Origin of the sequence: Undibacterium pigrum, assembly GCF_003201815.1 — a bacterium.
Taxonomy (GTDB): domain Bacteria; phylum Pseudomonadota; class Gammaproteobacteria; order Burkholderiales; family Burkholderiaceae_D; genus Undibacterium; species Undibacterium pigrum.
In genome coordinates, this window is record NZ_QJKB01000001.1 from 1,384,112 (window position 1) to 1,441,526 (window position 57,415).

Consider the following 57,415-nt stretch of genomic DNA (forward strand, 5'->3'; position numbering starts at 1 on the left):
GCAGTTTCCAGCGCATCTGCCCGCAAGTGAATATTGATGCCGAAGTACAGGAAATCGCGGGCGTCACCGTCAGAAACTGGTGCGATCAGCAAGGCACATTTACTGTGGCCGATGTTGCCGATATCGTCATAGAATTTTTTGCCTGCGACATACCGCCAGGATATATCCAGGCCATGGCACAGTGTGAGCCGCGCCCGGTCTGGCTCAATCTGGAAGGTTTGACGGCAGAAGAATGGGTGGAAGGCTGCCATACCCTGCCCTCACCCCATCCTTCCTTGTCATTGACCAAGCATTTCTTTTTTCCTGGCTTCAACAACAAAACCGGGGGCTTGTTGCGCGAAGCCAGCCTGGACCATGAAAGAGCCGCATTTCAAGCTGATACTCAGACTACAGCTGCCTTCTTGCAGAAGTTAGGGCTGACTGAAGCTGAGATCAGTAGCACAAAAGTATCGCTGTTTTGTTACCCGCATGCACCTGTGGCTGATCTACTCAAGACATGGCAAAACGCTGATCAGCCCATGACTTGCCTGGTACCTGAAGGCGTAGCGAGCGAAGCTATAGCAACATTTCTGGGGCAAGCATCCAAAGCCGGTGTCAGCGGCAGTCGAGGTGCCTTGACTGTGCGTGTACTGCCATTCATCCCCCAGGCCGATTACGATAAGTTGTTATGGGCTTGCGATATCAACTTTGTCCGTGGCGAAGACTCATTCGTCCGTGCGCAGTGGGCTAACAGGCCCTTCATCTGGCATATCTACCCCCAGGATGAAAACCTGCATCACGTGAAATTGAATGCATTTTTAAAAACCACCACATCTGCCACGGCAAGCCTGGTTGCCTTGTCGCATGTCTGGAATGGCGTCAGCCATCCACCACTGGACTGGGCAGACATATGGCAGGCTTTTCAAGCCGACCTGCCTGAAATTGCACAACTTTCTGGCAAGTGGCAGGAAAAAATGCACGAAAACGGGGATATGACGAGCAATTTATTGAAGTTCGTCAATGCAGTTAGGGTGGCAAGCCAAAAAGATGCAGTATAATGTTGGGTTAATTTTTAACCTGTTTTAAATCTCAATCAAACGTGGGCTTGCGGTGTTTTTTTGCCAGTAGGCAACAGATGATTTTTATGCAACCTACTTTTTACGTATACTCGCTATGAAATTTGCAAAAGAAATTCGTGTTGGCAACATCATTATGGTCGACAGCAAACCAATGATCGTATTGCGCTCTGATGTCAACGGCTCCAGCCGTACAGGTTTCACTTACAAGTGGAAAATGAAAAACCTGTTGACTAACAGCCCACAAGAAAACGTCTTCCGTGGCGACGACAAGTTTGACGTAGTTGTATTGGACAAAAAACCAGTTACTTACTCTTACTTCGCTGACCCACTGTTCGTATTCATGGATCAAGAATACAACCAGTATGAAATCGAAGCAGAAAACATGGGCGAATCCATCAACTACCTGAAAGATGGTATGGAATGCGAAGCTGTTTTCTATGACGGTAAAGCTATCTCTGTTGAATTGCCTACAACAATCGTTCGTCAGGTTATTTACTCTGAGCCAGCAGTTAAAGGCAACACTTCAGGCAACGTACTGAAAGAAGCCAAGATCGAAAACGCGATCGAAGAATATTGCCATATCGTTCAAGTTCCTCTGTTTGTCAGCCAGGACGACATGATCGAAATCGATACACGCACTAATGAATACAAAAAAGTCGTACGTAACTAATACGTAAGACCCCAAAAAAACGCTGCTTATTTATTAAATAAGCAGCGTTTTTTTTCGCCCTGAATGCAAGCCTGCCCAATTCAGGCAAGCTTACGCCAGCATCAGAATGCAGGAACAACTGCCCCCTTGTATTTCTCTTCAATGAATTTTTTCACTTCTGGCGAATTCAATGCAGCAATCAGCTTTTTAAATGCAGGACTGTTTTTATTGTCTTCACGTGCCACCAGCAAATTTGCATAAGGTGAGTTGGCATCTTCGATGAACAACGAGTCTTTCACAGGATTGAGTTTTGCTTCTATCGCATAATTGGTATTGATCAAAGCCAGATCAACCTGATTCAATACACGTGGCAAAGTCGCGGCTTCCAGCTCTTTGAATTTCAATTTCTTTGGATTTTCAATAATATCTTTTTGAGTCGCAGAGATATTTTTCGGGTCCTTCAATTTCAACAAACCCTGTTTGGACAGTAACAACAAGGCACGGCCAGAATTGGATGGATCATTCGGGATAGCAATGGTTGCACCGTCAGGCAAATCAGCCAGTTTTTTGTACTTGCTGGAGTATGCAGCGAAAGGCTCTACATGGACCTTGGCGATAGGTACTTCAATATCGTTCTTGTGGCTTTTCTTGAATTCATTCAGGTAAGGCTGATGTAAAAAGAAATTACCATCCAGGTGTTTTTCATTGACCTGCACTGCTGGCTGTATGTAGTCAGTGAAAACTTTCACTTTCAACTCCACGCCTTCTTTAGCCAGTTGTGGCTTGATAAATTCCAGTATCTCAGCATGTGGCACTGGGCTGGCAGCGATATGCAATGTTTCTACTGCAAACACTGTTGCTGGTGCAAATACGGCTGCAGCTGTCAGACCACCTGCCACGATAAGGGACAAACGACGCTTCAAATTTAAAGACATATAGACTCCAATAAAAAATTAAAAACTTACTCAGTTGCTTACTTAATTACTTACTCAGTTACTTACGTGTGAATTTCAAAACCAGCTTGTCACCTGCAAATTGCAGCAACTGCACCAGCACTATCAAAATAAATACCGTGACCACCATGACCTCGGTCTGGAAGCGCTGGTAACCGTAGCGCAGGGCCAAATCACCCAGACCACCACCACCTATTACGCCCGACATGGCTGCATATGAGACCAGGGCTATCGTTGTTACCGTCGCCGCCGCGAGCAAACCCGGCAAAGCTTCTGGCAACAAGGCATGCCAGATAATTTGCCAGGTCTTGGCCCCCATGGCCTGGCAGGCTTCGATAATGCCCTTGTCCACTTCGCGCAAAACGTTTTCTACCAGGCGCGCAAAAAATGGTGTCGTACCTATCACCAGTGGCGGTATCGTACCCGGCACACCCAGCGAGGTTCCCATCAATAAGAGCGTGAAAGGAATCAATACAATCAGCAAAATAATGAAAGGGATGGAACGTAAAATATTCACGACGACAGACAACACCGCGTAGAGCACTCCTTGTTCCAGCAATTGTTTTTTACCTGTCAAAAACAGCAATACACCCAGAGGCAAACCCAGCAGCACCGTGAACAGCAACGAGGCACCCGTCATGGTCAAAGTATCGAGCGTCGCCAGTGCGATATCGCTCCAGTCAATTTGAGAGAAATCCATCAATGTACTCCTGCCGCTGCGCTGATTCTGGCGACTCTGACACCTGCATTGATGAGCAGATTCTCAACAACTTCAGACTGCTCTTGCGTACTATGCAATTCAACCAGCAACTGTCCGTACGGCGTATTCTTGATGCGTCCTATCACCCCTTGCAGAATGGCGATATCAATTGCCGTTTGTGCTGCTATGCGGGTAATGATGGGGTCATGCGTACTGGTGCCGACATAACTCAGGCGCAGCAAATGACGGTCCGGATTTTGATCATTGCGTTCCAGCACAGACAAATCCATGGCCTGATTTTCTGCAACCAGGCTTTGTGTCACAGCATGCTGAGGGTGGAGGAAGACATCGACAACCTCACCCAGCTCAACAATTTCACCAGCATCAATCACTGCTACCCTGTCGCAGATCGTTCGTATCACCTGCATTTCATGTGTAATCAAAACGATGGTCAGACCCAGCTTTTGATTAATATCCAATAACAGACGCAAGATGGCTTGCGTAGTCTCGGGATCAAGTGCAGAAGTCGCCTCGTCGCACAACAATAGATGAGGATAATTTGCCAGCGCGCGGGCAATACCCACCCGCTGCTTTTGCCCACCCGATAACTGCGAAGGATACTTGTTACCCTGGTCTTGCAAACCCACCAGTTCAAGCAGTTCGACAACTCTTGCCTGAATTTCCTGCGCCGTATATTTCCCACTCAGCTTGAGAGGAAAGGCAATATTTTCAGAGACGGTTTTTGCATACAATAAATTGAAATGCTGGAATACCATGCCTATGCGCTGGCGCAAACTATGCAACTGCGGCCCGTCAAATGCGGTGATGTCTTCACCTTCTATCCACACCTTGCCCTGGCTGGGGCGTTCCAGCAAATTCAAAGTTCGTAGCAAGGTGCTTTTACCCGCACCTGAACGACCTATGATGCCAAAAATTTGTCCTTTACTAACTTCCAGATTGATATTGTTGAGGGCCAGCACTGACTGACCGTTGACTTTGTAATACTTAGCTAATTGCTCAATACGTAACACTGATTTCCCAAACAAAATATGTAACCGATGGGGAGCACTGTAACGAAAGGAATCAAGCTTTTCCAATCATATAATCGAATTTGTATATACAAAAAAATGTCTAAGGTAAGAAGAAAACCGGATGAAGCTCAGATGAAAAAACAAATCATTAACTTGCCTTCCATCAAGTTTATCTAAAGCAAGAAACATGATTTTGTGTTTAAATCGCTTGTATATTCCAAGCCTGAATACTATGTTGGAATGAGTGTCAATCTTCGCTCCACGTGAGCAAAAAGCGAGTGCAATAATGGTAACTTCAGTCAATTCTTCCAGTTCAGCGCAAACCCAGCAGTTGCTACAGCAAGCTGCAGATGCGCGCGCCAAACAAAATAGTGAAACCATAGGTGCTGCACCTGACAGGGATTCCGGCACGGCTGATGCCATTGCAGATGCAAAAAGGGTTACGGATGCCCAAGCTGCACAGCAAGCACAGTTGAGCAAGCAGGCAGCAAAGTCGCCGGAACCACCGCCAGATCAACCTAAACCCGTGGTCAATACCAGTGGTCAGATAACAGGAACAAGAATTAATACCACAGCCTGAATTAGCCCTCACCCTCGAAAACCGCCCGCAGAAATGCCTGGCGGTTTTTTATTTCCCAAATCTGTCATAAGCTCATAAGCAAAGATTATTTGCAGCAAAGACAAGTGATCAGCACATAATGCCAGCGAATGCTAAGCTCTCAGTCTGTGCGCTGCCAAACTGTGCCAGCAAGTAAATAAGTTAATAATGCAATTTATGAATAAAAAGAACCTACTCGCCACTTCCATCGCCGCTTTGTTCATGACAACTGCAGGCTTCAGTTTTGCTGCCAATTTGAAGATTGGCCTGGCGGCAGATGTGAATTCCCTCGACCCGCATTACTTCAATAGCGGGCCGAATAATGCCATGGCATCGCATTTGTTTGAGGCGCTGGTCAGCGTCGACTCTGATGGCCGTATAGCACCTGGCCTGGCCCTGTCTTGGAAGGCAATCAATCCCACGACCTGGGAGTTCAAATTGCGCCAGGGCGTGAAATTTCATGACGGTAGTGAGTTGACAGCAGAAGACGTGGTGTTTTCTCTCGACAGACCAGCCCAGATCAAGAACAGCCCTGGCCCGTACACCAGCTTCACCAAGCAAATCGTTGGCAAACAGATTGTCGATCCCTACACCCTGCGCCTGAAAACGGCAACGCCGTATGGCCCGCTGCCGCTGGATATGAGCTCAGTCTTTATTGTTTCAAAAAAGATTGCGCTACAGGCTGGCACCGATGATTTCAACAGTGGCAAGGCCGCCATCGGCACCGGCCCTTATAAATTCGCCGCCTTCAAGCGCGGTGATGCTGTCGAACTGACAAAAAATGATGCTTACTGGGGTGACAAATCAGCCTGGGACAAAGTGACTTTCCGCATCATCACTGCAGGCGCGCCACGCATGGCAGCATTGTTGTCTGGTGATGTCGATGCCATAGAAAGCATACCGCCAGCAGATTTGAGCAAGCTGAAAAGTAATGCCAAATTCAAGCTGGAACAAAAGATTTCCTGGCGCACCCTGTTCTGGCATCTGGATCATCAGACCAGGGTCTCACCTTTTATTACCGACAAAGCAGGCAAGCCACTGGCTACCAATCCTTTGAAGGATATACGGGTACGCAAAGCCATCGCCAAGGCCATCAACCGCACAGCATTATCTGAACGGATACTGGAAGGCTTGGCAGTACCTGCCTCCAACCTCGTCGCGCCTGGCGTGTTTGGCTATAACGATAGCCTGAAAGTAGAAGCCTACGACCCGGAAGGCGCGAAAAAATTGCTGGCCGAAGCCGGTTACCCAAATGGTTTTGCCATCACCCTGCACGGGCCAAATAATCGCTACATCAATGATGAACAAATCGTTCAGACAGTAGCGCAATTCCTCAGCAAAGTGGGGATACAGGCCAAGGTAGAAACGCAGCCACTGGCAGTCTACTTCCCCAAAGCAGCAAAGGGAGAATACAGCATGGCTTTGCTGGGCTGGGGTTCGCTGGCCGGGGACTTTGCCTTACGCACTGTCCTGGGTACAGTCAATGCCGAGAATGGCTGGGGCAGCTGGAACTGGGGTAAATACAGCAACCACGCTCTTGATGAAGCAATAGAGTCATCCCTGGCTTCTGTCGAAGCAGACAAGCGCGAAGCCTTTGCAAAAAAAGCGGCAGCCACGGCTCTGCAAGACTATGCCGTCATCCCCTTGCATCATCAATATGCCAGTTGGGCGCTGCGTAAAGGCTTGAAGTACAAGGCCAGGACGGATGAATTTACTTTTGCTCACCAGTTCAAACCAGAATAAGTATTTAATTCAATAAGAAAAATCCCGCGACTGCCATCACAGTCGCGGGATTTTTTAATGTTGCGCTAATGCTTTAGCACGCTAGCTATCAGGATTTGGTCAGCACTCCCTGGCAGACTGTTTTTTGCGGATCAGCCGCAGGCAGTTTGCCGCAAATACCATCGAGTTGCGTGCGTGCTTTTTGATAGGCGACTTGATGCTTTCCTTCCTTGTTCCATTCGGTCAGCTTCTTACCCATTTTTTCCAGATAGGCACGGTTGCGCTCATAAAAAGCATTGTCAATTTTTGCCGCTTCGCCAAAGACATTTTGCACAGCTTTTTCTATACGTGCATCATCATTCGGTGCCAGTTCAACCAGGCTGCTGACATAGTTGGAACCCCATTGCAAACGGGTCGCCGGACCTTTGGCAGCGTTATAAGCCTGTTCATACCAGTTTGCTGCAGCCACTTTATCGCCACGTTTTTTGGCATTGGAACCCAGGGTGGACATAAAGTAGTAAGGCGAATGTGAACGCTTGAGTTCAGCCTTGAGCAAGGCATCAGAATCATCCAGCAAGCCAGCACCACCCAGTGCATAGGCAGCGGCATTGACGACGGACTGGCGCTCATATGCATCGCTGGTAGCCTGCTCTATCAGCCCCACACGTTTTTGCACTTCTTTTTGCAAAGCCGCTTCAGGTTTGGCATTATCCAGACTAGCCAGCGAAACCTGGGCAATGATTGCACCCAGCCTGTCGGTTTTCGAAATGCTTGCGTCGTCAGCCAGTTTGACCAGGGCAGTATTCCAGGCATTAACCAGTTTAGTGCGCGGCTCTGATTTGCTGGTGGTCAAGAATTCTGTTATTTCTTTTGCGCCATTCGACAGCAAGTCCATATTGTCCCTTGCCGTTTTTGGATCAGCGATGGCTTTCAAGACTTTCTCTGTCGCCTGAGCCTTGTCTATCGCTGGCACGGTCTGACTTGGTTTGGCAGTAGCTGCAGCATAAATACCGCGCAAATACAGGCGAGTGGCATGCAAACCAGCCGGGCCAAGTTCTGACAATTTCAGCAAGGTCGGAACCAGCTCTTTGCCTGCAACCAGTTTTTGCTCGGGGTCATCCCATGAATAGTCGGCCAGCAAGCTCCAGTCTTCATCTTTGAGATTCTTATTGCCCGCCAGCGCCAGCTTCATGGTGTCCTGGACAGACAAGGTAGTATTCAAGGCCTGGGTCAGCACTTGCAGATAACGTTCAGAATCGACTTCGCCTGGCAGACGGGTAATCTCTGTGCCATCCGGCTTGAACAATATCATGGTGGGGTAACCGCGCACCTTGAACTGTGACGCAAATTTTTGTGCGCCTGGTGTATCGCCATCCAGATAGACAGGGATGAAGTGACGTGATTTATCGATGAACTCCTGACGATTGAAAATTGTCGCCTTCACTTGATTACAAGGCGGACACCAGATTGCGCCCCAATACAGGAACAAAGGCTTGTTACTGGCCTTGGCCTGGGCAAAAGCCGCATCTACATTATTGTCTTTGCGCCAGTCTATGCCGGCTTGAGCTGCGTGGGCAGACGCGCTGGCCGCTTTGCTGTCAGCCGCATAAGCTGGCAGTACTGTCATGCCTGTAGCCACACTTGTAGCCAATAAAGCCACCATCAGGGAGGAAATTGTCTTCATGAATTTGGACCTGGATAAATATATCAGGCGCTCAGTGTAACAAAATTAATGCAGCTATTGTGTACTCAACATGCCCCGCAATCAGACTAATTTGGAGCATGCATATTTGATTTTTCACTCACAGACGCAAGCCTTTCCTTATACCTTTCCTTATGCTTTTTTTATCTAAGCAAGTAAAAATATCATCGTTCACAATCCAGTCATTATTCCGCATCATGAATAATCTGAAACTGGAAAGTAAAAAATGAGCAAAATCGCGCATGTGAAACAATTAATCAAAACCCGCCAACGTCAACGCCGCGCCACCTTTACCGCAGCCTTGCTGATTGCAGGCGTGAGCCTGTTCGCCTCATATACGCCAGCGCAGGCAGCTACCGGCATACTGAATGCATCGTATGATGTAACGCGCGAATTGTTCAAGGACATCAATCCCGCCTTTGTCGCTGACTGGAAAAAGAAAACTGGTGAAAGCATCAGCGTCAACCAGTCCCATGGCGGCTCCAGCAAACAGGCACGCTCCGTCATTGATGGACTGGAAGCATCCGTCGTCACCATGAACCAGGCCAATGATATCGACATCCTGGCAGACAAGGGTTTGTTGCCACAAGACTGGGCCAAGCAATTCCCAAACAATGCTGCGCCGTTTTATTCGACCATGGTGTTCCTGACACGCAAGGGCAATCCCAAGCATATCGCTGGCTGGGATGACCTTGGCAAACCCGGCTTGAAAGTCATCATTCCCAATCCAAAAACATCGGGTAATGGCCGCTATAGCTACCTGGCGGCATGGGGCTCAGTCATCAAGAATGGCGGTACAGAAGCGCAGGCAAGGCAACTGGTAGAAAACCTGTTCAAGAACGTCCCTGTCCTCGACGGCGGTGGACGTGGTGCGACCACCACTTTCAGCCAGCGTGAAATTGGCGATGTACTGGTGACATTTGAAAATGAAGTGCAACTCGTACGCCAGGAATTTGGCGACAACTTTGAAGTTGTCTATCCAAAAATCTCCATCCTGGCAGAGTCCCCGGTTGCAGTCGTCGACAAAGTCGCAGACAAACTGGGCACCCGCAAAATTTCTACCGCCTACCTGCAATTCCTGTACACAGAAGCAGGCCAGGACCTGATCGCCAAACACTATCTGCGCCCACGCTCAGAAATCGCAGCAAAAAAATATGCCGCTTCTTTCAAACCTGTGAATTTGTTTACTGTCGATGATGTATTCGGTGGCTGGAAACAAGCGCAGAAAAAGCACTTTGATGATGGCGGGGAATTTGACAAGATTTACATCAAGAAGTAAGCCGCTAACAAAACCATAGCAAACAACACGACAGAAATCAGCATAAACAAATCATCAAACAACGCATATTGTTTATACGCCCAGCATGGGTAAATGTTTTCTGTCGTGATAAGTCAGTGACAAAAGAATGCAGTGCTTCACTTCATCCACAGGGATTTCATCATCCTGATGAAAAACAATGGCGCGATTACCCTGAAACTTCAGCTTATCGCTGTAAAGCTCTTTAAATGTTTCGACCAGCCGGGTCTGGCAATGAAAATACATGGTGTATTGTTCAGGCGCCGAACTCTTCCAATCCATTCTGACTGTGCTGCCTGTTTTTACGAGATAACTCGGCTGGCCCCACTTCAGTGTTTCTTCCAGCGTGTCAGCCACCTTACATTCTGATGCAGTATCCAGCACCAATTGGCGCAGGGCCATCAGCTTTTGTCTCATATGGGATGGATAGTTATTGAAGACATCTGCAACCTCGGGATTTTTTAATTTATCCATCACTGCCCCCTTCCTCGCTGAAACACTGCACTGAAAGCTTATTGTAGAAATAAGCTGAAGAGAAAAGCATAACGCAAAAACAAAAAAAGCCTTGATTTCTCAAGGCTTTTTTTGCTTCTCTTAACGAGAAATTACTGGCGTCCCCAAGGGGATTCGAACCCCTGTACTCACCGTGAAAGGGTGATGTCCTAGGCCTCTAGACGATGGGGACATATTCTGTCCGTATTACTGACCTAAACTACAACAACTTGTTGTCCACAATAAGCATTAAGTTTATTGGCGTCCCCAAGGGGATTCGAACCCCTGTACTCACCGTGAAAGGGTGATGTCCTAGGCCTCTAGACGATGGGGACAACAAGTATGTTTTCTGCTCTGCCACATTTTTTGGTGGAGGTAAGCGGGATCGAACCGCTGACCTCTTGCATGCCATGCAAGCGCTCTCCCAGCTGAGCTATACCCCCGACGCTGCAGAACAGAAACAAGATTATAGGGGATACATCGTCAGATGTAAAGCCCCCAGACTTTCTAGCCTGCAATTACACTCAGGCGCTGCGTAACCACTTCGCGGCCAAACAGCTCGATAACGGCATCGATGGATGGTGTTTGCAATTGACCTGTCAGCAGCAAGCGCAAAGGCATGGCCAGTTGTGGCATCTTCAATGAGAAGTCGGCCAGGGTTTGTTTCATGGCGGCAGACAGGGCTGCCTTATTCCATTCCACGGTTTTGCACAGTTCGGCGTATTGACGCAAGGCTGGCAAGATCGCTTCTGTCACATGCTGGGTCATCAACGCCGGGTCTGCCGCTGGCTGACGATAGAACAGCATGGCGGCCTGCCCCAGCTCTACCGTGGTATTGGTGCGCTCTTTCAACAGTGCGATCACGGCTTCCAGTGCGGGAGCATTGTCAAACTGCGCGCCATCATCCAGCATTTGCTGCTTGATCAAACCTGCCAGGCGCACATTGTCTGCGGCCTTGATGTAGTGGTTATTAATCCAGGCCAGTTTTTCAGGATTGAACTGGGCAGCAGAAGCAGATAAATGGCTTAAATCAAACCAGCTGCACATTTGCTCCATGGAGAATATCTCATCGTCACCGTGGCTCCAACCCAGGCGCGCCAGGTAGTTGAGCATGGTTTCCGGCAGATAGCCTTGCAGCGGATAGTCCATCACACTGGCAGCACCATCGCGCTTGGACAGTTTTTGGCCATCAGGGCCCAAGATCATAGGCAAATGACCATAATGCGGCAGGGTTGCGCCGAGCGCATTCAGGATATTGATCTGGCGCGGTGTGTTATTGACATGGTCATCGCCACGGATAACATGGGTGATTTGCATATCCCAGTCATCGACTGCGACACAGAAGTTGTAGGTTGGCGTGCCATCAGGGCGGGCGATGACCAGGTCATCAAGCTCACGGTTGCCTATGGTGATTTGTCCTTTGACGACATCCAGCCAGCTGACTTCGCCATCCAGCGGGTTCTTAAAACGTATGACTGGTTTGCGGTCTGCCGGAATCGCTGGCAAGGCCTTGCCAGCCTCCGGACGCCATGTGCCGTCATAGCGCGGTTTTTCACCTGCAGCACGCTGACGCTCACGCATAGCCTCAACTTCTTCCGGCGAAGAATAGCAGTGATAGGCAGTGCCTTTTGCCAGCATGTCGGCCAGCACTTCGCTGTAGCGCTCCATGCGTTTCATTTGATAGTAAGGGCCTTCGTCATGATGCAGGCCCAGCCAGTTCATGCCATCGAGAATAGCTTGCACCGCTTCTGGTGTAGAGCGTTCAAGATCGGTATCTTCTATGCGCAGCACGAAAGTGCCACCAAAATGACGGGCAAATGCCCAGCTGAACAAGGCAGTGCGGGCACCACCAACATGGAGATAGCCGGTAGGGCTGGGGGCGAAACGGGTACGTACAGTCATGAGATCACTAGCCTGCGCCCTGCTGTCGATGAAGCTGACCTACAAGAGCGCGATAATGGTTAAAACCAGCATTTTACCGTTTTAACCTCCCGGACGGATAGTTTAGTGATACCTGGCAGTTCACTGAACTCCAGACCACTATCTGCGTGATAGTATGGCGACGCCAGCAGACCACCCGATAAACGATCAGACATGCAAGTCCAGCCTCCCCTGTCCCTGCCTTTACCAGTACGCGACGGCATCGCGCCCAGCTATATCTGGATACCCGAAGGTCATTGGGACAATGTATTCAGTTTTTTGCAAGATCACTTCCCCGATGTGAGTGCAAGTACCTGGCTAGCACGCCTGGATAAACATGAGGTCGTTGATCAACACGGCAAAGTCCTGCTTGCAGATAGCGCGGTCAAGCGCGGCATGTGTATTTACTACTACCGTGAAATCGAGAATGAAACACCTATCCCGTTTCATGAAGAAATCCTGTTCCAGGATGAGCATTTGCTGGTTGTAGATAAACCGCACTTTTTGCCCGTCATTCCATCCGGGCGATTTTTGCAGGAAACCTTGCTAGTCAGACTGAAGAAGAATACTGGCTTGATGGACCTGACCCCCATACACAGGCTGGACAGGGAAACTGCAGGCGTCATGCTGTTTTCACACAATCCATCCACCCGCGGGCAGTATCAATCCATGTTCCAGCGCAAAAGCATGGCAAAGACCTATCACGCCGTTGCAAGGCATTTGCCTGAATTGGTTTTCCCGCTACGTCATTGCAGCCGCATGGAAGAAGCCGAAAAGTTCTTTGTCATGCGAGAAGTCGCGGGCATGGCAAATTCAGAAACCCTGGTTGATATCAAGGAAAGACGTGGTGAATATAGTCTTTACCAATTGCAGCCTGTGACCGGTAGAAAACATCAATTGCGCCTGCATATGAGCAGCCTTGGTGCACCTATCGTCAATGACGCCTTTTATCCAGTCGCCCTGCCCTGCAAGGCAGATGATTTTTCTGCACCGTTGCAGTTACTGGCCAAGTCCATCTGTTTTGATGATCCGATTACTGGCGCGAAACGTTATTTTGAGAGTAAAAAATCATTATAAATGCTTGCTGCGCTGGGTACGTAAAGTCAAACGGCTTGACAAGCTAGTCTCAAAACAGTACTATTGCGGTCTTCGGAGTGTAGCGCAGCCCGGTAGCGCACCTGCTTTGGGAGCAGGGGGTCCAAGGTTCGAATCCTTGTACTCCGACCAGATTCCAGGGATCGTCAAAGACGATCCCTTTTATTTCGGCAGATTCAGATCTTGTCTTTCAAGCTGCATCGACTGAAATAATAAATGACAGACCAGTTTTTCGGAGTGTAGCGCAGCCCGGTAGCGCACCTGCTTTGGGAGCAGGGGGTCCAAGGTTCGAATCCTTGTACTCCGACCAGTTAAAAAGGATCGTTGAATATTCAACGATCCTTTTTTCTTTTCTGTTTTACATTTTCCTGCTTCACATTTAAATGATTTATTTGAATCGCGCAAACACCCGCAAATCATCACCCACCTGGCTGATTTCGTGAAATTGCAAAACCCTGGCCTGATCCACATGCGTCAATTCAGGTAAATTAAATAAACCAGCCCCACTCCCCAGAAGCTTGGGGGCCAAGTACAGCAATAATTCATTAACGCAGCCTTGACTGATCAAGGTGCCATTCAGGGTCGCCCCTGCTTCGACATGTAATTCATTGATTTGCCTGCGCCCCAGTTCTTGCATCAGGACGGGCAAATCCACTTGCTGATTTGTACCCGGCAAGCAAATCACTTCTGCCCCCACCTGCTCCAGTTGCACCTGTTTTTCAGCATCTGGCACAGCGCAGACGATCAAGGCACCGCCTTGCAACACCCTGGCTTGTGGTGAGATGCGCAGGTGCGAATCGACAATGATTTTTTTTGGCTGACGTGGCGTGTCCACACCCCGCACATTCAGCATGGGATCATCTGCCAGCACGGTACCTATGCCAGTCAAAATCGCATCAGCACGCGCGCGCCATTGATGACCATCCTGTCTTGCTGCTGGCCCGGTAATCCACTGGCTTTGGCCATTACTCAAAGCAGTGATGCCATCAAGGCTGCCAGCAACTTTCATCCTGACCCAGGGCTTGCCTGTTTCCATGCGCTGGAAAAAACCTATGTTCAATTCCCGCGCCTGCAAGGCCAGATCAGGAAAAGTACCGCATTCAACTTCAACGCCAGCTTCCCGCAAGATACTTAAACCTCGCCCTGCCACTTGTGGATTGGCATCCTGCATGGCAGCGACCACGCGTGCTATACCGGCATCACGCAAACCGTTGGCACAAGGAGGTGTGCGGCCAAAATGGCTGCACGGTTCCAGCGTGACATAGGCAGTGGCGCCACGCACATCGTGGCCTTTAGCAGCGGCATCGTGCAAGGCCTGCACTTCTGCATGAGCCTGCCCTACCGGCTGCGTCCAGCCCTGCCCCAGCACCTGCCCATCGCGCACTATCACGCAACCCACTTTGGGGTTGGGGGAAGTTTCTATGGTGGCGCGCCTGGCCAGCTCCAGTGCTTGCTGCATGTAAGCATAATCAGCCTGCCTATCCATACTATCCATACTCGCTTGCACCTCAGGTATTTTGTATGGTGATAGTCGGGAACTTGCTGGTCATGTCCTTGGCTTTTTCAGCGACCTTGATAGCGACTTTGCGGGCGATGTCTTTATACAGAGCGGCAATTTTCCCATCAGGTTCGGCAACCACGGTAGGCGTACCGGAATCAGCTTGCTGGCGTATGCTCATCGTCAAAGGCAGGCCGCCGAGGAAATCGACGCCAAAGTCAGCGCACATCTTCTGCCCGCCACCCTCGCCAAAAATATGCTCGGCATGACCGCAGTTGGAACAGATATGGATACTCATGTTCTCGACGATACCCAAGATAGGGATGCCGACTTTTTCAAACATTTTGAGACCCTTGCGCGCATCCAGTAGAGCAATATCTTGCGGTGTCGTCACGATGACAGCACCAGTCACTGGTACTTTTTGCGACAGGGTCAGCTGTACATCGCCAGTGCCTGGCGGCATATCGACGATCAGGTAATCCAGATCACGCCAGTTGGTTTGCCCCAGCAATTGCTGCATGGCCTGGGTCACGAGTGGGCCGCGCCAGACCATGGGTTCATCAGGGTCTATCATGAAACCGATGGAAGAGACTTGCAGGCCATGGTTTTCCAGTGGCTCCATGGTTTTGCCATCGACTGTCTCAGGGCGACCAGAGATACCCATGATCATGGGTTGCGAAGGACCATAAATGTCGGCATCCAGGATACCAACAGCGGCACCTTCAGCAGCCAGGGCCAGTGCCAGATTGGCAGCGGTAGTCGATTTGCCGACCCCGCCCTTGCCTGAGGCCACAGCAATAATATTCTTCACATTCGGCATGAGCTTGATGCCAGGCTGCACAGCATGGGCAATGATTTTTGAACTCACATTGACTGCGACTTTACCTGCGCCAGGCAAGGCAGTAATGGCTGCCACAACGGCAGCGCGTATCAGCTCAAACTGGCTTTTGGCCGGGTAACCCAGCTCCACGTCCAGGCTGACATCTGCGCCTTCTACCTTGATATTTTTTACTGATTTAGTCGTTATCAGGTCTTTATTGGTGTTTGGGTCTGTCACTTTTGCCAATGCGGCTTTAATGTCGTCAACTGTAATACTCATGCAATTCTCCATAGATATCCTGCAAGTCTAGCGCAATTTGCTCGTCCGGGCTGCAATACCCATGATGACAGGCTTGTTGTATGGGTGCATCTTGTGAAGACACAAACTCCTTTGCCAAAATAAAGTTCAAGCATAATAGTCCTGCGCACATTTGTTTTTATAAGAAAATCTGGAGAAATTGATGCAAATACTAGCAAAACTGCTGCCCCGCAAATTCTGCCTGTCATTGTCTGTTTTGGGATTGCTCAGTTATTCACTGACTGCCCAGGCTGGCTTGCTGGTGGGGCATCTGACCGACAAGAATGGGCAAGCCATGAGTAACGCAGTCTTATTTGCAACACCACTGGATACGCCCTCACCGGCGAAAAAACCTGGTGAAACCAGTGTGGTAGCGCAAGAAAATTATGCCTTCAGCCCTTTCCTGACTGTTATACGGAGTGGTACTCAGGTGCGTTTCCCTAACAAGGATAATCACGAGCATCACCTGAAATCATTTTCTCCGGCCAAGACTTTTGAATTGCGTGTGAATAGCAAAAAAGAAGAGCCTGCCCCCATCCTGTTTGATAAAGCGGGGGAAGTTGCCCTGGTTTGCCACTTCCACGACTGGATGCGCGGTTTCATCTATGTGGTTGATACACCGTATTTTTCCAGGACAGATGCGTCAGGCAGTGTTGCCCTTAACAATCTGCCAGCGGGCAAATACGAAGTGAAAGCCTGGGCACCGAATATGTTTGGCGAACCTTTGGCACAAACAGTGCAAGTGGCGAACGATGGCCCGACCAATGTCAAATTCCAGTTCAGTTTCGTACCGAAGGCACCACCGGCACCCCGCAATCTGAGCAAGAGTGCGACATTTGGCTATGACTGACTTATGAAACTTGCGAGTGCCCAGCATAGCGCAGGGCACTCATTTCCATCTTAATCTCAGCTTAGCTGGTTTGCATTTGCTGCTGGAAAGTCAGCACGATAAACTCAGCCGGACGCACCAGCGCAAGCTTTACCGTGACATTCATCACACCGTCCAGTATATCTTGCGCAGTCATAGTGCTGCCCAGTCCCACACTGACGCTGTATGCATCAGATGCTTTAGCACCAATCAGCGCGCCCGCCTTCCATTGCGCAGTCAGGAAATTGCTGATCATGGCATTCGCACTACTCCAGGTCTGGCTATCGTTGGGCTGAAATACCAGTGACTGCAACGCAGTTTTAATCGATTGCTCCAGCATGATGACTGTGCGTCGGACGCTGATATATATCCAGTCATCACTATTCCCCGCCAGGGTCCTTGCGCCCCAGACCAGCAAACCATAGTTAGGAAACGTCCGTATGGCATTCACAGCCATGCCATTCAAGGGTACATTCAAGACAGCCTGCTCCTGATCACTAATGGCGACCACAGGAGAAATGGCATTAATGATGGTTGTATTGGCTGGCGACTGAAATACGCCAAAAGTATGATCATTGCGTGCATACACGCCCGCCATGGCTGCCGCTGGCGGCAGCAGGTTAACGCTGGTAGCGATATTCTTCATGCAGGATTGATACAGTGGTGATACTGCCACCAGGCTTTGATGGTGCTGGCGCACAGCCACGGCATCGCCAGTCTGTGTCAATGAATTGACAATGGCCAGATAAGACTGCAATTTCAGTGAAGTCGCACCGGATGAGTCAGGAGGAAATAAAGTCTGCGCTTCCAGAGTCAAATCTGCTACCAGCAAAGGCAAGGTAGCGCTTGAAATCCAGCTGTAATCGATATTGCTGAGGCTGACGATATTTGTGTTCAGCCACGGGTAATAACTGACGCCATATTTATTACACTCTTCACCCAGTCCGCCAATCTGGTAAAAGCCGCCACTGCTCGTGCCACCAGTGATGGGATCTTGTGCAGTCCCATCTGCAGGTAAATAGCCATTATGTACATCCAGCACGCACATGATGTGCTGCGACTGCTCACAGCTTTGCAGTGCCAGTTGCGATACGCTGACCCAGTCTTGCTGACTAAGATGCACCGCATCTGGCATGACCAGCAAATCCGCTTCTGCACAGTCAGTCGCAATGGGCAGTGCATTCGTATAGGCATCTTTGCTAAAAGCACCGGCAGCGATCACTTCATCATACGTACCAAGAGAAAGTACATAGCAAACCCCGCCACCATTATTAAAAAACAATTCCAGACCAAAATACAAACCAAAAGCCGGAGCAGCTTTATTGGCTTGGTATGGTGGCGTCGCCTGGGTATTGCTCTGATAGTCGTACTCGATATGAGGTGCAGCACCAAAAATGCTGATGTATTCACTCAGCGAAGAAATGCGCAAGGGGTAATTTACTTTGCCGGCGATAGCTGTATAAGCCAGAAAGACAGGAATGCCCGTAGGGACTGCCATTACCGAACTGGAAAAACCATCTACCTCAGTAACATAGACGCCTGGCGTTGCAAGTTGCTTTGTCATACTGGATACTCCCGGTTAATTTGCCTGCTATTTGGCTACTTGATATCTAAAAAGAGGAGCCGGGCCCGGCCAAAAATGTCAGTTCATCTGCGGTAGAGGTACGCCCGAGTATCGCATTCCTGTGTGGGAAACGGCCAAAGCGGCCAATAATCGCGCGATGCTTAATCGCGAACTGATAAAAACCATCAAAAGTTTCGCGCTGCGCTGCTGGCACTTCCCGTCGCAATGCATCGTACAGGGCAACCGATTTGTCCTGATCTGCCAGCGACTCTGAATGTTCAAGTGGCAAATAGAAAAATACTCTTTGTATGGGGCGCAACTGACGGTCAGCCTGCAATTGCAGGCCTGCCTCACAGTAAACCCTGGCCTGCACATCATAGGCAAAAGACTCAGGCAGATTCCTGTACATATTTCTGGGGAACTGATCGCAAAGGATAATCAATGCTAGCCTGCCTTCGGCGGTATTTTCCCAGCCTGACAATTCGCCCTGTATGGCTTGTTCAGTCAGGTTAGCGAAGCCATCCCTGATCGCAGCATCCAGGTCATCACTCTTTGACCACCATAATTTGGCCTGGGATTGCGCAGTTTTGGCATCGTCGGCATCCAGGCCAAACCAGAAATTTAATACGGCGTGCAAATCATCCATTAAAGCCCTCATCTTTCAGATCTTGTTTAAGTCTCATTTCCAGCAATTTTATCTTTTATTAAGGAAATTCATAATTCTTTTATTTCTGTCTTGACTGAAATAAGGGAATTAACTACACTGTGCTCATGGAACTTACACCCGTCAAACAAAAATTTATCCTGCACTGGGGCGAAATGGGCACCTTATGGGGTGTTAACCGCACCGTGAGCCAGATACATGCCCTGTTATATATCGTTGGTTGCCCCATGCAGGCGGAAGAAATTGCAGACACTTTGGGGGTAGCAAGATCGAATGTCTCCAATTCACTCAAAGAGCTGCAAAACTGGAAGCTGGTAAAACTGGCGCATGTCATGGGTGACCGCAGGGCACATTATGAAACTTCGCTGGATGTCTGGGAGCTGTTCCGCACTGTAGTACGTGAACGCAAGGAAAGAGAATTCAATCCTACTATCACTACCCTGCAGCAATGCCTGGATAGCCCGGACCTGGATCAGGAAGACAAGGCTACGCAGTTGCGCATAGCAGAAACCCTGGCGCTGATGAAGACCGTCACCACCTGGACCGATGAAATGCTGCGACTGGAACCAAATACCCTGATGAAGCTCCTGAAGATGGGGGCGGCAGTACAGAAATTTGTGCGTGGAGATGACAAGCAATAAGCTTGCTGCAGCAAGCTCTCCATCTGATTCGCACAAGAAAAAATGCTCAGGCATTTTTTTTGAAGACGAATTTCTGTTTAGACAGAAATGTCAGAAATAAAAGTTAAGACCAAGGAAAACCAACATGAGCGACTACCCACTGACCCTGCTGTATGACGCCTCCTGCCCTGTTTGTAAGCTGGAAATGGATAATCTGCGGGAACGCGATCAATTGAATAAATTGAATTTTGTCGATGCCTCAGCACCTGGTTTTGATGCGGGCAAATATGGCGTGAACCTGACCGAAGTAATGCGCGTCATCCATGGCATTAAACCTGATGGCACTGTCGTCACTGGCGTAGAAACCATTCACCTTGCTTATCGTGCTGCCGGTCTGGGCTGGCTGACTGCGGCCAGCAATTTACCGATACTCAAACCCCTCTGCAACTGGGCTTATGAGTATGTCGCCAAAAATCGCCACTGGGTTTCTGAAGTATTTGCAGATACCATCCTGCGCATTGCAGCGAGACGCGCTGAAAAACGTAGCCGCGCCTGCAAAGAAGGCAAATGCACAATTAAATAAGCATCATCATGAAAATTCTTATCTGCGGCGCACAAGGCTTTTTAGGTCGCCATATCAGCCAGGTTTTGCAAGAGGCAGGACATGAAGTTTGCCACGGTGTGCGCAAACCCACACTGCCTGAACGCCTGACTGATCCTGAAGAAATAGCGATCAATTATGCCCAGGACATCGAGCCAGCCATCTGGGAAAAACGCCTGCGTAGCCTTGGGCAAGTTGATGTCATCATCAATGTGGTCGGCATACTTAATGAAACAACAGAACAAAGTTTTGATGCCATTCATCGCGATGCGCCTGCTGCCTTGTTTTATGCTGCTACCAGATGTGGTGTTAAATCCATCGTTCAAATATCTGCCCTGGGTGCAGCAAATGAAACAGAGCATCCAGAAGCCATGACAGGCTACATGCAAAGCAAGCGTGCTGCTGAAAAGGCACTCATGGCAAGCGGCCTGAGTTATCTGATTTTGCGCCCTTCTTTGGTGGTTGGCATTGATGGTGGCAGTAGCCAGTTATTCCGCAGCATGGCCAGCCTGCCTGTGCTTGGTTTGCCGGGGCGTGGCGAACAGCAAGTCCAACCCGTGCATGTAGATGACCTGTGTGCGGCAATCGCGATCTGGCTCGCTGATGAAAACCGTCATAGCATGATCTTGAATGCAGTCGGCCCGCAAGCCATGTCTTACCGGCGCATGCTGGAAATCTATCGCAAAGCCATGGGCATGCCTGCGCAATGCATGTTTTCCATCCCCATGCCTGTGATGAGATTCACTGCCAGCGCGGCCAGGCTGTTACCGCAAAATTTGCTGACACCAGATAGTTTGCGCATGCTGGAGCAAGACAATGTCGCCGATGCCGCAGACTTTGCAACACATTTGGGCAGGCCAGCAAAATCGCATAAGGACTGGTTCGCTGGTATCCCTGAGCATATGCTCGCCAGCAGTGCGATTGCTGGCTGGAGCCTGCCACTGTTTCGCTATGTGCTGGCGCTGGTCTGGTTTGTCACTGCCGCGCTATCGTTTGGGCTTTATCCTATCTCCAGCAGCCTGGCTTTATTGCAACCTCTTGGCCTTAGCGGTGCGCCTGCGATGTTCATGCTGATGGCCGCATCGACTCTGGATTTGTGCCTCGGCCTGGCCACCCTGCTCTGGCCACGGCGTATTTTATGGCTGATGCAAATTGCCTTGATTGTTGGCTATAGCGGCATCATTGCGATTTACTCGCCTGAATATTACTTACACCCATTTGGCCCGGTCCTGAAAAATCTGCCGATACTGGCTTTACTGGCTTATTTATTTGCCCATCAAAGAAACACACGAAGAGTCACAAAATGAACACCTATCTCTTGCTTAAAACCCTGCACGTCCTGTCTTCTGTCTTACTGGTTGGTACCGGCTTTGGCTCGGCGTTTTATATGTTCTTTACCAATCGCAGCAAACAATTCAAGGCACAAGTCGTGGTTGCCAGACTGGTAGTACTGGCGGACTGGTGCTTTACGACACCCGCAGTCATCATCCAGCCGCTGACTGGCTTTGCCATGGTGCACATGGCAGGCTGGCCCTTGAGCACACCCTGGATCATGTGGTCGTTTGTCCTGTACTTGTTCGCCGGTGCCTGCTGGTTGCCAGTGGTGTGGCTACAAATACGCATGAAAGCCATGCTGGAAGTTGCTGACGCCAATAACACCAGCACCTTGCCTGAGCTGTACTGGCGCTATGCAAAGATATGGGAATGGCTGGGCTATCCGGCATTCATCGCCATGATAGGCGTGTACTTCCTGATGGTGAACAAGCCCAGCTTTTAAACCTGCGTATTTAAATCTGCTCAAATGCCTTTGACCTGGCGCGCCGCCTGCACCATCTCATGCACATCATTGGTCATGACAGCCAGGAAGCCCAGCAAGATCAGATAATAGGCTGCATACGTAAATCTTACCTGGGCAGACATATTGTAATAAGCCTTGTTCTCTTCGGCTTCAGGGTCATATTTCCAGGCACGCCACAATTGTGGCCAGGCCAGAAAACCGATGATGATGAGCATGGGGCTGGGTCGATAATAAAACACAGCCAGCAGGATGGGAACGCCAACGAACCAGATACGCGGCGTCAGTACTGCGGTGATGCGTCCGCCATCAAAAGGCATCATGGGAATCATATTGAAAAGATTTAAAAAGAAACCCGAATATGAAACTGCCAGCAGCAGGTCGCTATTGTAGTTACGGGCGAGGAAGTAACAAAGTATCGAAGCTACCGTTCCTGCCAAAGGGCCGCCCAGACCTATATATGCTTCGGTTTCTGCGTCATGTGGCTGGTCTTTTATCTCTGCCCAGGCTCCCAGAAAAGGAATGAAGGTTGGCAAACCCGCACGCAAGCCGCGCTGACGGGCTGCAATGAAATGGCCTAGCTCATGGATAAACATGAGCAAGACAAATCCCACTGCATACCACCAGCCAAATATCCAGGCATAGAAGACGACAGAAATAATCATGGTGCCGCCCGAGGTCAGCAACTTAGTAAACTTGACACCGGAAAACAGCAAGAGCAGCAACTTCATCATTTTTTATTCATCCTTCTATACTTCATGGAGCAACAAAACTACGCCTTCTTACGGCCAAACAACTTGCCTATCAATGCGCCCAAGCCTACCACGGCAACCAGTGCCAGTTTCGCGAACTTGGCCAGGAAGGCGAAAATCAAGGCAAACAATCCCAGCTTCTTGGCTGCAACGCCGCCTATCAAGGCAGCAAGACCATATTCAGCCACTTTATCAGTGCTGATATTAAAGTCGTTGTAGCGTTTACCATCTGTAAATTCCAGATGCCCCAATAAATCTTTGGCAATGGCTTTTTGTTGTGGCAAATCATTGAGGGCTGTCACCAGGTTCAGGCTGATATAACCTTCACGGCCCAGTGCATAGGTATTGTAGTTAACACCCTGGTTGTCATTATTAGCCTGCTTGTCCTTGGTGATGGCCGACCACACCAGCCTGTGCGTCACCGCATCGTAGTTAGGCTTTTCTGCCCAGCCCACCAGCTGCATTTCAGGGATGCCACGCTGAGCACGTTCTTTATTGCCCTGTTCTGTACCTTCCTTCAAGCTTTTCAGCAAATCATCGGCATTCCAGTCCTTGGCATCATCATCCTTGATATAGCCGGATTTCTCATACTCAGCCACAATCATCCAGTCACCTTGCTCAGGGAAAACCGCTCCCAGCAGACTCTCGATAGAAGAATTGCCCATCGCGCGCATGATGCGCCCCGCTGCAGGCATAGGGACGAAGAATTGACCGGCCGGCACTTTCAAGACAGCCTGATCGATCAATTTAATTTCTGCAGGACCAGGCTGCATGACTTTCCTGGCCTCGTCAAAGGCCGCTTTCATTTCTGCTTCAGCCGCGGCATTTTGCGCATAAGCAAAATGGCCGGAGGCCATAAACAATAAAGCTACCAGCCACTTTAAAAACTGCTTAGCGATCATATTCATTCCCTGTAAATTTATATTTTGATGATCAATATGCCATCAAGGCATGTTACTGATCAATTTTTTGCTAATCTTTGATTACATCCATGTAATTTATGGACTTTTGTGAGTTTATACACATTTTGTTTCCATAAAGTTAAGCATGATGCCTTGAAACATGGGTGAAATCAAATCCATACTTAGGTATTAGGCGCTAAAATAGCGACCCCAGTTCAGGCTTACCACTCATATAAAAGTGCTTATTATTCTTGGCGAAGAACAAGCACCGGCAGAATCATGACCACCTCCACAAGCAATACCGATATCGATCACTCGTTGGAACCCTTGCCTGCATTTGCAGTAACAATGGCAGAGCATCATCTGCGTGATGTTCTGCAACTGGCGTTTGAGCATACGGATCAACATCAGGCAATCGTCGTGTATGACCAGCGCTGCCCACTGGCGGTGGCACTGACCAGCGCCTATCGTGCTTGCCTGCCTGCTGCACGCTTTATCGATTTTGACGCAGAAACACCAGAACTGATTTTGGCAACCCTGAACAACTTGCAAGCATCTGATCTGGCGGTGTTGATACAGTCCACCAATTTTCGCCTCGAAGCCTACCGATTGCGTGTCGAGTTATTCAAACGCGGCTTGAAAGTCATAGAACATCCTCACCTGGCCCGCATGGAGGGTGATGAAAACCTGTATTACATAGAATCGCTGGCCTATGATGCCAACTACTATCGCGGTACAGGCAATGCGCTCAAACAAAAAATTGATAGTGCGAGGGGCGGCATCGTCGATAGTGGTGGCGCTGAACTGATCTTCAGTGGCCGCTTTGAACCAGCCAAGCTCAATGTCGGTGATTATCGCCAGATGAATAATGTTGGCGGCCAGTTCCCTATCGGCGAAGTGTTCACAGAATCGGTAGCACTGGAAGACGTTTATGGTCAAATCCGCATCTTTGCCTTTGGCGATACGACGTTTACTGTCAATCGTCCAGAGCAACCGATTACCCTGATCGTGGAAAAAGGCCAGGTTGTTGACACTATCAATTCCACGCCAGAATTTGATCAGGTGCTGGCCAATATCCGTGCTGACGATAGTGTGGTCTGGGTGCGCGAACTGGGTTTTGGCATGAACAAGGCCTTTTCCAAGGATAAAACCGTGCGCGACATAGGCACTTATGAGCGTATGTGCGGCGTCCATTTATCACTGGGGGCCAAGCATGGCAGTTATGCCAAACCGCATATCAAGCGTGGTGAAGGCCGCCATCATGTCGATGTCTTTGCTGTTACCGAGGCGGTAAAACTCGATGATGAAGTTGTCTACAGGAATGGTGCCTGGGTAGTTTGAACAGCATCCGTTAGCAAAACAATACGAAAATCCCCTTACTATCCCTCAGGATCAGGGCATAGCGGCTGCAATTTGTGCATTCGCTGTTAGAATAATGCTCTTGTCCGTTCATAAAAAGTGCATCAACCATGACCCGTAAGCTGTTTGTTACCACTGCCCTGCCGTACGCTAATGCGCCCTTCCACCTTGGTCATATCATGGAATATATCCAGGCTGACATTTGGGTAAGGCATCAGCGAATGTCGGGTCACGAGGTACATTTCGTCGGCGCGGATGATGCACATGGTGCACCTATCATGATTGCAGCTGAAAAAGCTGGTATCACTCCACAAGAATTTGTGGCGCAGATTGCTGCCGGACGCAAACAATACCTCGATGGCTTCCATATTCAGTTTGATAACTGGCACTCAACCGATGGTGAAGAAAACCATCAGTTGTCGCAGGACATCTATCGCAAACTGAAATCTGCCGGTTTCATCACCAGTAAAACCATAGAACAGTTTTTTGACCCGGTCAAAAACATGTTCCTGCCCGACCGTTACATCAAGGGTGAGTGCCCTAAATGCGGCGCAAAGGATCAGTATGGTGATTCCTGCGAAGTCTGCAGCGCCGTGTATGCGCCTACAGAATTGAAAAATCCTTATTCCGTCCTGACCGGTGCGACACCGATCATGAAATCGTCTGAGCATTTCTTCTTCAAACTGTCTGATGAAAAATGTGTGGAATTCTTGCGTGGCTGGGCTTTGAAAGACAACCGCCTGCAGTCTGAAGTAGCGAATAAATGCAAGGAATGGCTGGAAGGCGAAGGCGGTCTGGGTGACTGGGATATCAGCCGTGATGCGCCTTACTTTGGTATCGAGATTCCTGACCAACCGGGCAAGTATTTCTATGTCTGGCTGGATGCGCCTGTGGGTTACCTCGCTTCGCTGAAAAATTACTTCGGTAAAATCGGCCGTGATTACGATGCTTTCATGGCTGACCCGACGACTGAGCAAATCCATTTCATCGGCAAGGATATTACTTATTTCCATACCCTGTTCTGGCCAGCGATGCTGAAGTTCTCTGGTTATAAAACACCAGACAATGTGTATGCGCATGGTTTTGTGACTGTCTCTGGCGAAAAAATGTCCAAGTCACGTGGCACGGGCATTTCACCACTGCGCTATCTGGAAATAGGCATGAACCCGGAATGGCTGCGTTATTACTTCGCCGCCAAACTCAATGCCAAGGTCGAAGACCTGGACATGAATCCGGAAGACTTCGTTGCGCGTGTCAATTCTGACCTGATCGGTAAGTACATCAACATCGCCAGCCGCGCTGCCGGTTTCATCAGCAAGCGTTTTGATGGTGTGGTAGCGACTGACTGGGCGACGGCAGATGATGCTTTCCTGAATAATCTGCGCAATGTTGCGCCAGAAATCCAGGCCTTGTTTGAAGCACGCGAATACGGCAAAGCCTTGCGCGCAGCAATGGAGCAGGCTGACTTGGTAAATGCCTATGTCGATTCCAACAAGCCCTGGGAACTGGCGAAAAAAGCAGAGAACGATGCAAAATTGCAGGAAGTCTGTAGCCGCTTGCTGGAAGCTTTCCGTATCCTGACTATCTTCCTGAAACCGGTCTTGCCACAGCTGGCAGCACAGGTAGAAGCACAATTAAATATCGCCCCATTGCAATGGGCTGATGTTGCTACCCCATTGCCACATCATCACAAGATCAATCCTTATACGCACTTGATGCAAAGGGTGGATTTGAAGATATTTGACGACTTGTTTGATGTGCCAGCACCGGCTGCAACAACGAGTGCTGAAACTACAGAAGCTGCTGCTTCTGACATCGAAGCACTGGCCGAAGAAATCAAGATTGATGACTTTGCCAAAGTTGATCTGCGCATAGCCAAGATCGTCAATTGCGAGCATGTAGATGGTTCAGACAAGCTCTTGCGCCTGACGCTGGATGTGGGCGAAGGCCGCACCCGCAATGTGTTCTCAGGCATCAAGTCTGCTTACCAGCCAGAACAACTGATAGGCAAATTCACCGTCATGGTGGCTAACCTGGCACCACGCAAGATGAAGTTTGGCATGTCAGAAGGCATGGTATTGGCCGCATCTGCTGCTGATGAAAAGGCTAACCCAGGCTTGTACATACTGGAAGCCTGGCCTGGTGCACAACCAGGCATGCGTGTTCGCTAACATCTAAGCCAGCGTATGAATATCGTTGTTCGTGAAGCTGCCATTGAAGATGCGCAACTCATCGCGCATCTGACCCGCACTTGCTGGACTGACAAGGTAGCCGCCACTTCCAGCGGCCACCATGAAAGCAGTGAGCGCGTCTGCAATGATTTAATGCAGGGCGGCGGCTTTGTCCTGCTGCTGGATGATGAACCAGTGGGCTCGGTACGCTGGCTGCCGCTGGATACGGAAAACAATTGCTGGGAAATGCTGCGCATGGGGGTCTTGCCTGCTTTTAGGGGTGAAGCCCTGTCACAGCATTTGCTGGAAGCAGTCATTCATGCGGCCCAGGCATCCGGCATAGAAGAATTACGCCTCGGTGTACGCAGCGACCAGCCCCGCCTGCTGGATTTGTATGCCGCATTTGAGTTTGAACTCGCGCCTGAGCTTGAGTATTCTCACGCCAATCCAAATGAGCCTCCCCCGCATGTCATGCGGCGATTCTTGAAAAATTAAAGAAATCGGCATACTTGCTCATATCTAATATATTTTAGGTATACTCTTTCCCAGTTTTGTAAATGCAGGCAAATGCTGACATTCCAACAATATCGTCAGGCATAAGCTGTATTTGCACAGTCTTGGTAATAAACTTGTCCGTACCTCTGTCTATCCTGCTTTGGAAATCCATCCATGAACAGTCCTGTTAGCCCTTCCGCCATCACCTCCCCCATCCCTGCCCGTCTGGTGCAATTGCGCGCTGCCATGCAGGCGCAAGGACTGGATGCCTATATCGTGCCGTCCTCCGATCCGCATCTGTCTGAATATCTGCCTGACCGCTGGCAAGGGCGCAGCTATTTCTCGGGCTTTACCGGCTCGGTAGGTACGCTGGTCGTTACGGCTGATTTCGCAGGCCTCTGGGTAGACAGCCGCTACTGGAGCTCAGCAGAAACAGAACTGGCGCCGACTGGCATCAAGATGATGAAAATCGCATCTGCTGCAGCCACCCTGTACATAGACTGGCTGGCCAGCAATTTGCAGCCCGGACAAACGGTGGGTGTAGATGGTGCAGTATTGGGTCTGGCAACTGCCAGGGCCCTGGAACGGGCCTTAAAAAGCAAGGACATTACATTCAATACCAGCCATGATCTTTTGGACAAGGTATGGAGCGAACGCCCCAGCCTGCCGCAGGCTGCAATTTATGAACATGCAGCACCTTATGCCGTAGTCTCCCGCGCCGATAAGCTGGCGATGATACGCGAACAGATGCGCAGCAAAAATGCAGGCTGGCACTTTGTGTCCACGGTCGATGACCTGGCCTGGATTTTCAATTTGCGTGGCGCTGATGTCAGCTATAACCCGGTCTTTGTTGGGCATGCCCTGATCAGCCAGACTGAGGCAAAACTGTTTGTCTCCACAGGCAAAGTCCCGGCAGAACTGGCGACCATACTAGCAAAAGATGGCGTCAGTCTGTCAGACTACGGCGAAGCTGCCTCTGCACTGGCGGCTCTGCCAGCAGACAGCAGCATCATGATAGACCCGCGCAGGATCACTTATGGTTTCCGCCAAAGTATTCCGGCCGGAGTTAAAGTCATCGAAGCCATCAACCCTTCTGTATTTGCCAAATCCCGCAAGACTGCAGAAGAAGCACAATTTGTGCGTGAATCCATGGAACAGGATGGCGCAGCGCTGTGTGAATTCTTCACCTGGCTTGAAGGTGCCTTGGGCAAGCAGCGCATCACTGAGCTGACCATAGATGAAGAAATCTGTGCTGCCCGTGCGCGCCAGCCACACTTTGTTTCACCCAGTTTTAATACCATCGCTGGCTTCAATGCCAACGGTGCCATGCCGCATTATCGTGCGACCAAAGAATCGCATTCCGTCATTGAAGGTGACGGCCTGTTGCTTATCGACTCTGGTGGACAATACCTGAATGGTACGACGGACATCACCCGCGTCGTTCCTGTAGGCCAGGTATCAGAAGCGCAAAAACGTGACTTTACCCTGGTCTTGAAGGGAATGATCAACCTTTCGCAAATGCGTTACCCACGCGGCACCTTGTCACCCATGCTTGATACCGTAGCCCGCGCTCCTATCTGGGCTGACGGCGTTAACTATGGTCATGGCACAGGTCACGGCGTAGGCTATTTCCTGAATGTGCATGAAGGCCCACAAAGCATTTCCCCTGCAATAGCAGAAGCGCATATGGCGATGGAACCTGGCATGATTACTTCGAATGAACCTGGCATCTACCGCCCTGGCAAATGGGGCGTGCGCATAGAAAACCTGCTGCTGAACGTGCCAGCCATGCAGACCGAATTTGGCGAGTACCTGGAATTTGAAACACTCACGCTCTGCCCTATAGATACTCGCTGCATCACGATAGAGTTAATGCGTGAAGACGAAGTCAAATGGATCAATGATTACCATGCGACCGTCTTGCAACGCCTGTCACCACGCGTCAGCGGTGCGGCGCTGGAATGGCTGAAAGAAAGGACTCAGCCTCTGTTGCGTTCAGCCAGCTAATAAACTGAAAGTCTTACTTGCCTGCAGCCTTGGCGGCGGGTGGTCATTAATATCTATGTAAAGAGGCAGGCGATGGAAGACAGCAAACTTTTGCAGGGCAGGAATTTTCATAATGTGGATCTGACTGGCTCAAACTTCGGCCAGGTTCAATTACGCGGCAGTAATTTCCGCAGCGTAGATATGGAAGGCTGCCGCTTCGCGGATATCTCCTTCAAGGACGTACTCATAGAAAGCAGTGAGCTGTCTGGCATGAAAATTAATGGCATACTGGTATCTGAACTGTTACACGTATATCAGCAAAGCAAAAAATAAGAAAAGCCGCATATGCGGCTTTTCTTATGTTGGAACCCTGCTTTTATACACTGATTGCTGAAACCGGAAACTGTACGCAGAACTTACTGCCTACATCCGGCGTAGATTCAATCAGTAAATTCGCCTTGTGCCTCAGCAGCACATGTTTGACGATCGCCAGGCCCAGGCCTGTTCCCTGGGTCTCGCGCGAACGGCTTTTATCGACGCGGTAAAACCGTTCGGTCAGGCGCGAGATATGCTCAGCACTGATGCCTATGCCATCGTCCTGTACCGCAAATTTAGGGCCATTCGCAGTATCTATCCAGCATATCCTGATATTGCCGTTCTCTGGCGTATAGCGGATCGCATTCGTGACCAGATTGGTCAGTGCACTGCGGATTTCATCATTACTGCCGCGTATGTCGGGACCTGTGCATTCCAGCGTAATTTTGTGCTTGCCGGCAGACAGGGCATGCGCCTCCTGTAATATCTGCTCCAACAAACCGAGCATGCTGATACGCTCTGGCCGAGGTGGGTAATCAACCGACTCCAGCCTGGTCAGGGTCAGCATGTCTTCTACCAGGCGCTGCATACGCTCACCCTGCTCTGTCATCAGTTTCAGATGCATATTACGGGTATGGCTATCGAGGTCGTCCTGCATGGAAGCGATTTCCAGGAAACCATTGATGACCGTCAATGGAGTACGCAATTCATGTGAGGCGTTGGCGATAAAGTCGCGTCGCATCATGTCTATGCGTTCTGATTCAGTCACATCATGAGTCACCAGAATCTGGCGGCGGTTTTCAAACGGGATGATGTGGGCAATCAGCTTGCGGTCGCGGAAAGACAGTGTCAATGGTGTTTCGTAGCGACCGAGGATAATATAATCCATGAATTCCGGGCTGCGTACCAAGTTGGTCACGCGCATGCCCTTGTCCTGCGCATGGCTCAGGCCCAGATGGCTTTCTGCTGCCGGGTTACACCATTCCAGAAATAGCACGTCATCCATGATGACGACACCATCTGGCAAAAGCGTCATGGCCTGGCGAAAACGTGCCAGCCACTCTGCCAGTTCAGCCTGGTTTTTTTCATCATCACGACGCAATTTATAAAGGCGTGAAAAAATATCTGTCCAGGCGCCCCAGCCATCAGGCAGGCGTGAACTATTGGGATTATCCAGCCAGTCAGCCAGGCGCTGCAAATAAAATAGCTGGACGCAAAACAGGGTCACCATACCGATCAGGCCTAACACCAAACCTGTTACCGGGCCCCATATATACATAGCAGATGCGGCTCCCATGAGAACCAGGACGATACGTACAAATGCAGAAATCCAGAAAATAAGGCGTGGAGACATAATGGGTCCTGAGGGTCCTCAGTAATTGCTTGAAATGTAATGCACAATTGCAATGATAAAGGTTTTGCTGATATCAGTGAGCAATGTTTGCAGTCAATTCCCAAACAGGGAATGCACTGCCACACTGCATACAGGCTATGCAGTGTGCTATAAACAGCCCGGGTGCCAGTTTATTTTTCAGACAGCATGTAGCCAACGCTACGCACAGTCTTGATCAGCGACTCGGCATTCTTCAAGACCTTGCGAAGGCGCAGTACATGGACGTCTACCGTACGCTCTTCGATGACGACATGGTCGCCCCAGACTTTGTCGAGTAACTGGCTGCGTGAAAATACGCGCTCAGGATGTGCCATGAAGAACTTCAACAGTTTATATTCGGCGTGGCCGATATCAACCTTGTTGTCGTCTATCTTAACGGTACAACTGACCGGATCGAGCACCACCGTGCCTGCTGTCAGAGCAGTCTGCGCGTGCTCTGGGCTCTTGCGGCGCAACAGTGCCTTGATCCTGGCAGTCAGTTCACGTGGAGAGAAAGGCTTGGTGACATAATCATCAGCGCCATGATCCAGGCCAGCGATCTTGTCTTCTTCCATGCTTTTTGCAGTCAGCATGATGACGGGGATTTCGTTAAACTGACGGTCTGAGCGTATCTTGGACAAAAGACGCAAACCACTCTGATCCGGCAACATCCAGTCCAGCAAAATCAATTGCGGGGTGCGACGCTGCAAATACTCCCAGGCTTCAGCCGTCGTGTTGACGGCAAAAGTATTCCAGCCTGCTGCACGCAGGGAAAAACTGACCAGTTCTACGATTGCCGGTTCATCTTCTACGATGAGTATTGTTGTGTCTGTAGCCATCATTAATAATTAATTCTGTTGTTCCTGCTTGCTTGCTACATAGTCTGAATGACGGATGTCCTTGCCTTCAACGATATAAATCGTATGTTCGGCAATGTTCTTGGCATGGTCACCAATACGTTCTATCGCCTTGGCAACCCACAATGCATCAAGAGAAGATGATATCGTACTTGGATCTTCCATCATGAAAGTAATCAGATTACGCATGATGGAGCGGAAATCATTGTCGATCAGCGCATCCTGGGCAATCAATTGCACAGCCTTGTCACCATCGAGGCGGGCAAAAGCATCGAGAGACTGGTGCAACATGTCTGCCACACTGCTGGCCAGTACGCGCACGGTCTCATAGCCGCTAAACATGGGTACGCCACGCTTGGTAGTCGCAGCATCCCTTGAGATACGCGCAATTTTAGTCGATTCATCGCCTATGCGCTCAAGATCCGTGATGACCTTGCCAGTCGCCATGACAGTACGCAAGTCATTTGCTGCTGGCTGGCGTTTGACGATGAGGTGGCTGCACATGTCATCCAGCGCCACTTCGAGGCGATTGACTTCGAGGTCAGACTGGATCACTGCTTCTGCCTGAACTGCATTACCGGTACGGAAGCAGGACATAGCATCGTGAAAATGGCTTTCCACCAAGCCGCCCATCAACAAGACCTTGGAGCGTATTGTCTCCAGGTCCATATCATATTGTTTTGAAGAGTGTTCGCCTGTCACAGGTTTCTCCTGAATGCGCAATTGCAAAATATAAATGTAAACGTCGCTGTTTTATGTAACCTGTTCAGGCTACATATATGCAGCATCGCTTATCCATGCCTTGACATGGATAAGCATGCGCGGTGCGTCGTCTGTTAGCCGAAACGGCCAGTAATATAGTCTTGAGTTTCTTTCTTCACAGGGTTCATGAAGATATGATCAGTCTCACCAAATTCGACCAGCTCACCCAGGTACATATAGGCAGTGTAGTCAGAGCAACGCGCTGCCTGCTGCATATTATGGGTAACGATGGCGATGGTGTATTCCTCTTTCAACTCATTGATCAGTTCTTCGATCTTGACTGTAGAGATAGGATCCAGTGCTGAAGTTGGCTCATCCAGCAGCAAGACTTCAGGCTTCACGGCTACGCCACGGGCGATACACAGACGCTGCTGCTGACCACCAGAGAGACTCAAACCGCTCTTGTTGAGTTTGTCTTTGACTTCTGTCCAGATCGCGGCTTTTTTCAAGGCCCACTCAACGCGCTCATCCATCTCGCCCTTGGACAGGTTTTCATACAAACGCACGCCAAACGCGATATTGTCATACACCGACATAGGGAAAGGTGTTGGCTTCTGGAACACCATGCCTACGCGGGCACGCAACAGGTTGATGTCCTGATCTGCATCCAGGATATTCTTGCCGTTATAAATAATGCTGCCCTCTGCGCGCTGGCCTGGATACAGGTCATACATGCGGTTCAGGGTACGCAATAAAGTCGATTTGCCGCAACCGGATGGGCCGATGAAAGCAGTGACTTTTTTGTCGTAAATATTCAGATTGATATCGCGCAGGCTGCGTGTTGCACCGTAAAAGAAATTCAGCCCGCCGATTTCGATTGCTTTTTTCTGTTGATTGTCTTGTAGAGTAGTCATATCGAGGCCAATTAATGCTGTGTTTTTTGGTTAAACAAAGTACGCGATAAAATATTCAAACCGAGGACGCTGAAGGTGATCAGCAATGCGCCGCCCCAGGCCAGTTCACGCCAGTTGTCGTACGGGCTCATGGCGAACTGATAAATCACCACCGGCAAATTCGCCATAGGCTGGTTCATATTGCTGCTGAAGAACTGGTTATTCAAGGCCGTGAATAGTAAAGGTGCAGTCTCACCAGAGATACGTGCTACTGCCAGCAAGATGCCAGTAACCACGCCCGCTTTAACGGCACGCAAACGTATCATCAGGGCGACCTTCCAGCGTGGTGCGCCCAGTGCAAATGCCGCTTCACGCAAGCTTGCAGGCACCAGGCCCAGCATATTGTCCGTAGTACGAACCACCACAGGAATAGCGATAAGGGAAATCGCAATACTGCCAGCCCAGCCTGAGAAGTGTTTGACGTTGGCGACATAAATCGCATACACGAACAAACCAACCACGATGGATGGGGCCGACAACATGATGTCAGTCACAAAACGTGTTACACCACCAAACCAGCTTTTATCACCATATTCTGCCAGGTAGATACCCGCCAGAATACCGATGGGTGTAGATATCAGCGTAGCGATACCTACCATCACGAAACTGCCGAAGATGGCATTCATCAAACCGCCGCCATCACTGCCTGGTGCCGGTGTGGATTCTGTGAACATGGCAAAAGTAATTGCCGAAGAACCCTTGAGCAACAAGGTAAACAGGATCCACATCAAAAAGAACACACCCAGCGCCATGGCGATGGAGGATAAGGTAATACCTATTTTATGCATCAGCACACGCCGGCGATATACCGGGTTGCTGGCAGATTGCATCGTAGAATTTTCCATTATTATTTTGCCCCTTCTTTACGTGACAGGCCCAGCAACATCAGCTTCGCTGCGGACAACACGATGAAAGTAATCACGAACAGTATCAAGCCCAGCAGGAACAGTGAAGATGTGTGCAATGGTGTTTCAGCTTCGGCAAATTCATTTGCCAGTGTCGAGGCAATACTGTTACCTGCGGCAAACAGAGACCAGGACAAGTGATGGGAATTACCGATCACGAAAGTAATCGCCATGGTTTCACCCAGCGCACGGCCCAGGCCCAGCATGACGCCACCGACCACACCAATTTTCGTATAAGGCAAAACGATTTTGCGTACTACTTCCCACTTGGTGCAACCCAGGCCGTATGCAGATTCTTTCAAGACTGGCGGTACGACTTCAAACACGTCGCGCATTACAGAAGAAATGAAAGGGATGATCATGATAGCCAGAATCACACCAGCTGCCAGGATACCCATGCCTATCATGGGGCCAGAGAACAGTACACCTATCACTGGCAACTTGCCCAGTGTAGCGGCCAAAGCTGGCTGCACATATTGAGAAAACAGCGGAGCAAATACAAACAGGCCCCACATGCCGTAAATAATACTAGGTACACCAGCCAGCAATTCAATCGCCGTACCCAATGGGCGTTTCAGCCAGTTAGGGCAAATCTCAGTCAGGAACAAGGCAATACCAAAACTGACCGGGAAAGCAATCAGCAAAGCGATGATGGATGTTACCAGCGTACCGACGATGGCGATCATACCGCCAAATTTGTCATTGACCGGGTCCCACTCTATGGTCCAGATAAATGGCAAACCAAATTCCTTCATGGCCGGAATGGCACGCAGGAATAAAGAAATAATGATACCGACCAGCACTACCAGCACAAGAGCGGCGAAAGTGAAGGTCAGTTTATGAAAAAAGAAATCTTGCCAACGCTGGCGGCGCATTACTGCTGCCATTTTCGCAGGGTCGATCTGGTCGGCCTGATGCTTTATTGCGTTTGCGGCGGGTGGGATTGCAGTTGGTGCAGTCATGTTGACGGAGGACATTTGGCTGGTCATGGGTGTCTTTTCCACCGGAGGGTAATCCGGATAGTTCCGGATTACCTCGATCGTTTAGTTCAATGTATGAACAGATTCAAACTTTTTATTACCAGAGTGCTTTACCGGAAGCATCTTTAACTTTGGCTTTCCAGTTGTCTTCGATCAATTTGACAACCGGGGCAGGCAAAGCAACATATTCCAGTTCAGCAGCCATTGCGCCACCGTTTTTGAATGCCCAGTCAAAGAATTTCAATACTTCTTTGCCTTTTTCAGCATCAGCCTGAGATTTGTGCATCAGGATGAAAGAAGCACCAGTAATAGGCCAGGTGATTTTGCCAGGCTGATTAGTCAGTACCAGGTACATGCCTGGTGCTTTGCTCCAGTCAGCGCCAGCAGCAGCGGACTTGAAGTTTTCATCATCTGGTTCAGCGAACTGGCCATCAGCATTTTTCAACAAGGTGTGTGTCATCTTGTTTTTCTTCACGTAGGCGTATTCAACATAGCCTATGGAATTTCTGATTTGCTTGACGCTGGAAGCCACGCCTTCATTACCCTTGCCACCTACACCAACTGGCCATTTGACAGCGGTTGCAGAACCGACTGCAGTCTTGAATTCAGGGCTGACCTTGGCCAGGTAGTCTGTCCACAGGAAAGTTGTACCGGAACCGTCAGAGCGGTGAACAACAGTGATATCTTCTGCTGGCAATTTCACGCCAGGATTAATCGCTGCGATTTCAGGTGCATTCCATTTAGTGATTTTGCCCATGTAGATGGCAGCCAGAACATCGCCTGTCATTTTCAATTTGCCAGGAGCGATACCTTCCAGATTAACCACTGGCACTACACCACCGATAATGGCTGGGAACTGCACCAGGCCTTCGGCATCCAGCTCTTCTGCTTTCAATGGAGCGTCAGACGCGCCGAAATCAACAGTTTTTGCCTTGATTTGTTTAACACCACCACCAGAACCGATGGATTGATAGTTCAGACCGTTGCCACTGGCTTTTTTATAAGCTTCTGCCCATTTTGCATAAATTGGATATGGGAAAGTCGCGCCAGCGCCAGTAATGTCAGCAGCTTGAGCAGCGCCAAATGTGACAGCGACGCCAATTGCAGCGATGAGAGTTTTGACAACACGTTTGATTTGCATGTTCACCTCAGAGTTAAATAACAGTATTCAGTACTACGAGGCGCACTGTACAAGCCAAATATGACAGGATTATGACGTGAAACAAAGCCTGTGAAATAATTGCACTTGTTATCATTTTTTTGTCATAAACTTGTCATTTAAGAAGTCTAGAATGCTTGCGTATATATATGACACCCTTTATGACATGCAAAAAACTATGCCAAACCAGGATGCACACTCGCCAGCCACTGAACCGGAAGAGGTGAAAGATATTTCTCACGTAGAAAACAAGACTGCAAACAAGCAGGGCAAGCAAAATGTGCCAGAATTATCACGTTCAGTGATCTTTCTGGACAGGGAAATGTCACAAATCGCTTTCAACTGGCGTGTACTGGCGCAGGCAGAAGACCGCAGCATCCCACTGCTTGAGCGCCTGAAATACTTGTGCATAGTCGGCAGCAACCTGGATGAATTCTTTGAAGTCAGGGTAGCCAGCCTGCTGGCGCAAAATACGGTGGATGGTGAACTGGTGCAGCACCCTGCCTTCCAGGCCATGCTAAAGCGCGTCAGTGACGAATGCCACCAGTTAGCAAAAAGGCAGTATGAATTACTGAATCAGGAAATCCTGCCGCAGTTATCGCAAAAAGGCATACACCTGCTGCGCCACTCCGAGCGCAATGAAGCACAGCGTGCCTGGGTCAAGTCTTATTTCGAACGCGAAGTCAGGCCATTGTTGACACCAATTGGTCTCGACCCGGCCCACCCTTTCCCTCAGGTCGTCAACAAGAGTTTGAATTTCATTGTTTCGCTGGCAGGCAAGGATGCTTTTGGCCGTGGCACTGGCATCGCCATTGTCAAGGCACCACGCGTTTTACCGCGCATCATCCGTCTGCCCGACGAATTATCGAACGATGGCATGGCCTTTTGTCTGCTGTCCTCAGTCATCCACTCGCATATTGAAGATTTGTTCAATGGTCGCGAAGTCATCAACTATTCACAGTTCCGCGTCACCCGTGACAGCGACTTGTGGGTAGATGAAGAAGAAGTCAAGAATCTGCGCCAGGCCTTACAGGGTGAATTGCAAACCCGCCAGTTTGGTGCTGCGGTACGTCTGGAAGTAGCAAAAAACTGTCCCGAAGACTTATCCCGCTTCCTGCTGGAACAGTTCTGCCTGGACAGCGACCGCCTGTACCCGGTTGATGGCCCAGTGAATATGGTCAGGCTGGGCGAGCTGGTTGACCATGTCAAACAACCTAACCTGCGCTTCCCACCCTTCTCTGCCAAGGCAGTTGGCAAGTATGCACACGCAGACATTTTCACTTTACTGCGCAAACAAGATATCTTGCTGCACCACCCCTTCCAGCCTTTCCAAACTGTCATTGACTTTATACGCTCAGCTTCGCAAGACCCTAGCGTAGTCGCCATCAAACAAACCATCTACCGTACTGGCATGAATTCGGATTTGATGGAGTCGCTGATTACCGCAGCCAGACTGGGCAAGGAAGTCACCGTCATCGTTGAACTGATGGCGCGCTTTGATGAAGAGGCCAATATCAACTGGGCAGACAAACTGCAACGCGCCGGCGCACAAGTTGTGTATGGTGTGGTTGGCCTGAAGACTCATGCCAAACTGGCCCTGGTGATACGCCGTGAAGAAGGCGGCACCTTGCGCCACTATGCCCACCTTGGCACAGGCAATTACCATCCATCTACTACACGCTTTTATACCGATTTTGGTTTACTGACAGCCCACCCTGGTGTGGCAGCAGAAGTCAACGAAGTCTTTATCCATCTGACTGGCCTGACCAAACCCAAGAAACTCGATTATCTGTGGCTGGCACCATTTGCCCTGCAACCGCAAATCATCAAAGCCATACGTAATGAAGCGCGCATCGCACGTGAAGGTCGCCCTGCCCGCATCATTGCCAAGATGAATGCACTGCTGGATGAATCTGTTATCCGCGCTCTGTATGCTGCATCGGCAGATGGCGTCAAGATTGACCTCATCATCCGTGGTGCCTGTGCATTGCGCCCTGGCGTGCCTGGTTTGTCCGAGAATATCAAGGTGCGCTCCATCATAGGTCGCTTCCTGGAACATAGTCGCATCTATTACTTCCGCAATGACCTGGCACATGATGTCTATCTCGCAAGTGCTGACTGGATGAACCGCAACCTGTTCCGCCGTATTGAAGTGGCTTTCCCGGTGCTGGAAAAATCATTGAAAAAACGTGTCATTTCTGAAGGCCTGGAACCCTATTTGAAAGACAATGTGAATGCCTGGACGCTGGATTCAGATGGCCGTTACGAGCGCAAGAAAGCCAGGGCCAAGCAAGTACGCTTCTGCGCCCAGCAACATTTAATGCAGACACTGGGTTCATTAGCTGATACGGAAAATTAATAATGGATCTTATTCTCTGGCGTCACGCAGAAGCAGAACCGGCAACGGCTGAGCTGACTGATGAATTCAGAAAACTGACAGGCAAGGGAAACAAGCAGGCCAGCAAAATCGCTTTCTGGCTGGACAGTACGCTGCCTGAAACATGCAGGATACTGGCCAGCCCCACCATACGTACCAGGGACACGGCTGAGGCCTTGATCGCCTGTGGCAGGAAGTACAAAATCATGCCAGAACTGGGGCCGGCAGCTACGGTCAACGATGTTCTGACTGCCGCCAACTGGCCGAATAGTCGCGAACCTGTGCTCATCATCGGCCACCAACCCTATCTGGGTCAGGTCGCCGCTGAATTGCTGGGCCATCCCTTGCAAGAGTACAGCGTACGCAAGGGAAATGTCTGGTGGATCACGCAAAAGCAGCGGGAAAATGAAATCGTACAAACCTATCTGAAGGCCATCATGTCGCCCGATCTGGTGGTGAAATAAGCGCCACAGCGTCTGGCTGGTGCGAGATAAGTTACAGGTAAAAATACTGGGTCTCAGCAGCAAATGCGGCTTGCTGTTAGTATGGAGGACCGTCTTTACTCATAAAGTACGATGAAACCTACGCACATCCTTGCCGCCCTGCTCGCAGTTATTACCTGGGGCATTAATTTCGTTGTCATCAAAATCGGCTTGCAAGGCTTACCGCCTGTGCTATTCACCGCATCACGCTTTATATTTTCTGCCCTGCCCCTGATATTTTTTGTACCTCTTCCAAAAACATCCTGGAAGTGGGTAGTTGCCTATGGCATGTTCCAGTTCGCCTTTCAGTTCACGCTTTTGTTTTGCGGTATCAAACTGGGCTTTCCTGCAGGCCTGGCGTCCCTGGTCATGCAATTACAGGCCTTTATCACCATGGGGCTGGCGGTTGTCATCATGGGAGAAAAGCCACAATTCGTGCAGGTGCTGGGTGCCCTGATTGCCTTGTCTGGCATGGCCCTGGTGGCCATGCATCTGGAAGCACAGGCAACCATCATAGGATTCTTGCTGGTGGTTGCTGGCGCAGTGTGCTGGAGTATCGCCAATATTGTCACCAAGAAGATAGGTGTGGTTAATCCTCTGTCCATGGTGGTATGGGGTTCGGCCATTGCCAGTCCGCCTTTGCTGCTGGCGTCGTACATGATGGAAGGCATGGATGCCTGGCAGGCAGCTTATGCGCAACTGAACTGGACTTCCATCGGAGCGATCGCTTACCAGTCCTATCCGAATACCATCGTCGGTTTTGGCATCTGGTCATGGCTGATGCGTAAATACCCTGCTGCCACCATAGCGCCGTTCACCTTGCTGGTGCCAGTAGTTGGTATGGTCACTGCGTCTATTGTGTTGAACGAGACTTTATTCTGGTGGAAAATCTGCGCTGGTCTGCTGGTACTCGGCGGTTTGGCCTGCAACCAGTTTGGCCTACGAATCTGGTCATGGTTCAAACCAGCTGCAACCACCTGAGCACAATCAAGCAAAATCAGCCAGCGACTGTTTCCAGCTCAGGTTCTTCTACATAGGTATCTGTCACGGCATCTGCCACATGTTCAGGGTGGCAGATATCATGCCAGGTCACCAGCCTGAGTTCACCCCTGGCGTCTTCCACCAGGGCTGACAGGCTCTCAACCCAGTCGCCATCATTGCAATACAGGATACCGCCTATGTCGCGTATCTCTGGCTTGTGGATATGACCGCAGATGATGCCATCGAGGCCTTTGCGACGGGCTTCGTCTGCCAGTGCATCTTCAAACTGCGTGATATAGCTGACCGCGTTCTTGACCTTTTGCTTCAGGTATTGAGACAGCGACCAGTAAGGCATGCCAGCGCGGGCGCGCCAGTTATTGAAAATCTGGTTGAATTTCAAAATGACCGTGTACAGGCTGTCGCCTACATAAGCCAGCCATTTGGCGCAGGCGATGACGCCATCAAACCTGTCACCATGCAAGACCAGCATGCGCTTGCCTGCCGCAGTGGTATGCACCAGCTCATCCCTGATCTTGATACCACCGAAATCGAGGTCGATAAACTGGCGTACCGACTCGTCATGGTTGCCAGGCACGAAGATGACATTCGTGCCTTTCTTGGCTTTTTTCAGGACGGTCTGCACCACATTATTATGAGTTTGATCCCAGTACCAGCGACGCTTGAGTTGCCAGCCATCGATGATGTCACCAACCAGGTAAAGGGTATCTGAGTCGGTAGCACGCAAGAACTCCAGCAACTTGGCCGCCTGGCAGCCGCTCGTTCCCAGATGCAAATCTGAAATCCAGATAGTGCGGAAACGCTGGGTTTCTTTCTTACCGGTTTTATACAATTTGCTATTCAGGAACTGATCGGCTGGTTTCATCTTTTATTGCTCCCCTGTGCCGTAATGGCGTGCGTAACGGTTATCCAGATTCGCCAATGGCAACATGACGAACAAATCAGCACTATGGAAATCAGGGTCCCAGGCGGGATCACCACAGACCCAGGCACCAGCACGCAAATAACCTTTCAGCAGCGGCGGGATACGTGCCTCGGTAGTGCTGCTATCGATTTCATCAAGCGGGAAAGGCGTGTGCGGCGTAACGCGATATTCGAGTGGAGAAAAATCTGCTGCAGATAAACCACGGTAGATCGCGGCGGCATTCTGGCCACCGTCAGTCAGACTGATACTCGCGCAACCGATGAGGTGCGAGCAACGCTCACGGCGCATATAGGCAGCCAGGCCAGCCCACAGCAACATGATGACGGCACCGCTGCGGTAGTCAGGGTGTATGCAGGCGCGGCCTGCTTCTGCCACGCTATTGCGTATGTGTTGCAGGCGGGACAGGTCGAATTCTGTTTCAGAGTAATAACGACCCAGTTGGCGGGCCGCATTTGGTCCCAGTATGCGGTAGGTGCCTACCACTTTCAGGGTCTTGGAGTCACGTACGATCAAATGATCGCAATGTTCGTCAAATTCATCTTTATCCAGGCCATCGGGATTGGATAAGGCAGACAGGCCCATGCTTTCTATAAAGACCTTATAGCGCAGGCGCTGCACTTCTTTGACTTCTTTTGCCGTGGTAGCAAGGCTCAGATTTAGCTTGGAAAAACTGGGATTAGCATCGGCGGGTATCGTGAGTAATCGCATTCATCGTCCTTGTCATGTTGTTCGTTGATCCGACGAACGAAGAATAATCAAGGATTACTTCAGCAAGATGACAGTTGAATGTCAGTTTTATGACAAGTCAAAAAAACAACAATCCCTGGCTGACGAATGTCAGGCAGGGATAGACAGGTGAAATCTATAGATTTGGGTGCACATCTCCCCAGAACGGAGAATATGACCCAGACCCTTAGCAATACAGCTTAATAAAGCCAAACACAGCTATAAGTCTGTATTATTTTTCTTTCTTTGGCCTGCCAGCCTTCAATGGAGCCAGGCCTGCGATCAATTTTTTCAGGGTGGGAACATCTGTTTTGCCCAGTAAAGCCACGCCTATGCGCAGCAACTGGCTTTTCTTGACTTCCACTCCAGCCTTAAGGCAGGCTTTTTTGACTGCGCCGAGGGCAGCATACTCACTTTCCGGCATGGTGAAGCTGTCGCGCACCAATTTAGGCTTTTTCACTTTTTCCACTACAGGCTCAGCTACCGGCTTCACCTCTACAGCTTTAGCGACAGACTTGCTACGGACTGGTGCGTTTGCTACCACTTTTGTTGCCACTTTCGCGGCTACTTTTACTGGTGGTTTCAATGGTGTTTTTTCATCAGTAACAGGCTTGCTGACGACTTTTTTCTTGACTGCTGCGACTGGGCTCTTCTTAACAGCCACGATTTTTTTCTCTGTACTTGCTGCCACTACCGGACTCAATTTCTTCGTTGTTGCGGTTGCCATTCCAGCCTCCAGGTTAGAAAACATGTAAACAATATAAACAATTTATTGTTGTTATGCAAGGAGCAAGCATAGCCAGAAGAAATGACAGGGACATTACGAAAAAAACGCTCGCAAGAAAAAATATCGCCGCTCATGAGATAATCCGCGCCGTTTCACCGGGCAGCATTTTCCCACCCTATTGTTTCGTTTTTATTATGAATACACGTAATTCTTTATTATTTACCCTGGTTTTAGCCCTCTCTCCTGTAGTAAGTCATGCCCAGATACAGGGTTCAGGCTCTTCCGCAGCAGCCCCCCTTTACCAAAAATGGGCTGATGCCTATAGCAAAACCGGTGGTGCAAATATTGTCTATCAAGCCAATGGCTCTTCTGCAGGCATCAAGAAAATCAAGGAAAACACTGTAGATTTTGGCGCCAGTGATGCCGCCATGAGCCAGGCAGAACTGAAAAAAGAAAAACTGATACAGTTCCCCTCTGCCATCTCTGGCGTGGTCCCCGTCATCAACTTGCCCGGCATCAAAACTGCTGAACTGCGCCTCACTGGTGAAATACTGGCTGGCATTTTTTCTGGTGAAATCACTTCATGGAATGATGCCGCCATCAGCGCACAAAACCCAGGCCTGCGCTTGCCCGCCAAAAGCATAGAAGTCATCGTGCGTCAGGACGGCTCAGGCACGACTTATAATTTTTCTGACTATCTGAGCAAGGTCAGCAAAAACTGGCAGGGGAAATTTGGCAGAAATTTCACCATACCCTGGAACGCCCGTCTTATACAAGTCAAGGGGAGCAGTAATATTGCCAGCACTATCAAGAAAACACCGTACGCCATCAGCTACATAGACTATAACTATGTGACGCAAGAAAAACTCGACTTTGCCCTGCTACAAAACCGCGATGGCAAATTCGTTGCCCCTTCTGCTGAGGCATTTTCTTCTGCGCTGACAAATAGCAGTTGGAAAACCGATGCCAATTTTGAAGAAATGCTGACCGACAAGACTGGTTTGAAAACCTGGCCTATCACCATGGGTACTTTCATCGTCATGCAGCAGCGGGCTAAAGATGTACAACAGACGACGGCTGCCATGAAATTTTTTACCTGGGCCTTCATGCGGGGTGACCGCTATGTCAACAGCGTAGACTTTGTGCGCCTGCCAGACAGCCTGCAAGCCAGGATATTCAAGGAAATGACGACCGTTACCGATAAAAAGGGTGAAGTTCTGAACTGGAATTTGAACCCCATGTAAAGGGAGTTCAGTTTTGTGCTGGTGGTGCAGTCCTGGCCCTGGCGATCAATACAGCAGCAACAGTCAGCAACAAGGCAAAGCAGGTGGTTGCGCATAATGCCAGGCGAAAGAGGAAAGCTTCTTTCGCCATGCTGCCAGTCGTTGCGCCAGATAGAGAATAAGCCATAGGCAAACCCAGCAAGAATGAAGTCATCGCCGTGCTTGCAAATAATATATAACGCCACTGATCGCTCTCGCGTGGTTCGAGTATCACGATATGGGGTAATTTCTTTAGCCATTGCAGATAGCACCAGGCCAGCCCCACTACCCCCACCAGCGTACTCAGATGCTGCAATAAGTGAAAAGCTTTTGTATGCACGCCTGCAATATCCACTGGCTGGCGCAATACGTCAAAGTAAGCAACAGCAAAACCATTTGCATGCGTGAATGCATCCCAGACGATGTGCGTTGCTGCCCCTGAAATCAATGCTATTGAAATCCAGGTTACTTGTGATGGCGACAAAGACTGGGGGGCGGCCATGTGTGCCTGTAATGCCTGTCTTTGCATTTGCGGCAGCAGGTAAATAAAGTGCGCTTGCATATAGCGCAAGAACATGAATACCACCCAACCAACAGGCAGACACACCAGCAGCAAGCCATGCCATTGATGAGCCAGTGTCGCCAGGTCAAAGGCAAATACATAATAGCCAAGATCAGGGGAAATACTGCCTATGATCAAGGCCATGAGATTGAAGCGCCGGGGTGCCAGACGCTGCAAAGGAAGAATGGCGAGCGGGTGAGCAAATGTCCAGGGCATGATGACTTACAGGGCTTAGTTCTGTTTGCAGGGGATAGCGAAATCAACATGATAATGCTCATCATGCCGGATCCAGGCCTTCCCTTTCATAAAATTCACATGTTCTTGCAAATATGCACCGCGCGGTGTGGCAAATAATTTTGCCTGATAAGGCGGGTCAATGATCACCAGAGCCAGGCTCCTGCCCCTGGCTTTTGCAGCAAGATCAAGTTGATATAGATGCTCGGCCAGTGCGGTAAAATCTATTTGATATTCACCAAAGCGCCCCTGAGCATCAAAGTCAATATCATAGCCAAATTTATTGTCGGCGCTGCCAGGCAAAGGACGTGATATGCCTTTGGCATCCATCACGGGAACCATGAAGTCGACCGATAAACCATTTTTGTGAGTGCGATGGGGACGTATGCGCCCGCCCTCTTTCCAGCCCGTTTCGCCATACACAAACACTCTATCGCTGGCAGTTTGTTGGAGTTGCTGATAAGCCAGAGCGATAATATCTGCAACGGCAGTATGCACATAGGTTCGGCCCAGACTGACGCCCAGGCTGCTGTAAGCAGAAAAGTTGCTTCCCTTGGCTGGCAAACTGATTCCATTTTCCAGCCACCCATTGGCCACAGTCCCATAACATATACTCTCTTTGACTTGCGTGGCACAAGAGAATGCCGGGATCATGCAGAGCAGCCAGATGCAGTTTAGTCTGAGTATGTTCAAGTCAATATCCGCAATCCATTTGGCGTCATGATGTGGGCGATCAATTGTGGCGTTTGTTGTATAGGAACTGACTTAACTGAAACGGGGCCTTGCATCTCCAGCTCCTGCATCAGCCGGGAAACCCTGGCAGCATCAGGGTGCAATAATTCCAGTTTCAGCAAACTGATACCATGGTCCTGCATATTCGCAGCGGGATGGGCAGCAGTATGCCATTCGATCAGGGCTGGCGCTATCCCCTGCAATGGCAGGGAACCATCTTCCGGTATCGTGATCAACCAATGATTCTTGCCACGACTCATGGGTTCGATTTTGCCGAGGTCTTCTGTGGTCTGGCCCAGGGCTGTCTGCAAATTGCTGGTTCGTGCCACCCAGTTAGACAAACGGGGCTGACTATCTGATGTCAGCGTATCGAGTGCAAACCAGCGTGGCCGTTCTGGCCTGGCAGCATGCGGATCTGGGGCAATCACTTCGAGGAATAACTCAGGCCCCAGGCGCACAAACATATTATGCGTGCCCATGCGCGCATGCTCACCACCAGCCAGTGGTTCAACACCCAGCACACGTTGAACATATGCTGCACCTGATGCAAGATCAGGCGCAGTGACGGTGATGTGATCTATGATACAAACTGACAAATGATGCCCCGCATTTCCAGAAAGTGTGCTGAGTCCGGCCTGCTTATTTGGCTTCGCCTGCGTTAATTGTGGCTGGTGGAGGTGCAGGTGCAGGTGCAGGTGTAGGAGCAGGTGCAGAGACAGGCGCTGGATTGGTGATTGCCGCTGCGTTGACGGTTGGCAAAGCACCTCGCCAGCCTTCTGGCGTGCAGAGTTCCCATTTTGCATTGGGCACATAAAACAGAGCGGCCTGTTTATGCGAGAGGAAATGGAAAGATGGTTGCTGTATCGCTTTCACCGCGCCGTCAGCAATAAAATATTCAATTGAGAAACGTGGATAAGCCATGACCAGTCCACCGACGGCAAAAGAAACGTCTTCCGGCTTGATGATCTCGGCCACTCTTTCTTCACTGGTGCCGGTCGTGACATCCATCAGGCGCAACCTGGTTTTTTCAAACAATTCACGTTCCGCCATGGATTCGCGCGCATTATTGAGTTTGCGCAAAATACCAAAAGGATTAGTGCCGATATCGACCAGTGAGCCGATTTGTGACAATGAAGGATTATTAACAACTTCGACTATGCTGCGCCAGGAAGATTTGCCTGAGAATTGCAGGGTCACTGCCGGTGTAGTCTGGCTGGCTGCCAGCAGGCCACCTATCCAGGCATTCGCATCTTTTGCCCAATGGTATTTGACGGCGGAGGTATAACCACGGCAGCTGTAAAATGCCAGTGCATCCTGTTTTGATACTGTGCCAAAAAGTTTATTGTCAATAAAGACCAGGCCGCCTACCTCGCCATCTGTCAACGCCACATAGGCGATATTACGGCCTTGCGCGTCTTTCATTTCAAAGCGCTCCATCGCTGACTCTGGCGGCACAGTCGTGATGACATTACGCGCATCAGATTTCTGATCAACTGCCAGGCTTTTAACCGGCGCTGAGCTTTTGCTGGGTTGATCTACATTGTTAGCAGCGAGGGCGGAGAAAGGGATGCACAGCGCGAATGCTGGCAAGCCGACGAATATAGATGAGAGCAGAGGTGAAAGCAGAGATGGGCGCATATGATGAAAAAGATTTATAAAGAAATAATATTAACTCAATACTTCTTTATAACATTATTCATCATGTAACCACAATCTCTGTTACCGAGAGTTGCAGACTCAACTGACTATCACTTCAACCAGCACCATCAATTCTGGGAAATCATCCCGCTGAACCCTGACATGGTACACACCAGGCTGCATCGGTGCCGTATAACTGCCAAGTATGTCTATCGCGCCCGCATTGGCTTCTACCAGCGTCCAGGTAACTGGCTGGCGTATATAGTAGATACCAGGAGGATAGTTAATCCCCGCAGCAAAGAAATGCTGCGCCCCTGGTTTCAGACTGACACTTTTTGCAGCTACGTTGAGATAAGGCGTAAATACCGGCGCAGGTGTGCTGCCTACCGTCACGGTTGCGACGGCTGAGAGTGCCGGGAAGTCTTCTCTTTGAACCTTTACATGATACACCCCCGCTTTGTCAGGCGCAGTGTATTCGCCATTGAGTGAGATACTGCCGCCATCGGACTCCACTACGGTCCATTTGACTGGCTGGCGGATATACCGCACATTTGCCGGATAATTGGTGACTGCAGAAAAACTGAGCTTGCCATTGGTCGCTACCGTCGCGGTCATGGGCAAGAGTTCCAGTGCAGGCTTGAAGCCAGGCTCGGCATTGTCAACTACCACTCCAACGGCACTGGCCCTGGCCAGCAGATCGAGTGCCTGCCCTTGCTGCGCCGCTGTCATTTTTGCCTTCAACGCATCCAGCAACTTGTCTTGCGCATCACCGGCTGTGGTATTGGCGGCAGTCGCAGCCTTCAGGGGTGTGCCATAAAAATCAGTCAGTTTGCTGACATCCACATAACTGGACAAGGCGAGGCTGACATCTGCCTGAGCTTGCTTGATACTTTCAACTGTCACTGCTTTTTCTACTGCTGCGATATCAGGATTTGAGAATACGCCACTCATGTCAGTACGCATGAGGCGGGTAGACAGCATGTCGGTCAGGGGTGTCAAATTGACGACGCCTGCATTGATGGCAATGGCATGCAGTTTTTTATTATCTGCTGCATTATTCACCTGCAACACGCAAGGCAAAACACCACCTGCAATTGCCAGGCTATAAGTTCCATCGGAAGCTGTTGTGGTGGTGCCACTACCAGTGCGACATTTGGCATTGACTGGGGCGCCGGATAACGCCATTCCTGTCGCTGCCGTACCGGATAAAGTCAATCCGATCACTGGCGTCACTACACCAGAGTTCACACTAGTCCCCGTGCCACCACCACACGCTGCCAACAACACTGTCGAAAAACAAAAGCCCAGACTCAGAGCAGGTTTCAATTCACTCACCTTGCAGAAATTTCAGATTAAGGCCAGTGTAAAACCAGCCTTACTCCATGTCTGCTCAAAACTGTATGTAAATTGTCACCAAATTGTATTTCACAGCGGCAGCAGATTCCGGACTATTCTATGGCTGCAGAGCGGTAGCGGTTAACTTCAGACGAAGTCAGCACACCCGCCTTGTTGCCCCAGGCATTGCGTACATAACTGAGGACCAGGGCAACTTCTGCATCATTCAAGGCATGCGCAAATGGCGGCATGCCATAGGGGCGTGGATTATTTTTGGTGACGGGTGGAAAACCACCAGACAAGACCATGCGTACCGGATTGGACAAGGCATGGCTGAGCACCGCAGGATTAGCCTGCAGGGCGGGGTAAATATTTGCCACCCCTACCCCTTTTTCACCATGACAATCCATGCAATGGGTCTTGTACAGGGCTGCACCTTGCTTCATGACGGCTTCCATACGCTCAGCACTCAGTTCCGGCCCTGCCATTGCCTTGTCCAGCATATCTTTTTCTGCTGCCTGTACGGTGGGTATGGCCTGCAGATAAGTCGCCATGGATTTGATATCTGCATTTGATAAATACTGGGTACTGCCAGCGACTACCTCAGCCATGGGGCCAGAAACGGCAGTATGTTGATTGACACCGGACTGCAACAAGGCGATCAATTCCTCAGCAGGCCATTTTGCCAGGCTGACTTCCTTGCTATTGGTCAGCGCAGGCGCATACCAGCTTGTCAACGCGCCTCCAGACAGGTCATTCACGCCAGCATTGGCACCCAAACCATTGCGGCCACCGTGGCAGGCACTGCAATGCCCCAGCCCATTGACCAGATAGGCGCCACGATTCCATTCCAGGGATTTGCTATTGTCTGCCTGATAGCTGGCCGGACGGAAATACGCTGCGCGCCAGAATACCAGCAAAGCCCGTTTATTGTATGGAAAGCTCAACTCATGGGCCTGATTTGCTTTTTCCACCTTGGGTAAAGACATCAGGTAGGCATACATGGCATCCGCATCATCACGAGACACTTGAGTGTAATTGGTATAAGGAAAAGACGGATACAGCAAACTGCCATCTTTGGATTTGCCATTATGCAAGGCTTGCCAGAAATCCTCAGCCGTCCAGCTACCTATGCCAGTTTTCACATCGGGCGTGATATTCGGCGTCCTGAAGTTGCCAAAGTCAGTCTGCAATGAGCGGCCACCTGCAAAAGCAGCTTCACCACGAGCAGTATGGCAACCCATGCAATTACCGGCTTTGACCAGGTACTCACCCTTGCTGATCCTGTCGCTTGCCGACAGCTTGTCAGATGTGCTCTGGGCACTTTTATCATCCACCAGATAATAGCCATAAGCTGCCACGACAGCAGTCCCGGCAAGCAAGAGCAGCAATACAGACAATATAATTTTTTTCATAGACATAGACTTGGTGCAACTGAGAGTACAACTGAGTGATACTTCAAAAGGCCAACGTACAAGATTAAGGTGCAACGCTGCCGCAATTAAGCGGCAATTGCGCGTATTCATCTGCCTTCAATACCGGCGCAATACTATCGTCAGGCACTTTCTGCATGGCCAGCCAGCTTGATACCGCCGCAATATCCTGAGGCTTGAGCTTGCTGGCAACCTGTTGCATGCAATCAGGAGCATGGGCTTTACGACTACCGGTTTGCCAGGCACCCAGTTGCGCAATCAGATAATCACGTGGCAAGCCCAGCAAACCAGGAATATACGGTGCCAGCCCTGTCATGCTTTTGCCATGACAGGAGGCGCAGGCAGGCATATTGCGGGATTTATCACCTTGCAGCACCAGCAGCCTGCCCTGCTCGAGCACGCTGGCACTGGCTTCGCTTGGTAGCGGCGCAGAATAAGGTGGATGCTGATTGGCAAAATAGCCAGCTATTTCTTTCAGATAGGCATCCGACATATGGGCAACCATATAAGCCATGGCAGGATAGCTGCGCTTGCCATCTCTGAAATTGAGCAACTGCTTATACAAGTAGCCCGCAGGCTTGCCTGCAATACGAGGATAGTAGCCATCACTACCCGCACGGCCTTCTGCGCCATGGCAGGCGGTACAGGCTTTCAGCCTCTGCTCCAGAGTATCGGGGACTTTTTGTGCTGGCTGCGCCAAAGCCATCACTGGCAAGACCAGTAACAGGTGAAGCAGCCTGGTTTTTAAACGAAAGATGAAATTCATGATGTAAAAAACAAAGATAGGCACAAAGACGCTAGCTTAACAGTTTGTCCAATTTCTTTATCAGGAACTGTAAGAACATCTGATATAGATCAAACATTGTCAAGCAGCTCATCCCTTGAAGCTTAAAACAAAACTGCAAAAAAACCAGGCAAATCCAGCATATCCGTGCCCTCCCGCCGTTTCTCTGCCCGCCCTTCTTGCGACCCCGTGAAATTTTCTGCAAAAGAAAGCAAAGTCTTGCTTGTCAAGAATGCCCAAGCCGAGGATAATTCTGCCCTTTCGTCTCTTTTGAGGCCCAGATTCAGCAAGATGACCTGGCCCGCTTTTACCAGCGGGCTTTTTTATCCGCGCCGCGCCTGCCGTTGATCTGCAAATGATGATCGCCAGCAGCTTTTCGCCCTTGCTATTGCCAAACACCATTGACAAGCATTTGTTGTCGTATTCGAATTTGTTACATGAAAAATAGCTTAACTGACTCAAACACTGCTCCTGCAACAAAAACAGGCTCCACGCTGACCTTAGGTAAGAAACCACCACTGCAACTGAACCGTCAGCCGCTTGGCCTGGCGCGCACTGCCACGGTACAAACCGTGCAAATGGTGGTTCCAGTCGTGGACACGACTGAAGAAACACCTACACTGGTGACGACGCCTGTTACCGTCATCACCAAACGTCGCTCCAGACTGCAATCAGCCACAACTGAAGGCTCGACAGACACGTCTGAAGATACAGCGGATTTCTCGGCAAATACCGATACCGAAAGCACAGACAATACAGACGCGAACTTCGCGACTGCTGAGTCAGACTTCGCTAACGGACAAGTTGCAGAAGCAGTAGTGAGCAGCACCAAGCCAGAAACAGCAGCAATCACTGCCGATGCTGAAGTGGCCAAGCCACGTGTCGTCGTGATACGCAAAAGCGGGCCAAAACTGGCAAAGAAATTATTGCTGGCCGACCAGCCTGCCGCACCTGCACCGACGATTATCAAGCGTGAGGCACGCATAGGCTCAGGTAAACTGGCACCACCAGCACCGGTAGTGACATTGAAGCCACTGGCTGCAGCGACGCCTGGTGCAGTTGCCGGATTTGCTGCGACTAAGCCAGTTACGTCCAGTGCATCCATGGCATCCACGACACCTGCCCGTACCACGCCGGCGGCAGCAATCGACGTAGCTGCGGCCCTGAACGCCATCGTATCGGCTTCCCCTGCAGCAGCTACAGCAGCAAGCAGCATCAAGGATATCGATACATCAGCGTATGTCTTGCCAGCGATGCGTGAGCCTGCCAAGCGCGGCCGCAAGTCTTCTGAATTTCATTTTGAAAATGATGAAATCCAGGCTTTGAATGCAGCAGAGTCAGCCGAGATGAAACGCGCTGCCCGTGTCAAGGCCAAAAAGCCTAACGCAGCCAACGCTGCCAGTCAGGAAGCACAACTGGAACTGTATCGCAAGCAGTTGACCAAGCTGATCAACCTGGGCAAGGACCGCAGCTATCTGACCCATGCAGAAATCAATGATCACCTGCCGGACGATGTTGCCGATGCAGAGATGATACAAGGCGTGGTCAGCACCCTCAACGACATGGGTATTGCAGTGTACGACGCAGCACCAGATGCCGCCATGATGCTGTTGACCGACAATGTCGCCAATAATGTCACCGAAGATGAAGCCGAAGCTGCAGCTGCTGCTGCATTGGCAACGGTAGACTCAGACTTTGGCCGTACTACCGACCCGGTACGCATGTATATGCGTGAAATGGGTGGCGTAGAGTTGCTGACACGATCAGGCGAAATTGAAATTGCCAAACGTATAGAAGATGGTTTGAAAGACATGGTGCAAGCCATCTCTGCCTGCCCTGGCACGATACAGGAAATTCTGGCGATTGCCGACAAAATTGCCAAAGATGAAATCCGCGTGGATGACATCATCGATGGCTTGCTGGACCCGGATGCATCTGACGCACCTGCAATAGAACTCAGCGACAATGATGATCTCGATGACCTTGATGACGACGATGATGCAGTAGCAGAAAACGCCAGTGGCATCAGCGATGAACAATTGCAGCACATGAAAAATGTGGTCTTGCAAAAATTCGCGATCGTGGGCATGCGCTTTGAACAAATGCAGGCGGCACGTGCGACAGATGGTTATAAGTCGCCAGCCTATCAGCAGGCGCAACTGGCCATCACACGTGAATTGCAGGGCATGCGTTTCAGCGTCAAAACAGCTGAGAAATTGTGCGATTCTTTGCGCAAGCAAATGAAGACTTTGCGTCAGACTGAAAAGCAGATGCTGGAATTGATGGTCAATAAATGCGGCATGCCACGTGCCTATTTTATTGAGCACTTCCGTCAGAATGCGAGCAATCCTGAATGGCTGAACAAGGAAATCAATGGCACATCAAGCTATGCTGCCATCCTGGGCCGCAATATCCATGCTGCGCGTGAACTGCAACAAAAACTGATAGACCTGGAACTCAATGTCAGCCTGCCTTTGCATGATCTGCGTGAAATCAACAAGCAGATGGTTGCTGGTGAAAAACGATCCAGCGAAGCCAAGGCAGCCATGACCGAGGCCAATTTGCGCCTGGTCATTTCCATCGCCAAAAAGTACGTCAACCGTGGCCTGCAATTCCTGGACCTGATCCAGGAAGGCAATATCGGTTTGCTCAAGGCCGTGGATAAATTTGAATACCGTCGCGGTTATAAATTCTCTACTTATGCAACATGGTGGATCAGGCAGGCGATTGCCCGTGCGATTGCCGATCAGGCACGCACGATACGTGTACCTGTGCACATGATAGAAACCATCAACAAGATGAACCGCGTACGTCGCCAGCTCTTGCAAACCACAGGCCTGGAACCAGAACCAGCAGCGATTGCCGAGAAGATGGGCCTGCCAGAAGGTAAAGTACGTGAAATTCTGAAGATCGCCAAAGAACCAGTTTCACTTGACGTGCCTATCGGTGACGATGGCGATTCGCAACTGGGTGACTTCATTGAAGACAGCATGACATTGTCACCAATGGCAGCAGCAATGCAGGCCTCGGTACAAGAGAAATTGAAGGAAGCCCTGGATTCTCTGAGTCCACGTGAAGCCAAGGTTTTGCGCATGCGTTTTGGCCTCGACACCAGCACAGAATTTACGCTGGAAGAAGTGGGTAAACAATTTGAAGTCACGCGTGAGCGCATACGCCAGATTGAATCCAAGGCGATGAAGAAATTGCGCCACCCTGCCCGCGCTGACCATCTGAAGAGTCTGATGGAAAGCAACTAGGTCGCTTTGGCATCAGTCTGACCGAATCAGCCTGACCAAAACACAAAGCACTGCAGCGTAAGCTTGCAGTGCTTTTTTATTTTGTAGGAGCGGCTTTAGCCGCGAAGACATAGCCGTGCCAATCATTGTCGACCGTATCAGACATTCGCGGCTAAAGCCGCTCCTACAGAGATTTGCCTCAAGGATTTTTAAATTAACTGAGCAGGAAAGACAGGGCAAACTGCACCTGTTCCAGCCGTGCCTGCTGGCTACCCTCAACCAGCAAGAAAGGTATTTCCCTGTCATCCAGCACATTCAATACTTCTTCATGCACACGGTCACGCACATAGGCAGACTCACGCTGCAAGCCATCGGGCTGCCAGGGAAAGTCTGGTGCTGTCACCAGGCAAAAATCATATTGATGCGAAAGTTCCAGTTGGGCCAGTTCAACATCAGGCTCGCCAAAATAATGACGACTGTAAATCGCCGTCATAATAGGACCGGTATCACAAAACAGCCATTGCCTGGCCTGTTTCAATAACTCTGCTTCGCGCTGCACCTGGGTCCTGGCGATCAGGATTTGCTCTTCCTGCCTCGGCACCCGCTGATGCTGCTCAACAAATTCTCGCAGATATTCAGGCACCCATACGGTTTGATAATGTACCGCCAGAGCCTCGGCCAGTATGGATTTGCCTGAGGACTCAGCCCCCAGTATGACGACACGATTTACTGAGGACATGTTTTACTCCAGGCACGCAGGCCCATGATGGCCATGAAAATGAAAATGGCATATAGCACGGCTGTCAACATCAAGCCCTTATATACATACAGGCCAACATACAAGACATCAACGATGATCCATACATGCCAGTTTTCCAGTTTTTTACGACTCAGCAAAACCTGGCCGAGCAAACTGCCCGCGGTAAGAAAACCATCTGCATACGGCACATCAGTATCCGTATAAGTCTTGAGGAACCAGGCCAGCAAGACGAAGATCACCGCTGTTACTCCAATTGAAGCCAGCCTGCCCTGGGTAGTCAAGCGTGTCACCTGCAAGCGTTCATGCACATCGTCACCGCGCAACCAGTTCATCCAGCCCCATACCGACACCAGGATAAAGACAAACTGTAACCCCATGTCCCCGTATAATCTGGCGTCAAAAAATACAGCTGCATACAAGCCGGAAGAAATGATGGAAAACAGCCATGCCCAATGCAACTGCCGTATATTCAGGGCGACCGTGATGACCGATAAGACAAAGGAAATCAGTTCCAGCAAAGTTGTGCTGAAACCGAACAAGGGGATAGGATCATTCATCATGCATAAGATAATTGGCGTGCCCGCATTATCAACGATAGCGCCACTTGTGTCATAGCATATTGCGCAACACACTTAGGGTCCTGCGACGGAAAATTCAGGGAAATCCGGCTCAGCTTTTGATATTTAGATTGTGACAAGCAAGGCTTATCCGCTATATTCCTAGAAATCATACAATTTACAGAAAATCAGCTCCATGAAAAAACACTCAGGATTCTCGCTATTGGAAATGATGGCGGTCGTATTAATTATTGCCGTTTTATCATCCATAGCCATACCGTCCTATATGTACAAAATCATCCGTGAACAATTGGAAACCGGGATCCGCTTTGCTGATATCGCCCAAAAACCCGTTGCTGCAGCATGGCTGGCGGAGCAAAAATTCCCGGCGGACAATCTCGCAGCAGGCTTGCCAGTAGCCGATAAAATTGTCAGCAATCTCGTCAGCTCAGTAGCAGTGCAAGATGGCGTAGTGAATATTACATTTGGAAATAGTGCGAATGGCGCACTCAAGGGCAAGGTCATCAGCTTGCGCCCGGCAGTGGTAGAAGATGCACCTATGGTACCGGTTGCCTGGATTTGCTCCAACGGACCCGTGCCCGATAAAATGACCGTCAAAGGCATAGACAGAACGACGGTTGCTGCCACCAATCTGCCTTCTTATTGCCACTCCAAGGTAGCAGGCAAAAAATAAGCCTCTCCTGGTTCAGCAAAGCTCTGCATATACAATACCAGCAAGGGCACTTCGAAACTGAAGTGCCCTTGCTTATTTCAGAACTTATGTTCGAACATGACGCGGGCAGTCACTGTAGTTGGTGTGAGATTGGTTTGAACTGAACCATTAGCACCGCTAAAGCTGCCAACATTGATGTTGTCCTGATGCAGAAGATTGCCCAGCGATACGCGCAAATTTGTCTTGGGATCAAACTTCCACAGGGCATACAAATCCAGTACGCGCTTGGGTACGGAGTAAGAACTCTGTACTGCAGAAATATTGACAGGGCCACCGCTCTGGAAGCTTGCATTACCACCTACAGTAAGCGGTATTTTATCCATCTTGTAATCTACACCCAAATTGGCGCTGATAGGTGTCTGCGAATCCAGGCGGTTATTGGGGCCAGGTACACTACTCAAACTGGACCAGTTGAAAGAAACATTTGCCCTGAAATCAATAGCTGGTGCGCCCTCCATCATGGCACGCAAAGGAAACTTGGCTTCCAGCTCTATGCCCTTGGTCGTTGCCTGACCATCATTGACTGGCATACTGACCCACTTGCCATTAATATCTTCAGACGAATCTGTACGCGTAATATCATTAATCTTGCGCAAGAAAACACTGGCACTCAACATGCCGCCACCTGGCAGATAATGTTCATAGGCCATATCCAGTCCCCAGGCCAGTTCCGGCTTGAGATTAGGATTACCCTGAGAATCTGGATTATTACGAGTGTTGTCATTCGAATAGAAACGACGCGGTATCAGGCGACTTGTATCAGGCGCTTTATAGGTGCGGGTAATACCCAGGCGGATTTGGTCATTTTTACTGTCAGGCAGCTTATACAAAGTCTGCAATATCGGACTCCATACACTGAACCTATTATGTATGTCATAAGGAGTATTGTTTGCATTCGGAATAGGGGATTTAAAGCTGCCACTGCTACGGGTATCAATACCTTCCCAGCGCAAACCACCATACACAGACCATTGCTTGGTTATATTCCATTCATCCTGAGCAAACACTGCCAGACGAGTTACATCGGCATTGAAGTTTTCGTCAAGATTATTCGCTGATAA

At 49.9% G+C, this 57,415-nt stretch carries 55 protein-coding genes and 5 tRNA genes (2 of these 60 cut by a window edge); 24 read left to right on the top strand and 36 right to left on the bottom strand.

The genetic code is table 11. From position 1 onward, the window contains the following. Positions 1–1,037: the 3' portion of an elongation factor P maturation arginine rhamnosyltransferase EarP gene (gene earP / locus DFR42_RS06165; RefSeq protein ID WP_110254007.1), read on the top strand. 160 nt of this gene lie to the left of the window's left edge; only the last 1,037 of its 1,197 coding nucleotides appear in the window; the start codon falls outside the window, past its left edge; its stop codon occupies positions 1,035–1,037. Positions 1,038–1,152: 115 nt separating this feature from the next. Further along, positions 1,153–1,728: an elongation factor P gene (locus DFR42_RS06170; protein WP_110254008.1), complete on the top strand. Its 576-nt coding sequence runs from the start codon at positions 1,153–1,155 to the stop codon at positions 1,726–1,728. 101 nt (positions 1,729–1,829) lie between these two features. Here DFR42_RS06170 and DFR42_RS06175 read toward each other — a convergent pair whose 3' ends face one another. From DFR42_RS06175 to DFR42_RS06185, 3 genes are read right to left on the bottom strand one after another with little or no spacing between them, the layout of a single operon-like run. Continuing rightward, positions 1,830–2,642 carry a MetQ/NlpA family ABC transporter substrate-binding protein gene (locus DFR42_RS06175; RefSeq protein ID WP_110254009.1) on the bottom strand — a complete coding sequence of 271 codons (813 nt, stop codon included), beginning with the start codon at positions 2,640–2,642 and terminating at the stop codon, positions 1,830–1,832. 58 nt (positions 2,643–2,700) lie between these two features. Then, positions 2,701–3,360 carry a methionine ABC transporter permease gene (locus DFR42_RS06180; protein ID WP_110254010.1) on the bottom strand — a complete coding sequence of 220 codons (660 nt, stop codon included), beginning with the start codon at positions 3,358–3,360 and terminating at the stop codon, positions 2,701–2,703. Next, complete coding sequence (locus tag DFR42_RS06185; RefSeq protein ID WP_110254011.1) at positions 3,360–4,391, bottom strand: methionine ABC transporter ATP-binding protein; 1,032 nt, start codon at positions 4,389–4,391, stop codon at positions 3,360–3,362. The genes DFR42_RS06180 and DFR42_RS06185 overlap by 1 nt, the downstream gene beginning before the upstream one ends. A gap of 286 nt (positions 4,392–4,677) precedes the next feature. Between DFR42_RS06185 and DFR42_RS06190 the strand changes: the two genes are divergently transcribed. Next, complete coding sequence (locus DFR42_RS06190) at positions 4,678–4,971, top strand: hypothetical protein (protein WP_110254012.1); 294 nt, start codon at positions 4,678–4,680, stop codon at positions 4,969–4,971. Between the two features lie 195 nt (positions 4,972–5,166). Further along, a complete protein-coding gene (locus DFR42_RS06195; RefSeq protein ID WP_110254269.1) occupies positions 5,167–6,732 on the top strand; it encodes an ABC transporter substrate-binding protein in 1,566 nt (521 codons plus the stop codon). A gap of 88 nt (positions 6,733–6,820) precedes the next feature. Here the strand turns inward: DFR42_RS06195 and DFR42_RS06200 are convergent, their stop codons facing one another. Then, the gene (locus tag DFR42_RS06200) at positions 6,821–8,395 is read right to left on the bottom strand and encodes a thioredoxin family protein (RefSeq protein WP_110254013.1); all 1,575 of its coding nucleotides are present in this window, start codon (positions 8,393–8,395) and stop codon (positions 6,821–6,823) included. Between the two features lie 244 nt (positions 8,396–8,639). Between DFR42_RS06200 and DFR42_RS06205 the strand changes: the two genes are divergently transcribed. Further along, complete coding sequence (locus tag DFR42_RS06205) at positions 8,640–9,692, top strand: sulfate ABC transporter substrate-binding protein (protein ID WP_110254014.1); 1,053 nt, start codon at positions 8,640–8,642, stop codon at positions 9,690–9,692. A gap of 72 nt (positions 9,693–9,764) precedes the next feature. On the opposite strand, the gene DFR42_RS06210 is transcribed toward DFR42_RS06205, so the two are convergent. The 5 genes from DFR42_RS06210 to gltX form a co-directional block, all read right to left on the bottom strand. After that, entirely contained in the window at positions 9,765–10,184 is a 420-nt protein-coding gene (locus DFR42_RS06210; RefSeq protein ID WP_110254015.1) for a DUF1801 domain-containing protein, read from the bottom strand. A 135-nt stretch (positions 10,185–10,319) separates the two neighbouring features. Continuing rightward, positions 10,320–10,395, bottom strand: a tRNA-Glu gene (locus DFR42_RS06215). A gap of 66 nt (positions 10,396–10,461) precedes the next feature. Next, positions 10,462–10,537: transfer RNA gene (locus DFR42_RS06220), tRNA-Glu, on the bottom strand. A 32-nt stretch (positions 10,538–10,569) separates the two neighbouring features. Continuing rightward, a tRNA-Ala gene (locus tag DFR42_RS06225) sits at positions 10,570–10,645 on the bottom strand. A 64-nt stretch (positions 10,646–10,709) separates the two neighbouring features. After that, complete coding sequence (gene gltX / locus DFR42_RS06230; protein ID WP_110254016.1) at positions 10,710–12,104, bottom strand: glutamate--tRNA ligase; 1,395 nt, start codon at positions 12,102–12,104, stop codon at positions 10,710–10,712. Between the two features lie 192 nt (positions 12,105–12,296). Here gltX and DFR42_RS06235 point away from each other — a divergent pair, with 192 nt between their 5' ends. From DFR42_RS06235 to DFR42_RS06245, 3 genes are all read left to right on the top strand, one after another. Beyond that, complete coding sequence (locus DFR42_RS06235; protein ID WP_211324158.1) at positions 12,297–13,199, top strand: pseudouridine synthase; 903 nt, start codon at positions 12,297–12,299, stop codon at positions 13,197–13,199. 73 nt (positions 13,200–13,272) lie between these two features. Continuing rightward, positions 13,273–13,349, top strand: a tRNA-Pro gene (locus DFR42_RS06240). 101 nt (positions 13,350–13,450) lie between these two features. Then, positions 13,451–13,527 (top strand) — tRNA-Pro (locus tag DFR42_RS06245). Positions 13,528–13,605: 78 nt separating this feature from the next. Here DFR42_RS06245 and ribD read toward each other — a convergent pair. Then, positions 13,606–14,703 carry a bifunctional diaminohydroxyphosphoribosylaminopyrimidine deaminase/5-amino-6-(5-phosphoribosylamino)uracil reductase RibD gene (gene ribD / locus DFR42_RS06250; protein WP_110254271.1) on the bottom strand — a complete coding sequence of 366 codons (1,098 nt, stop codon included), beginning with the start codon at positions 14,701–14,703 and terminating at the stop codon, positions 13,606–13,608. Positions 14,704–14,725: 22 nt separating this feature from the next. Then, positions 14,726–15,814 (bottom strand): iron-sulfur cluster carrier protein ApbC, encoded by a 1,089-nt coding sequence (apbC, locus tag DFR42_RS06255; protein WP_110254017.1) that lies wholly within the window; start codon positions 15,812–15,814, stop codon positions 14,726–14,728. 181 nt (positions 15,815–15,995) lie between these two features. On the opposite strand from apbC, the gene DFR42_RS06260 reads away from it, so the two are divergent. Beyond that, entirely contained in the window at positions 15,996–16,682 is a 687-nt protein-coding gene (locus DFR42_RS06260; RefSeq protein WP_110254018.1) for a carboxypeptidase regulatory-like domain-containing protein, read from the top strand. Between the two features lie 61 nt (positions 16,683–16,743). Here DFR42_RS06260 and DFR42_RS06265 read toward each other — a convergent pair whose 3' ends face one another. Together DFR42_RS06265 and DFR42_RS06270 are read right to left on the bottom strand one after the other, a co-directional pair. Further along, a complete protein-coding gene (locus tag DFR42_RS06265; RefSeq protein ID WP_110254019.1) occupies positions 16,744–18,264 on the bottom strand; it encodes a phage tail sheath family protein in 1,521 nt (506 codons plus the stop codon). A gap of 46 nt (positions 18,265–18,310) precedes the next feature. Further along, positions 18,311–18,910: a DUF924 family protein gene (locus DFR42_RS06270; protein ID WP_110254020.1), complete on the bottom strand. Its 600-nt coding sequence runs from the start codon at positions 18,908–18,910 to the stop codon at positions 18,311–18,313. A gap of 125 nt (positions 18,911–19,035) precedes the next feature. Here DFR42_RS06270 and DFR42_RS06275 point away from each other — a divergent pair, with 125 nt between their 5' ends. The 4 genes from DFR42_RS06275 (at position 19,036) to DFR42_RS06290 (ending at position 21,926) form a co-directional block, all read left to right on the top strand. After that, the gene (locus tag DFR42_RS06275; protein ID WP_110254021.1) at positions 19,036–19,569 is read left to right on the top strand and encodes a GbsR/MarR family transcriptional regulator; all 534 of its coding nucleotides are present in this window, start codon (positions 19,036–19,038) and stop codon (positions 19,567–19,569) included. Between the two features lie 124 nt (positions 19,570–19,693). Then, positions 19,694–20,131, top strand: coding sequence for a thiol-disulfide oxidoreductase DCC family protein (locus tag DFR42_RS06280; RefSeq protein WP_110254022.1), 438 nt, complete (start codon positions 19,694–19,696; stop codon positions 20,129–20,131). A gap of 8 nt (positions 20,132–20,139) precedes the next feature. Then, positions 20,140–21,456, top strand: a complete 1,317-nt coding sequence (locus DFR42_RS06285) for an SDR family oxidoreductase (protein ID WP_110254023.1) — start codon at positions 20,140–20,142, stop codon at positions 21,454–21,456. Next, positions 21,453–21,926, top strand: a complete 474-nt coding sequence (locus DFR42_RS06290) for a DUF2269 family protein (RefSeq protein ID WP_110254024.1) — start codon at positions 21,453–21,455, stop codon at positions 21,924–21,926. The genes DFR42_RS06285 and DFR42_RS06290 overlap by 4 nt, the downstream gene beginning before the upstream one ends. A 20-nt stretch (positions 21,927–21,946) precedes the next feature. Here DFR42_RS06290 and DFR42_RS06295 read toward each other — a convergent pair whose 3' ends face one another. Beyond that, the gene (locus DFR42_RS06295) at positions 21,947–22,678 is read right to left on the bottom strand and encodes a site-2 protease family protein (protein ID WP_110254025.1); all 732 of its coding nucleotides are present in this window, start codon (positions 22,676–22,678) and stop codon (positions 21,947–21,949) included. A gap of 38 nt (positions 22,679–22,716) precedes the next feature. After that, positions 22,717–23,598: a DUF2167 domain-containing protein gene (locus tag DFR42_RS06300; protein ID WP_245936843.1), complete on the bottom strand. Its 882-nt coding sequence runs from the start codon at positions 23,596–23,598 to the stop codon at positions 22,717–22,719. Positions 23,599–23,877: 279 nt separating this feature from the next. On the opposite strand from DFR42_RS06300, the gene DFR42_RS06305 reads away from it, so the two are divergent. The 5 genes from DFR42_RS06305 to DFR42_RS06325 all read left to right on the top strand — a co-directional run bounded on the left by DFR42_RS06305 (position 23,878) and on the right by DFR42_RS06325 (position 29,942). Beyond that, entirely contained in the window at positions 23,878–24,939 is a 1,062-nt protein-coding gene (locus DFR42_RS06305; protein WP_110254027.1) for a hypothetical protein, read from the top strand. 128 nt (positions 24,940–25,067) lie between these two features. Continuing rightward, on the top strand, positions 25,068–27,128 hold the full coding sequence (metG, locus tag DFR42_RS06310) for a methionine--tRNA ligase (protein ID WP_110254028.1): 2,061 nt from the start codon (positions 25,068–25,070) through the stop codon (positions 27,126–27,128). A gap of 15 nt (positions 27,129–27,143) precedes the next feature. After that, on the top strand, positions 27,144–27,623 hold the full coding sequence (locus DFR42_RS06315) for a GNAT family N-acetyltransferase (RefSeq protein ID WP_110254029.1): 480 nt from the start codon (positions 27,144–27,146) through the stop codon (positions 27,621–27,623). A 174-nt stretch (positions 27,624–27,797) separates the two neighbouring features. Next, on the top strand, positions 27,798–29,630 hold the full coding sequence (locus DFR42_RS06320; RefSeq protein ID WP_110254030.1) for an aminopeptidase P family protein: 1,833 nt from the start codon (positions 27,798–27,800) through the stop codon (positions 29,628–29,630). A gap of 72 nt (positions 29,631–29,702) precedes the next feature. Next, positions 29,703–29,942: a pentapeptide repeat-containing protein gene (locus DFR42_RS06325; RefSeq protein ID WP_110254031.1), complete on the top strand. Its 240-nt coding sequence runs from the start codon at positions 29,703–29,705 to the stop codon at positions 29,940–29,942. Positions 29,943–29,985: 43 nt separating this feature from the next. On the opposite strand, the gene phoR is transcribed toward DFR42_RS06325, so the two are convergent. The 7 genes from phoR to pstS (DFR42_RS06360) all read right to left on the bottom strand — a co-directional run bounded on the left by phoR (position 29,986) and on the right by pstS (DFR42_RS06360) (position 36,834). Further along, complete coding sequence (gene phoR / locus DFR42_RS06330; RefSeq protein WP_110254032.1) at positions 29,986–31,278, bottom strand: phosphate regulon sensor histidine kinase PhoR; 1,293 nt, start codon at positions 31,276–31,278, stop codon at positions 29,986–29,988. Between the two features lie 170 nt (positions 31,279–31,448). Continuing rightward, positions 31,449–32,135: a phosphate regulon transcriptional regulator PhoB gene (gene phoB, locus DFR42_RS06335; protein WP_110254272.1), complete on the bottom strand. Its 687-nt coding sequence runs from the start codon at positions 32,133–32,135 to the stop codon at positions 31,449–31,451. A gap of 9 nt (positions 32,136–32,144) precedes the next feature. Continuing rightward, the gene (gene phoU / locus DFR42_RS06340) at positions 32,145–32,855 is read right to left on the bottom strand and encodes a phosphate signaling complex protein PhoU (RefSeq protein ID WP_110254033.1); all 711 of its coding nucleotides are present in this window, start codon (positions 32,853–32,855) and stop codon (positions 32,145–32,147) included. A gap of 134 nt (positions 32,856–32,989) precedes the next feature. Further along, positions 32,990–33,769, bottom strand: coding sequence for a phosphate ABC transporter ATP-binding protein PstB (pstB, locus tag DFR42_RS06345; RefSeq protein WP_110254034.1), 780 nt, complete (start codon positions 33,767–33,769; stop codon positions 32,990–32,992). Between the two features lie 11 nt (positions 33,770–33,780). Beyond that, positions 33,781–34,653 (bottom strand): phosphate ABC transporter permease PstA, encoded by an 873-nt coding sequence (pstA, locus tag DFR42_RS06350; RefSeq protein ID WP_110254035.1) that lies wholly within the window; start codon positions 34,651–34,653, stop codon positions 33,781–33,783. A 2-nt stretch (positions 34,654–34,655) separates the two neighbouring features. Next, positions 34,656–35,600 carry a phosphate ABC transporter permease subunit PstC gene (gene pstC, locus DFR42_RS06355; protein WP_245936868.1) on the bottom strand — a complete coding sequence of 315 codons (945 nt, stop codon included), beginning with the start codon at positions 35,598–35,600 and terminating at the stop codon, positions 34,656–34,658. 190 nt (positions 35,601–35,790) lie between these two features. Beyond that, positions 35,791–36,834, bottom strand: a complete 1,044-nt coding sequence (gene pstS, locus DFR42_RS06360; RefSeq protein ID WP_110254036.1) for a phosphate ABC transporter substrate-binding protein PstS — start codon at positions 36,832–36,834, stop codon at positions 35,791–35,793. Positions 36,835–37,030: 196 nt separating this feature from the next. Between pstS (DFR42_RS06360) and ppk1 the strand changes: the two genes are divergently transcribed. From ppk1 to DFR42_RS06375, 3 genes are all read left to right on the top strand, one after another. Further along, positions 37,031–39,211 (top strand): polyphosphate kinase 1, encoded by a 2,181-nt coding sequence (gene ppk1, locus DFR42_RS06365; protein WP_110254037.1) that lies wholly within the window; start codon positions 37,031–37,033, stop codon positions 39,209–39,211. 2 nt (positions 39,212–39,213) lie between these two features. Continuing rightward, positions 39,214–39,693, top strand: a complete 480-nt coding sequence (sixA, locus tag DFR42_RS06370; RefSeq protein WP_110254038.1) for a phosphohistidine phosphatase SixA — start codon at positions 39,214–39,216, stop codon at positions 39,691–39,693. A gap of 111 nt (positions 39,694–39,804) precedes the next feature. Continuing rightward, positions 39,805–40,692: an EamA family transporter gene (locus tag DFR42_RS06375; RefSeq protein ID WP_110254039.1), complete on the top strand. Its 888-nt coding sequence runs from the start codon at positions 39,805–39,807 to the stop codon at positions 40,690–40,692. Positions 40,693–40,708: 16 nt separating this feature from the next. Here DFR42_RS06375 and DFR42_RS06380 read toward each other — a convergent pair whose 3' ends face one another. The 3 genes from DFR42_RS06380 to DFR42_RS06390 form a co-directional block, all read right to left on the bottom strand. Next, entirely contained in the window at positions 40,709–41,575 is an 867-nt protein-coding gene (locus DFR42_RS06380; protein ID WP_110254040.1) for a UDP-2,3-diacylglucosamine diphosphatase, read from the bottom strand. 3 nt (positions 41,576–41,578) lie between these two features. After that, complete coding sequence (locus tag DFR42_RS06385) at positions 41,579–42,343, bottom strand: GNAT family N-acetyltransferase (RefSeq protein ID WP_110254041.1); 765 nt, start codon at positions 42,341–42,343, stop codon at positions 41,579–41,581. Between the two features lie 250 nt (positions 42,344–42,593). After that, complete coding sequence (locus DFR42_RS06390; protein WP_110254042.1) at positions 42,594–43,088, bottom strand: hypothetical protein; 495 nt, start codon at positions 43,086–43,088, stop codon at positions 42,594–42,596. Positions 43,089–43,282: 194 nt separating this feature from the next. On the opposite strand from DFR42_RS06390, the gene pstS (DFR42_RS06395) reads away from it, so the two are divergent. After that, positions 43,283–44,332: a phosphate ABC transporter substrate-binding protein PstS gene (pstS, locus tag DFR42_RS06395; RefSeq protein ID WP_110254043.1), complete on the top strand. Its 1,050-nt coding sequence runs from the start codon at positions 43,283–43,285 to the stop codon at positions 44,330–44,332. Positions 44,333–44,339: 7 nt separating this feature from the next. On the opposite strand, the gene DFR42_RS06400 is transcribed toward pstS (DFR42_RS06395), so the two are convergent. The 8 genes from DFR42_RS06400 to DFR42_RS06435 all read right to left on the bottom strand — a co-directional run bounded on the left by DFR42_RS06400 (position 44,340) and on the right by DFR42_RS06435 (position 51,530). Next, on the bottom strand, positions 44,340–45,128 hold the full coding sequence (locus DFR42_RS06400; protein ID WP_110254044.1) for a DUF4184 family protein: 789 nt from the start codon (positions 45,126–45,128) through the stop codon (positions 44,340–44,342). Between the two features lie 15 nt (positions 45,129–45,143). Further along, a complete protein-coding gene (locus DFR42_RS06405) occupies positions 45,144–45,800 on the bottom strand; it encodes a penicillin-insensitive murein endopeptidase (protein WP_110254045.1) in 657 nt (218 codons plus the stop codon). Positions 45,801–45,835: 35 nt separating this feature from the next. Next, complete coding sequence (locus tag DFR42_RS06410; RefSeq protein WP_110254046.1) at positions 45,836–46,474, bottom strand: VOC family protein; 639 nt, start codon at positions 46,472–46,474, stop codon at positions 45,836–45,838. A gap of 43 nt (positions 46,475–46,517) precedes the next feature. After that, positions 46,518–47,516 (bottom strand): hypothetical protein, encoded by a 999-nt coding sequence (locus tag DFR42_RS06415; RefSeq protein ID WP_110254047.1) that lies wholly within the window; start codon positions 47,514–47,516, stop codon positions 46,518–46,520. Positions 47,517–47,615: 99 nt separating this feature from the next. Beyond that, a complete protein-coding gene (locus DFR42_RS06420) occupies positions 47,616–48,842 on the bottom strand; it encodes a hypothetical protein (protein WP_146218791.1) in 1,227 nt (408 codons plus the stop codon). A gap of 122 nt (positions 48,843–48,964) precedes the next feature. Further along, the gene (locus tag DFR42_RS06425; RefSeq protein WP_110254049.1) at positions 48,965–50,266 is read right to left on the bottom strand and encodes a c-type cytochrome; all 1,302 of its coding nucleotides are present in this window, start codon (positions 50,264–50,266) and stop codon (positions 48,965–48,967) included. 64 nt (positions 50,267–50,330) lie between these two features. Continuing rightward, on the bottom strand, positions 50,331–51,050 hold the full coding sequence (locus DFR42_RS06430) for a c-type cytochrome (protein ID WP_110254050.1): 720 nt from the start codon (positions 51,048–51,050) through the stop codon (positions 50,331–50,333). Between the two features lie 108 nt (positions 51,051–51,158). Continuing rightward, positions 51,159–51,530: a hypothetical protein gene (locus tag DFR42_RS06435; RefSeq protein WP_146218792.1), complete on the bottom strand. Its 372-nt coding sequence runs from the start codon at positions 51,528–51,530 to the stop codon at positions 51,159–51,161. Between DFR42_RS06435 and rpoD the strand changes: the two genes are divergently transcribed. After that, complete coding sequence (gene rpoD / locus DFR42_RS06440) at positions 51,506–54,325, top strand: RNA polymerase sigma factor RpoD (protein WP_342766834.1); 2,820 nt, start codon at positions 51,506–51,508, stop codon at positions 54,323–54,325. The genes DFR42_RS06435 and rpoD overlap by 25 nt on opposite strands. A 193-nt stretch (positions 54,326–54,518) precedes the next feature. On the opposite strand, the gene DFR42_RS06445 is transcribed toward rpoD, so the two are convergent. Both DFR42_RS06445 and pnuC read right to left on the bottom strand, forming a co-directional pair. After that, positions 54,519–55,043 (bottom strand): AAA family ATPase, encoded by a 525-nt coding sequence (locus tag DFR42_RS06445; RefSeq protein ID WP_110254052.1) that lies wholly within the window; start codon positions 55,041–55,043, stop codon positions 54,519–54,521. Beyond that, a complete protein-coding gene (gene pnuC, locus DFR42_RS06450; RefSeq protein WP_110254275.1) occupies positions 55,031–55,621 on the bottom strand; it encodes a nicotinamide riboside transporter PnuC in 591 nt (196 codons plus the stop codon). Before pnuC ends, DFR42_RS06445 begins: the two co-directional genes overlap by 13 nt. A gap of 196 nt (positions 55,622–55,817) precedes the next feature. Between pnuC and DFR42_RS06455 the strand changes: the two genes are divergently transcribed. Further along, complete coding sequence (locus tag DFR42_RS06455; RefSeq protein WP_110254053.1) at positions 55,818–56,315, top strand: pilin; 498 nt, start codon at positions 55,818–55,820, stop codon at positions 56,313–56,315. Between the two features lie 77 nt (positions 56,316–56,392). Here DFR42_RS06455 and DFR42_RS06460 read toward each other — a convergent pair whose 3' ends face one another. Continuing rightward, positions 56,393–57,415, bottom strand: partial view of a TonB-dependent receptor plug domain-containing protein gene (locus DFR42_RS06460; RefSeq protein ID WP_110254054.1) — the final stretch only. Its footprint extends 1,257 nt past the window's final position; only the last 1,023 of its 2,280 coding nucleotides appear in the window; its start codon lies beyond the right edge, outside the window; its stop codon occupies positions 56,393–56,395.

Excerpts from the sequence above, each read along its gene's own strand:
- DFR42_RS06170 (WP_110254008.1), top strand. The coding sequence starts at position 1,153 with ATGAAATTTGCAAAAGAAATTCGTGTTGGCAACATCATTATGGTCGAC.
- DFR42_RS06175 (WP_110254009.1), bottom strand. The coding sequence starts at position 2,642 with ATGTCTTTAAATTTGAAGCGTCGTTTGTCCCTTATCGTGGCAGGTGGT.
- DFR42_RS06180 (WP_110254010.1), bottom strand. The coding sequence starts at position 3,360 with ATGGATTTCTCTCAAATTGACTGGAGCGATATCGCACTGGCGACGCTC.
- DFR42_RS06190 (WP_110254012.1), top strand. The coding sequence starts at position 4,678 with ATGGTAACTTCAGTCAATTCTTCCAGTTCAGCGCAAACCCAGCAGTTG.
- DFR42_RS06195 (WP_110254269.1), top strand. The coding sequence starts at position 5,167 with ATGAATAAAAAGAACCTACTCGCCACTTCCATCGCCGCTTTGTTCATG.
- DFR42_RS06200 (WP_110254013.1), bottom strand. The coding sequence starts at position 8,395 with ATGAAGACAATTTCCTCCCTGATGGTGGCTTTATTGGCTACAAGTGTG.
- DFR42_RS06205 (WP_110254014.1), top strand. The coding sequence starts at position 8,640 with ATGAGCAAAATCGCGCATGTGAAACAATTAATCAAAACCCGCCAACGT.
- DFR42_RS06210 (WP_110254015.1), bottom strand. The coding sequence starts at position 10,184 with ATGGATAAATTAAAAAATCCCGAGGTTGCAGATGTCTTCAATAACTAT.
- gltX (WP_110254016.1), bottom strand. The coding sequence starts at position 12,104 with ATGACTGTACGTACCCGTTTCGCCCCCAGCCCTACCGGCTATCTCCAT.
- DFR42_RS06235 (WP_211324158.1), top strand. The coding sequence starts at position 12,297 with ATGCAAGTCCAGCCTCCCCTGTCCCTGCCTTTACCAGTACGCGACGGC.
- ribD (WP_110254271.1), bottom strand. The coding sequence starts at position 14,703 with ATGGATAGGCAGGCTGATTATGCTTACATGCAGCAAGCACTGGAGCTG.
- apbC (WP_110254017.1), bottom strand. The coding sequence starts at position 15,814 with ATGAGTATTACAGTTGACGACATTAAAGCCGCATTGGCAAAAGTGACA.
- DFR42_RS06260 (WP_110254018.1), top strand. The coding sequence starts at position 15,996 with ATGCAAATACTAGCAAAACTGCTGCCCCGCAAATTCTGCCTGTCATTG.
- DFR42_RS06265 (WP_110254019.1), bottom strand. The coding sequence starts at position 18,264 with ATGACAAAGCAACTTGCAACGCCAGGCGTCTATGTTACTGAGGTAGAT.
- DFR42_RS06270 (WP_110254020.1), bottom strand. The coding sequence starts at position 18,910 with ATGGATGATTTGCACGCCGTATTAAATTTCTGGTTTGGCCTGGATGCC.
- DFR42_RS06275 (WP_110254021.1), top strand. The coding sequence starts at position 19,036 with ATGGAACTTACACCCGTCAAACAAAAATTTATCCTGCACTGGGGCGAA.
- DFR42_RS06280 (WP_110254022.1), top strand. The coding sequence starts at position 19,694 with ATGAGCGACTACCCACTGACCCTGCTGTATGACGCCTCCTGCCCTGTT.
- DFR42_RS06285 (WP_110254023.1), top strand. The coding sequence starts at position 20,140 with ATGAAAATTCTTATCTGCGGCGCACAAGGCTTTTTAGGTCGCCATATC.
- DFR42_RS06290 (WP_110254024.1), top strand. The coding sequence starts at position 21,453 with ATGAACACCTATCTCTTGCTTAAAACCCTGCACGTCCTGTCTTCTGTC.
- DFR42_RS06295 (WP_110254025.1), bottom strand. The coding sequence starts at position 22,678 with ATGATGAAGTTGCTGCTCTTGCTGTTTTCCGGTGTCAAGTTTACTAAG.
- DFR42_RS06300 (WP_245936843.1), bottom strand. The coding sequence starts at position 23,598 with ATGATCGCTAAGCAGTTTTTAAAGTGGCTGGTAGCTTTATTGTTTATG.
- DFR42_RS06305 (WP_110254027.1), top strand. The coding sequence starts at position 23,878 with ATGACCACCTCCACAAGCAATACCGATATCGATCACTCGTTGGAACCC.
- metG (WP_110254028.1), top strand. The coding sequence starts at position 25,068 with ATGACCCGTAAGCTGTTTGTTACCACTGCCCTGCCGTACGCTAATGCG.
- DFR42_RS06315 (WP_110254029.1), top strand. The coding sequence starts at position 27,144 with ATGAATATCGTTGTTCGTGAAGCTGCCATTGAAGATGCGCAACTCATC.
- DFR42_RS06320 (WP_110254030.1), top strand. The coding sequence starts at position 27,798 with ATGAACAGTCCTGTTAGCCCTTCCGCCATCACCTCCCCCATCCCTGCC.
- DFR42_RS06325 (WP_110254031.1), top strand. The coding sequence starts at position 29,703 with ATGGAAGACAGCAAACTTTTGCAGGGCAGGAATTTTCATAATGTGGAT.
- phoR (WP_110254032.1), bottom strand. The coding sequence starts at position 31,278 with ATGTCTCCACGCCTTATTTTCTGGATTTCTGCATTTGTACGTATCGTC.
- phoB (WP_110254272.1), bottom strand. The coding sequence starts at position 32,135 with ATGGCTACAGACACAACAATACTCATCGTAGAAGATGAACCGGCAATC.
- pstB (WP_110254034.1), bottom strand. The coding sequence starts at position 33,769 with ATGACTACTCTACAAGACAATCAACAGAAAAAAGCAATCGAAATCGGC.
- pstA (WP_110254035.1), bottom strand. The coding sequence starts at position 34,653 with ATGGAAAATTCTACGATGCAATCTGCCAGCAACCCGGTATATCGCCGG.
- pstC (WP_245936868.1), bottom strand. The coding sequence starts at position 35,600 with ATGGCAGCAGTAATGCGCCGCCAGCGTTGGCAAGATTTCTTTTTTCAT.
- pstS (WP_110254036.1), bottom strand. The coding sequence starts at position 36,834 with ATGCAAATCAAACGTGTTGTCAAAACTCTCATCGCTGCAATTGGCGTC.
- ppk1 (WP_110254037.1), top strand. The coding sequence starts at position 37,031 with ATGCCAAACCAGGATGCACACTCGCCAGCCACTGAACCGGAAGAGGTG.
- sixA (WP_110254038.1), top strand. The coding sequence starts at position 39,214 with ATGGATCTTATTCTCTGGCGTCACGCAGAAGCAGAACCGGCAACGGCT.
- DFR42_RS06375 (WP_110254039.1), top strand. The coding sequence starts at position 39,805 with ATGAAACCTACGCACATCCTTGCCGCCCTGCTCGCAGTTATTACCTGG.
- DFR42_RS06380 (WP_110254040.1), bottom strand. The coding sequence starts at position 41,575 with ATGAAACCAGCCGATCAGTTCCTGAATAGCAAATTGTATAAAACCGGT.
- DFR42_RS06385 (WP_110254041.1), bottom strand. The coding sequence starts at position 42,343 with ATGCGATTACTCACGATACCCGCCGATGCTAATCCCAGTTTTTCCAAG.
- DFR42_RS06390 (WP_110254042.1), bottom strand. The coding sequence starts at position 43,088 with ATGGCAACCGCAACAACGAAGAAATTGAGTCCGGTAGTGGCAGCAAGT.
- pstS (WP_110254043.1), top strand. The coding sequence starts at position 43,283 with ATGAATACACGTAATTCTTTATTATTTACCCTGGTTTTAGCCCTCTCT.
- DFR42_RS06400 (WP_110254044.1), bottom strand. The coding sequence starts at position 45,128 with ATGCCCTGGACATTTGCTCACCCGCTCGCCATTCTTCCTTTGCAGCGT.
- DFR42_RS06405 (WP_110254045.1), bottom strand. The coding sequence starts at position 45,800 with ATGATCCCGGCATTCTCTTGTGCCACGCAAGTCAAAGAGAGTATATGT.
- DFR42_RS06415 (WP_110254047.1), bottom strand. The coding sequence starts at position 47,516 with ATGCGCCCATCTCTGCTTTCACCTCTGCTCTCATCTATATTCGTCGGC.
- DFR42_RS06425 (WP_110254049.1), bottom strand. The coding sequence starts at position 50,266 with ATGAAAAAAATTATATTGTCTGTATTGCTGCTCTTGCTTGCCGGGACT.
- DFR42_RS06430 (WP_110254050.1), bottom strand. The coding sequence starts at position 51,050 with ATGAATTTCATCTTTCGTTTAAAAACCAGGCTGCTTCACCTGTTACTG.
- rpoD (WP_342766834.1), top strand. The coding sequence starts at position 51,506 with ATGAAAAATAGCTTAACTGACTCAAACACTGCTCCTGCAACAAAAACA.
- DFR42_RS06445 (WP_110254052.1), bottom strand. The coding sequence starts at position 55,043 with ATGTCCTCAGTAAATCGTGTCGTCATACTGGGGGCTGAGTCCTCAGGC.
- pnuC (WP_110254275.1), bottom strand. The coding sequence starts at position 55,621 with ATGAATGATCCTATCCCCTTGTTCGGTTTCAGCACAACTTTGCTGGAA.
- DFR42_RS06455 (WP_110254053.1), top strand. The coding sequence starts at position 55,818 with ATGAAAAAACACTCAGGATTCTCGCTATTGGAAATGATGGCGGTCGTA.